This is a genomic window from Prauserella cavernicola (assembly GCF_016595675.1).
Lineage (GTDB): Bacteria > Actinomycetota > Actinomycetes > Mycobacteriales > Pseudonocardiaceae > Prauserella_A > Prauserella_A cavernicola.
The window spans coordinates 1-56,649 of record NZ_JAENJH010000015.1 but is presented as its reverse complement, the minus strand read 5'-3'; the positions used below and the strand labels follow the sequence as shown (position 1 = coordinate 56,649).

Sequence of the window (56,649 nt, the reverse complement as noted above, 5' to 3'; positions counted from 1 at the left end):
CAGGACTGCACCGGCGAGCCCTGTGCGTCCATCCGCCAATCCCTCGAGAGCAACCAGGCCGTCGAGTCCGTGGTCTTCGAGGACCGCGCCCAGGCCTACGAGCGCTTCCAGCGCATCTTCGAGGGCCAGCCCGAGCTCGTGGAGCTCGCCAGGCCCGAGGCGCTGCCCGCGTCCCTGCACGTCAAACTGTTCGATCCCGCCCGCAGTGACGTGATCGTGCAGGAGTTCTCGGGACAGGCGGGCGTCGCCAACGTTGACGACCAGAACAAGTTCCTCGACCGCTTCTTCGACCTGCTCAACTCCGGCCGCAACGGCACGTTCATCATCGCGCTCATCGCCGCGCTGGCCGCCGTGCTGCTGATCGCCAACACCATCCAGGTCTCCGCCTACACGCGGCGAACGGAAGTGGGGATCATGCGGTTGGTGGGTGCCACGCGCTGGTACACACAGCTGCCGTTCCTCCTGGAGGCGGTGGTCGCGGGCGCCCTGGGCGCGATCCTCGGCGTCGCGGGGCTGGTGGCGTTGAAGTACGTGGCGCTCGACCGGATCCTCGAGGCGACCGGCGGCGCGATACCCAAGATCGAGCTGTTCGACGTGCTGTTCCCAGTGGCGCCGATCCTGCTCATCACGTCGATGCTGATCTCGGCGGTCACCGGCTACGTGACGTTGCGCCTGTACGTGCGCCACTAGAGCTAGAGTCGAAGGTATGCCCAAGGAAGTCGGCCGCAAGGTGATCGCGTCGAACCGTCGTGCCCGCCACGACTACGCGATCCTCGACACGTACGAGGCGGGCGTGGTGCTCGTCGGTACCGAGGTGAAGAGCCTGCGGGACGGCAAGGCGTCGCTGACCGACGCGTTCGCGACGGTCGACGACGGCGAGATCTTCCTGCGCGGCCTGCACATCGCGGAGTACGCCCAGGGCACGTGGACCAACCACGCGCCCCGGCGTACCCGCAAGCTCCTGCTGCACAGGGGCGAGATCGAGAAGCTCATCGGCAAGACCAAGGACAGCGGCATCAGCCTCGTCCCGTTGTCGATGTACTTCAAGGACGGCAAGGTGAAGGTGGAGCTGGCGCTCGCCAGGGGCAAGAAGGCCTACGACAAGCGCCAGTCGCTCGCCAAGCGCGACGCCGACCGTGAGGTGGCCAAGGCGATGGGCCGCGCCGTGAAGGGCAAGTACCGCCGCTGATGGGACCCGAATCGGACGCCGACGTCGCGGGCTGGGTGCGGGGGCTCGGGCTGGACGGGCTCGTGGACATCCACGTGCACTTCCTGCCCGAGCGGATGCTCACGAAGGTGTGGGCGTACTTCGACGACGCGCTCGCCAACTACGGCATGGAGTGGCCGGTGTTCTACCGGCTTCCCGAGCAGGAGCGGCTCGACGTCCTGCGCTCGTTCGGCGTCCGCCGGTTCGCCCCGCTCGTGTACCCGCACAAGCCCGGCATGGCCGAGTGGCTCAACCAGTGGGTGCTCGACTTCGCCGCCCGTGAGCCCGACGCCGTGCCCACGGCCACCCTGTTCCCGGAGCCAGGTGCCGCGTCTTATGTGGATTCGGCGCTGCGGGCCGGGGTGCGCTGCTTCAAGGCCCACGTGCAGGTGGGCGCGTACGACCCGGGGGACCGGCAGCTGGACGACGCGTGGGCGGCGATCGCCGACGCGGGCGTTCCGGTGGTGATCCACTGTGGACACGGTCCCCGGCGGGGCAAGCACACCGGGCTCGACGTGTTCGGCGAGGTGCTGGCCCGGCATCCGAGGCTGGTGACGGTGCTCGCGCACGCGGGCATGCCCGAGTACGAGCAGGCGCTCGAGCTGGTGGCGAACTACCCGAGGGTCTATCTCGACACCACGATGGTCGGCGTGCCGTTCACGGAGAACTTCATGCCTGCGCCGGCTGACTGGCCCGCCAGACTCGCCGAGGTGCCGGACCGGATCGTGCTGGGCACCGACTTCCCGAACATCCCGTACGACTACGCGACGCAGCTGCGGGCGATCGCGCGGTGGGCCGACGCGGACGAGCGGCTCGGTGAGCCGTTCCTCCGCGCCGTCCTGCACGACACGCCCGCGAAGCTGCTCGGGGTCTAGTTCGGGGACTAGGCCGCCTTCGCGGGTTCGCGCGTCACGGCCTTGCCGCTGAGCACGAACGCACCCGCGACGAGAGCGATCCACAGTTCGGGGCCGTTGGCGAAGCCCTTCGCGGCCAGTCCGAGCAGCCCGCCCGCGGCGAGCAGGCCCGCTGTCACCAGCTGCCAGGCGGGAGCGGTGACCGTGGCCGGGCGGGGTGCGGCCTCGAAGCGGCCGAACAGCCGCAGCAGGCCGACGAGCACGAGTCCGGTGAGGACCAGCCAAGCGGGCAGCGCGGCGAGCCACAGCAGACTGCCCGGCACCGGTGTGGCGTAGTCCAGTGCGAGCACCGTGACCCCGGAGACCACGACGAGTGCGGGCATGTGCCACAGGTAGATGCTCATGAACCGCGGGCCGACCCAGCCGAGCGCGGAGCCGATCGCGGGCCGCTCGGCGAGCCTGGTCAGCGCCCGCTTCGCGGCCAGCGCGAGTCCGATCTGGCCCAGCGCCAGGCTCACCAGGCACACGGTCGGCGGGCTCATGTTCGACACGGGCGCGCCCGGCATGCCGATCATGCTCGCGGCGTAAGGACCGAACGCGACGAGCAGTGCGGTGACGCCGAAGCCCACGGCCGACAGTCCGAGTGCGAGGCGAGGGGAGAGGCGGCCGAGCCTGCCTTCGGCGTAGTAGAAGCCGAGCTGGTGTACCGCGAGCCAGACGAACACGGCGTTGGCGTAGCCGACCAGCGGCACGCCGTCGAAGCGGGCGACGTCGACCGCCGCGGCGGCCACGGACAGCGCCAGCGGGGCCCAGAGGCCGATGCGGCGGTGGGCCGCGGCCATGATCGGGGTCGCCAGGATGGTGAGCAGGTAGACGGCGAGGAACCACAGCAGCTGCGCGGCGATCGAGCCTGCGAGCGCGACGGGCTGCTCCGGCACGCCGAGGTCGCGCAACAGCCTCGGGACCACGAGCCAGACCGCGAACAGCGGCAGCACGGGCAGCAGCAGCCTGCGCAGCCGCCCGGCGAGCCAGTCGCGAGTGGAGCTCGCGCGGCGCAGCGAGATCAGGTTCGCCGCGCCACCCGCGAAGAACACGAGCGGCATCACCTGCGACAGCCACGTGACGGCCCACCAGCCGGGCGTCGTGAGCGCGTTGCCGGTGGTGAGCTCGCCGCCCGAGTAGTCGAGCACCGGCATCGCCCAGTGCTGGACGACCACGCCGAGGATGGCGAGTGCGCGGACGATGTCGAGGAAACGGTCCCTGGCGCGTGGCGGGCTCAACTGGCTCGTGATCATGCGTCAAGCCTGGTCAACCAGGGTCTTTCCCACAGCGGTGCAGACCGGCGTCTTGGTGTTCCGGTTTTCGCCGGTGTGCCGGTGGGGCTCGCCCTACCCTCGCACCAGACGTCAGCGGCCGAGGTAGGTGAGCACCGCGCGCACGCGGCGATGCTCCTCGGAGCTGGCCTCCAGACCGAGCTTGGCGAAGATGTTGCCGATGTGCTTCTCGACGGCGCCGTGCGACACGACGAGACCGGTCGCGATCGCGGTGTTGGACAGGCCCTGCGCCATGAGGCCGAGCACCTCGCTCTCGCGGGCCGTCAGCGAGTCGAGCGGGTTCTTCCTGCCGCGCGCCATGAGCTGCGCGATCACTTCCGGGTCGATGGCGGTGCCGCCGCCGGCGACGCGGCGCACCGCGTCGAGGAACTCGGTGACATCGGCGACCCGCTCCTTGAGCAGGTAGCCGACCCCGCCCGCGCCCGCGGAGAGCAGCTCGACCGCATAGGTCTCCTCGACGTACTGCGAGAGCACCAGCACCGGCAGCCCCGCGATGTTCTCCCTCGCGCGCAACGCGGCCCGCAGCCCCTCGTCGGTGAACGTCGGCGGCATGCGCACGTCGACGATGGCCAGTTCCGGCCGGTGCTGTTCGACGGCGGTCAGCAGTTCGTCGCCGGAACCGACGGCGGCGACGGTGTCGATGCCCTCATCGGCGAGCAGGCGTTGCACCCCAGCCCGCAGCAGAACGGCATCCTCGGCAATGACCACCCGCATCCAAGCTCCCCAGTGGTGAACAACAGCAGCTCACCACGTGCAGGGAAGGTCCGCTCGGATCACCGTGGGACCGCCGGGTGGGCTGACGACGGAGATGACGCCGTCAATCGTGGCAGCCCGGTCCGCGAGGCCCGCAAGGCCACCCCCTGGCCGGATCTGCGCGCCCCCGCGCCCGTTGTCGGTCACCTCGACCACCACGGTCTCGTCGGTCCGCCACACCCGCACTCCCGCCTCGGAGGCGCCCGCGTGCTTGGCGACGTTGGTCAGCGTCTCGCCCACGATGAAGTAGGCGGTGGTCTCGACGGCCGCTGGCGGCCTCGGGTCCACCTCGACGTCCACGTCGACGTGGATCGGGGACTTCGCGGCCTGCGCCGAGAGCGCCGCGTCGAGTCCCCGGTCGGCCAGCACGGCCGGATAGATGCCGCGGGCGAGGTCGCGCAGCTCCGACACCGCGAGCTTGGCGTCGGTGTGGGCTTCGTCGATCAGCGTGCGCAGCGCGACCGGATCGCCCTCGAGCTTCGACTTCGCGCGCCCGAGGCTCATCGCCACCGACACCAGCCGCTGCTGGGCACCGTCGTGCAGGTCGCGTTCGATGCGCCTGCGCTCGGCCTCAGCGGCGTCGACTCCGCGGGCCCTCGACGCCTGCAGCTGCGACGCCTTCTCCTGCAGCCGCCGCGCCTTCGGCGGCCCGAGCAACGACAGGGCCAGCCTGCCGTGCAGGTAGCCGATCCCGGGAACGACCCAGATCGCGATGGGCAGCAGCACGATCGCCACCAGGCCGATCGCGAACTCCAGAATGCCGAGCGGGAAGGCGATCAGCAGGTAGCCGAGGTCTCGCCAGGTGGTCGGGTCGGTGAGCTGGCCGAACCAGCGGCGCAACCAGCCGCCCTCGACCTGCAGTCGCTCGACCGGCGGCATCCGCGTGCCGAGCGCCGAGCGCACCCAGGCACGCTCGACATCGGCGAACCAGCGGGTCAGCCACGTCACGGTGAGCAGGATCGGAATGCCGACCCAGATCACCACGGTGCCGATACCCACCGTGACGAGGACGACCAGCAGGACGAACTGCACCAGTCTCAACGGGAAGCTCGCCACCATGAAGCCGATGGCCTTGAAGGCCTGCGGCCGCGGCTGGCGCGCCTCCGGTCTGGCGTCCGTCATGGGTGGGTCCTCCGTCGCCGAACTGGTCATCATCCTGCCACCGGGCTCATGGTCGCGGTGCCGGGAAAGGACGCATCGGACTCCTCCCGCTCCCTGCCAGGGCCGAGCATGAGCTCCGCGAAGCGGGCGTGTGCGGTGGCGATCCCGCGGCACACCACGGCCGAGACACCTAGCAGCAGCACGCCCAGCGCGGCCCACGGCAGCGCCGACACCACCGAGTCGACGGTGAACCAGCGGACGTCCCAGGCCGGGAAGTAGTAGGCGCCCTCGGGCAGGAATCGGTAGTAGATGGGCAGCGTGGTCAGGCCCAGCGCCGCCGCCCACAGGGTCACTGTGATGACGAACTGCGCGATGCCGATGGGGAACAGCAGCAGGAAGTACGTGACGTCCTTCCAGGTGGCGGAGTCCTTCAGCCGCGCCTTCCACCGCTCCTTCTGGCCCTCCTCCGGCAGCGGCCGGTAGGGCAGGTGGATGTAGGAGTCGAGCAGCGCGTAGATGCGGGCCCGCTCCAACCGCGCCGCGCCGCGCGTGGCCAGGATCGTCACCGCGAGCAGGGGTACTCCGACCCAGATGATCGCCGTCGACACCCCCACCGCCAGCATCGTCACCAGGAAGACGAATCCCACGATGCCGACGGGCAGGTTGAGCAGGAGGTAGGCGACCGAACCGCCGATCGACGGCCTGCGGCCGGACTCGGTGCGTGCCGGGTTCATGACTGACTCCGTTCTCGTGGCTGACGGTATCCAGCCTGGCCCGGTTGACCTGCGGGAACCATCATGCTCACCGGCCGGTCCGGGGTGGGGCTCGCCCTACCCCCCGACGGCGGGATTACCGAGTTGCGCCGGAGCGTTATGCTGATCGGAAAGCAGAACCTGACAAGGGGGTGAACGGTCTCGACTCTGGACGTTGATCCAGGGGAAGCGTGCCGGTGCAGGCAACGACCACCGTATGAGCGTCGTCGCAACTAAAATAAGCGCCAAGACGAACAGTCAGCGCGACTTCGCCCTCGCCGCCTGAGCGAGTGCGAGTCTGTCGGCCCGGGTAAGCCTCCGTCCCGGTCTGCCGGCATCAGCTAGGAGGCTCACCGCCAGCCCCGGCCACGGGAGCTGGTAGGGAAACAAACAGTGGCTGGGCCCGTCACACCGGCTTGTTCGCGTGACCGGTGGGGCCGAGTAGAGGCACAGCGAACTGCGCACGGAGAAGCCCTGGAAAGGCGACAGAGGACCCGGGTTCGATTCCCGGCACCTCCACTCGATGGCCGGCGAGTGCTCGCGGAGAGCGCTCGCCGGTTTTTTCGTGTTCGGTCTTCCTTCTGGGGGCGCAGCCCCCAGACCCCACCCGGGGGGTTCCCCGGACCCCCCGTCGTGGTGGTCGGCTTTCGCTGCTTGGCTTCGGCTCTTGGGCTGATCCTTTAACAACCTTCTGGTTGACAACGTTGTGGGCGCGGTCTAGCTTTGTATTCAACCAGTTGGTTGTTTAAGGAGGCGTGGTGAGTGAGGACCGGCTGTCCAGGGTTTTTTCGGCCCTTGCGGATCCGACCCGGCGCGACATCGTGGCGCGGCTCTCGGTGGGTGACGCGACGGTCGGCCAGCTGGCCGAGCCCTACGGGGTGTCCGTGCAGGCCGTGTCCAAGCACCTGAAGGTGCTGGAGGAGGCAGGGCTCGTGAGTCGCAGCCGCGAGGCCCAGCGCAGGCCCTGCCACCTCGAGGCGGAGGTGTTCGACCTGATGACCAAGTGGATCGAGCGGTACCGCCTGAGGGCGGAGGAGCGGTTCAGCCGCCTGGACACCGTGCTGGCCGAGCTGAACGCCGACGAGAGCACGACGGACCAGGCACAGCAGTCAGAGCAGTCACATCAGCGACGAGGAGCAGCATCATGAACGCGACCACCAAGTACGAGACCAAGATCGAAGCCGACCCCAGCCTGCCGACCGTGACGATCACGCGGGACTTCGACGCCACGCCGGACAAGGTGTTCCGCGCCTGGATCGAGCCCGAGCTGGTCTCGCGCTGGCTCGGCCCGAAGGACCTCGAGATGCGCATCGACACCTGGGACGGCCGCACCGGCGGTGCCTACCGCTACCGGGCGGTGCGCGACGGCGAGCAGATCGCGTCGTTCTACGGGTCCTTCCACGAGGTCCGGCCCTCCAGCAGGCTCGTGCAGACCTTCACGTTCGACGGCGCGCCCGACGGCGTCAGCCTCGAGACCGTCACCTTCGAGGACCTCGGCGACGGCCGGACCCGCGTGGTGGCCCTGTCGGTGGTCGAGTCGCTCGAGATCCGCGACATGATCCTGGCCAGCGGCATGGACACCGGCGTCGTGGAGGGCTACGAGCAGCTCGACCAGCTCCTCGCCGGGGACTGATGCCGGGAACTGATCAGGCCTGCCTGCCGCCGATGCGCGAGGTCAGCTCGTCGGCGGCACGGCGCACCTGATCCGCGAGCTCGGGCCAGGTCTGCTCGCAGCCGTCGCACACGTGGCGGAACGTGACGCTGATCGAGGCCATCGGCCTGCCGCCGTGGTCGAACACGGGGTGGGCCACCGACGCGAAGCCCTCGGTGACGTGCCCGTCCTCGACGGCCCAGCCCAGCCTGCGCTGCGCGGTCAGCGCCCGCCGCAGCGACGCCAGGTCGCGGGGACCTCGGCCGGTGCGGTTCACGAACGCCGACGCTGCCGGGAACAGTGCGCGGACGTGCGCGTGCGGCAGGTGCGCGAGCATCGCCCTTCCCGACGCCGTAAGGTGTGCCGGCAGCCGCACCCCGACGTCGGTCACGAGCGTCTCCGGGCGTGCCGGCCGTTCCTTGACCAGGTACAGCAGCTCGTTGCCGTGCAGTACGCCGAGGTGGGCGTTGTGGCCGGCCTGGTCGACGAGCCTGCGCAGGATCGGGCCGGCCAGCCGTTCGAGCGGGTCGTGGCGCAGGTACGCCGAACCCAGCTCGAACGCGGCGATGCCGAGTCCGTAGCGTCGTTCGGCCGGCAGATGCACCACGAATCCGGCGGCCTCCAGCTCCGCGAGCAGGTGGTACGTCGTGGAGCGCGGCAGCTCGAGATCGCGGGCGAGCGCCGCCGCCGAGACCGGGCCCGCGTGCCGCGCGAGCGCACCCAGCAGCGAGAGACCTCGCCGCAACGCGGGGACGTTGCCGCCGTTCATGGACCCTCCTGTCTGGAATCCGAGACACAACCCGGGTAGCGCCGATGATGCGCCAGGCCCCGCGAGGAGTGGAATAGGGGGTATGCCGGACCAGGTACTGCTCACAGGTGCGCCACTGCGCAGGGACCAGGTGCTCACGGTCGTCCGCGAGCACACGCCCGTGGCTCTAGACGCACTCGCCGAGAAGCGGCTCGCCGAGGGCAGGCGTCATGTCGACGCGCTCGCCGGGGCCACGGAGCCCGCCTACGGAATCTCCACCGGGTTCGGCGCGCTCGCCGTGCGCCACATCCCGCCCGAGCGGAGGGTGGACCTGCAGCGCTCGCTGATCCGGTCGCACGCGGCCGGAGCGGGACCCGCCGTGGAGCGCGAGGTCGTGCGTGCGCTGATGCTGTTGCGGCTGCGCACGCTCACCACCGGGCACACGGGGGTGCGGCCGGTGGTGGCGAGCACGCTCGCGGCGTTGCTCAACGCGGGTATCACGCCCGTGGTGCACGAGTACGGCTCGCTCGGCTGCTCCGGAGACCTCGCGCCGCTGTCGGCCGTCGCGCTCGCGCTGATGGGCGAGGGCGACGTGCACGACTGCGAGGGCAGGTCGCTGCCTGCCGCCGAGGCGCTGCGCCACGCGGGCGTCGAGCCGGTGACCCTGGCGGAGAAGGAAGGGCTCGCGCTCACCAACGGCACCGACGGCATGCTGGGCATGCTCGTGCTCGCCGCAGAGGACCTGGGCAGGCTGCTCGACATCGCCGACCTCACCGCGGCGATGAGCGTGGAGGCGCTGCTCGGCACCGACCGCGTGTTCGCCGACGACCTGCAGGCGTTGCGGCCGCACCCTGGGCAGGCCCGCTCGGCGCGGAACATGCGCGAGGCGCTGGCCGACTCCGAGATCGTGGCGAGCCACCGCGGCCCCGACTGCCCGCGCGTGCAGGACGCGTACTCGCTGCGCTGCACACCGCAGGTGCACGGCGCGGCGCGCGACACGCTCGCCCACGCCGAGACCGTCGCCGACCGCGAGCTCGCGTCCGTGGTGGACAACCCCGTCGTGCTCGCCGACGGGCGCGTGGAGTCCAACGGCAACTTCCACGGCGCGCCGCTGGGCTACGTGCTGGACTTCCTCGCCATCGGCCTCGCCGACGTCGCGAGCATCGCCGAGCGGCGCACCGACCGGATGCTCGACGTCGCGCGCTCGCACGGGCTGCCCGCGTTCCTCGCGGCCGACCCCGGCGTCGACTCCGGGCACATGATCGCCCAGTACACGCAGGCCGCGATCGTCAGCGAGCTGAAGCGGCTGGCGGTGCCCGCGTCGGTGGACTCGATCCCGAGCAGCGCGATGCAAGAGGACCACGTGTCGATGGGGTGGTCGGCCGCGCGCAAGCTCCGGCGCGGCATCGACGGACTCACCACGGTGCTGGCTGTGGAGCTGCTCACCGCGGCGAGGGCGCTCGACCTGCGGGCTCCGCTGCGGCCCGCGCCGGTGACCGCCGCGGCGAGGGATCTGCTGCGGCAGCGGGTCGGCGGGCCGGGCCCCGACCGGCATCTGGCACCGGAGATCGCCGCCGCGCAGGACCTGGTCGCGTCGGAGGAGCTGCTGCGTGCCATTCGCTAGTCGCGGTTCTCGACCCTCTGCCGAGCAGGCGCGGGCGGTCTAGGTGAGCAGGGCGTCCCGGATCGGGCCGAGGTCGTCCAGCAGACCCAGGTCGCTCGCCTCGTCGGCCGCCGTGGCGCGGACCTCAGCGGGCAGCGCCGCCGCGACGAGCGCGAGCCTCTCGTGCGTGTCGGCGTCGAGGCGCACCAGCAGGTCGAACAGGGCGTGGAAGAGGTCGTGCTCGAACGCCGCGGTCACGATGCCGGCGTGGCGCTCGTCGGGCAGCGTTCCGAAGAGGACACCGGCCCTGCCCTTGTCCTCCAACAGGAACGCGACCCGCAGCAGCGCGACGTCGTCGAGCACCGAGAGTCCCGTCGCGGCGATCTCGTCGGGCACCTGACCGACGAACCGGCCCAGGGTGATCCAGTCCTCGCGTACGCGCAGCACCGCGCTGACCTCGGTGACCGTGGCGGCCGGCAGCTTCGTGATGATGTGCGCCGCGCGCCGAGGGTCCAGTTCGGCGGCGACGTCGGCGAGGAACCCCGTCGAGAGCCTGCTCGCGATCTCGACGCCCCTGCCCGCGTCGACGATCCCGGCCATGCGCGCGCTGAGCAGCGGCCCGAAGGCCTTCTCGGCGATGCTCGCCAGCGGGCCCGCCGGGAGCAGCTTGCTGGCGGTGGCCATGCGGCGCAGTGCGCCGAGATTGGCGTCGAACAGCGTGTCGGTGGCCTGCTCGCGCAGCCTCCTGATGTCGGCGGAGGCGACATCGTGCAGGTAGGTGAGGCTCTGTGGCTCCACGCCGAGCACGCGGGCCAGCTTGAGGACCTCGGCTCGCGCTTCGAGCCGGTCGAGCGCATCGCTCACAGGCCTGCCGCCTTGCGGACGGCGCCGCGGAGCAGGAACGGCACGTGCGAGAGCGACTCCTCGGCAGCGGAGCTCAGTGCCGCGGCCTGCCGTCGCCTGGCCTGCCGCAACGCGTCGCCGAGTGCCTCCTTGTGCTCCTCGGCGAGCGCCTCGATGCCCGGGGGAAGTGGACTCCCGAGCTGCTCGGCGAGGGTGCGCTTCGAGCGGGCCATAGTCGGTCATGATGCCTCACCTCGCCGGCCGGGGCACCCGACGATCGAGGCTTCCACGATCAAGGCCGTGACCCCTTGACTTTCGGCAGTGCAGCCGGCTCGGGGGGCCTTGTAGCGTTCGCGAGGTGAAAGCTAGGGGGCGGCGCAGGGCGGCGGTACTGCTCGATGTCGCGATCTGGCTCGCGGTGTGCGCGCTGTGCGTGGAGGAGACGCGGGACAACGCGGCGCCGTGGGAACTGATCGGCGGGCTGGTGAGTGCCACGGTCGCGATGGCCACCGCACGGCGCCTGCCGGTCGTGTCGCTGACGGCGGCGTCGCTGTCGGGCATCGCGGTGCTGTTCGACTACTCCGGCCGGTTCCCGATCTGGCCCGTGCTGCTCATGATGGCTGCCGGGTACTTCGCGGGCAGACGGATGCCGACGGTTCGGCCCGCGCTGTTCGTGTTCTCCGGGGTGGCGCTGGCCGGGGTCCCGGTCTCGCTGGTGGTGACCGACGACGGCGTGCTCAGCTGGCCGACGCTGCCGCTGACGTTGCTCTTCGCCGGGTTCGTGCCGTGGCACCTCGGCCGGTACGTGCGGCTGCGCGAGGACCTGGTGAGCACCGGCTGGGACCGGGCCGAGCAGCTGGAGGCCCAGCAGCGCAGCACCGCCGAGCAGGCCAGGCTCAGGGAACGCGCGCGGATCGCCAGCGACATGCACGACTCGCTCGGTCACGAGCTGAGCCTGATCGCGTTGCGTGCGGGGGCGCTGGAACTGGCACCCGAGCTGGCGCAGCGGCATCGCGCGGCGGCGGGAGAGCTGCGCGAGAGCGCCGGGATCGCCACCGAACGCCTGCGCGAGATCATCGGCGTGCTGCGCGAGGACGCGCCACCGGTCGATCCCGTCGGCGGTTCGCTCACCGATCTCGTGGAGCGCACGAGGGCGTCGGGGCTGGTGGTGGAGGCCCTCGTCGACGACGGCGCCGCGCCGCCGATGGTGGAGCGCGCCGCCTACCGCGTGGTGCAGGAGTCGCTGACCAACGCGGCCAAGCACGCGCCCGGCGCCGCGGTGACTGTGCGGGTGCGACGCGGTCAGGACGAAACGCTCGTCACCGTCCACAACGGAGCTCCGGACGGTGAGCCCGAGCCCGCCGCGTCGGGCCAGCGCGGGCTCGCCGGGCTGCGCGAGCGCGTTCGGCTGCTCGGTGGCACGTTGCGCGCCGAGCGTTCCGACGACGGTTTCGAGGTCGCCGCGCGGCTGCCGCACCACGCTGAACCCGGGTCGCGGGAGCCGGCCGACGGTGCCTCCGAGTCGGCCCGCCAGCTCGCCCACGCCCGCCGTCAGGTGCGGCGGACGCTCGTGGGCGCCGTGGTGATCCCCGCGGCCGCGGTGTTCGTGCTCGTGGCCGTGAGCGCCGTCTACTACGTCTTCAACATCATCGCCTCGACGCTCGACGCGGAGGACTACGAACGACTGCACCTGGGCCAGTCGCGGGCGGACATCGAACTCGTGCTGCCGAACCAGGAGCGGCTCGAGCCGCCCGAGGCCGTCGAGCCGTCCGGCGCGGTGTGCGAGTACTACGGCACCGACGGCGGAGTGCTCGGCTGGAGCGGCGACGCCTACCAGCTGTGCTTCGCCGACGCGAGGCTCGTGTCGAAGGAACGGATCTTCCACGCGGAGGGGGACGAGACGTGATCAGGGTGCTGCTCGCCGACGACGAGGCGATGGTGCGGGCCGGGGTGGCCGCCATCCTCGCGGCCGACGAGGGGATCGAGGTGGTGGCCGAGGCCGCCGACGGGCACGAAGCCGTCGAACAGGTGCGCCTGAGCAGGCCCGACGTCGCGCTGCTGGACATCCGCATGCCCCGGCTCGACGGGCTCGCGGCGGCGAGGGAGATTCGCGCCGTGCGCCCCGAGACGGCGGTGGTGATGCTGACGACGTTCGGCGAGGACTCCTACATCGGCACCGCGCTGGGCGAGGGCGCGAGCGGGTTCCTGCTGAAGTCGGGCGACCCGCGCGAGCTGATCACGGGTGTGCGCGCCGTCGCCGACGGGGCGGCGTTCCTGTCGCCGAAAGTCGCCAAACGCGTGCTCTCGCAGTTCTCCGGTGGCGGGCAGCTCTCCCGCGGTGCGCAGGCCCGCGACCGCATCGCCGGGCTCACCGAGCGCGAGCGGGAGGTGCTCGCGCTCGTCGGGGCCGGACTGTCCAATGCCGACATCGCGAAGCGCATCCACGTCGTGGAGGGCACCGTGAAGGCCTACGTCAGCACGATCCTGAGCAGGCTCGGCGCCCGCAACCGCGTGCAGGCGGCGATCACGGCCTACGAAGCGGGCCTGGTGTGATCGCCGCCTGACGAGCTCTAGGCGTCGCGCCGCCGCAGCAGCGCGTCGCCGACGGCGAGCGCCACCGCGGTCCACGCCACCAGCACCGCGAACCCGACGAACTCGGAGTAGGGCACCGGCGCACCGGTCAGCAGGCTCGGCGCGCCCTCACCGAGCATGACGTTGGTGCCCGCGACGCCGGGCAGGTAGTCCACGATCGCCATGAGCCCCATGCCACCGGCCAGTACCGGTGCCACGAGCAGCAGCAGGAACGTGACCGTCAGCGCGCCCGCCACGCTGCGCAGCGCCGCCGCGATCCCCACGGTCAGCATCCCGAGCAGCGCGCAGTAGCCGCCCACCGCGAGCGCCGTGCGCAGTACCTCGCCACCCGAGACGTCCGGTGCCCGTTCTGGCTGCAGCGGCACGATCACCGCGACCGCCGCGGCCGCCAGCACCGTCCCGAGCGCGAACAACGTCGGCGCGAGCACCGCGCACTTCGCCGCCGGCACCCGCCTGCGCACCGGGACCCACTGCAGCGTCGAGCGGATGCTGCCCGTGGAGTACTCGCCCGCCATCGTCAGCGTCGCCAGCGCCAGCACCACGAACTGCACCAGGTAGAACACGCCCTCGACCGCGATCGCGGTGGCCGACGAGTCCGCCGACTCCGAGATCGCCGTGAGCGCCGACTGCCCCAGCATCAGCGCCGCCGCACTGCCGAGGCACCACCACGTGGAGCGCACCGACCACAGCTTCGTCCATTCCGCCCGTGTCGCGGCCATCCTCAGACTCCCACCGATTCCGCGGCGCCGTACTCCACGGTGCCTGCCGTCAGTTCCAGATACGCCTGCTCGAGCGAGGCCGAGCGGGTCGTCAGCCCGTGCAGCCGCAACCCCAGCGCGTGTGCGGCATCGCCCACGCGCTCCGCGGACATCCCGTGCACCACGAGCTCGCCGTCGGCGGGCAGCTCCACCTCCGCGCCCCGCTCGCCGAGCCGGTCGGCCAGCACCCGCCGGTCGCCCGCGGCGGGCAGCCGGACGTGCACCGTGGACGTGCCGTGGCCGGCGATGAACTCGTCCAGCGCGGCGTCGGCGAGCAGCCTGCCCTTGCCGATCACCACGAGCCGGTCGGCGCTGAGCTGCAGCTCGCTCATCAGGTGACTCGACACGAGCACGGTCCGGCCCTCGGCGGCCAGCGAGCGCAGCAACTGGCGGATCCACAGCACGCCGTCGGGATCGAGTCCGTTCACCGGCTCGTCGAACATCAGCACACCCGGATCGCCGAGCAGCGCGCCCGCGATCCCCAGCCGCTGCGACATGCCCAGCGAGAACGTGCCCGTGCGCCTGCGCGCCGCCTCCGCGAGCCCGACCCGTTCCAGCACCTCGCCCACCCTGGCGGGGTCGACGTCGTTGCTGTGCGCCATCGCCAGCAGGTTCTTCTCCGCGGTCCGGCCGGGGTGCAGCGCCTTGGCGTCCAGTAGCGCGCCCACCTCGCGCAGTGGATGCCGCAGGCTCGCGTAGGTGCGTCCGCCGACCAGCGCCTGGCCTGACGTCGGATGGTCGAGGCCGAGCACCATGCGCATCGTCGTGGACTTGCCGGCCCCGTTGGGCCCGAGAAAGCCCGTCACCGTGCCCGGTTCGACGTCGAACGTCAGGTCGTCGACCACCGTCTTGTCGCCGTAGCGTTTCGTCAGCGCGCGCAGCGTGATCATGTTCTCCTCCAGGTCCTTGTGCAGGTCACGAAGGTAGGAGCGGGCGAGGCGCCGACACACTGCCCGATAGCAACGAGCAGGGATCGACTTTGGTGGGGCACAATGCCGCCCATGAACAGCGGTGCGGCCCTGCGCGGGCGGAATGCGAACATCGTGGACTACGTGATGCTCGCGCTCGCGGTCTTCTCGGTGGCCCTGCTGTGCTACGTCCTGTTCTTCGACGTCTCGCCCGAGGTCTCGCACACGATCTTCGTCATCGACACGGCGATCTGCGGGATCTTCCTGGTCGAGTTCCTGTGGCGGTGGCGGCTGCACAGCTGGGACAAGAAGTTCCCGCTGCGGCACTGGTACGAGATCCTCGGCATGATCCCGATCGCGCATCCCGCACTGCGCGGTTTCCGGCTCATCCGCATCGTCGTGGTGGTGGTGAGGCTGGCGCGCACCGCCGACCGCGCGTTCGGCGAGCGGTTCACGCAGCGGCTGATCGAGCGGTTCTCGCGGCCCATCGTGCTCGCGATCAAGAAGCCCATCACGGTGGCGGTGCTCGACGAGGTGGTGAAGGTCCTCGAGACTGGCAACTATCCCGAGAACCTCGCGCGTTCGCTGGGCAGCAACAAGGAGATGCTGCGCGAGATCGTCACCGAGAAGCTCCGCAACGACCCGCAGGCGGGCAGGCTCTCGAAGCTGCCGTTCCACGACGAGATCGTGAGTTCCGTTGTGGACACCACGATTCGCGTGGTGCTCGACGTGCTCACCGACGAGCGTATCGACCGCTTCTTCGCCGAGGTGGTGCGCGAGAATCGCGAGCAGATCCGCGAGGCGGTGCAGCTGGGGCTGCACGAGGACGACGACGAGGAGCTGGAATCCACGCTGCCCGCACGCCCCGAACGCCGGCTCTACGACTAGCGACGACTAGCGACGACTAGCGCCGTCTGGTTCCGCGCGCGGGCTCGGCGGTGAGCGGGTCCTCCGGCCACGGGTGCTTCGGGTACCGGCCGCGCAGTTCCGCCCGGACGCCCGGATATCCGTTGCGCCAGAACGAATCCAGGTCGGCCGTCACGGCGGCTGGCCGTCCGGCGGGGGAGAGCAGGTGCAGCACGACGGGTACCGTTCCGCCGCCGATGCGGGGTGTGGCCAGCCAGCCGAACGTCTCCTGCAGCTTCACCGCGAGCACCGGTTCTGCTCCCGAGTAGTCCACCCGCACGCGGGAGCCCGTCGGCACCTCGATGCGCTCGGGTGCCAGCTCGTCGAAGCGGCGTGCCTCGGGCCAGGGCAGCAGTCGGGTCAGCGCCGACTCGGTGTCGATGCGCGCGAGGTCGCCCCTGCGGCGCACGGCGGAGAGCTCCGGCTCCAGCCATTCGTCCAATCTGGACAGCAGCGCCTCGTCGGCGACGTCGGGCCACGGCGTGCCCGCGTGCTCGTGCAGGAACGCCAGCCGCTGCCGCAGCCGAACCGCTCCCGCGGGCCACGACAGCAGGTCGAGGCCGTCGCGGCGCAGGCCCTCGTGCACGGCCTCGCGCACGCGCGCGGGGTCCGGGTCGGGCAGCGGGCGCTCGGCGAGCGTGATCGCGCCGAGCCTGCGCACCGCGCGCGCCACGAGCTCGCCGCCGGAGAAGGTGATCTCGTCGCTCTCGCTCACCAGGTTCGCGGCGATCCTGGTGGCGAGTTCCTCGTCGGCCGTGGCGGCGAGCCGGATCACGCCGTGCACGCGGCCTGGCTCGCGCGTCGCCTCGGCCACCGCGAGCCACTCGGGCTCGCCGAGTCCGCTGCCCGGCGGCAGTTCGGCCGCCGTGCCGCCCGCCAGCAGGTACACCCGGGATCCCTCGGCGCGCCGCCTCGCGAGCCGTTCGGGGTGGGCCAGCGCGACGACGGCCGCGGCGTCGGGTTTCTCGCGACCTCCGTCGACGAGACCTTCGAGGCGGCGGACCTCGCGCCGCCACCGTGCGTCGGCACCCGCGCGGCGCCTGCGCAGCTCGGCGTCGACGTCGGTCAGCTGGGCGCCCTCGTCGAGCACGGACACCACCTCGGCGGCGGCGTGCGCGCCCACCTCGGCCGCTCCGTCGAGCAGGGCGCGAGCCAACCGGGGATGCAGCCCGAGCGCCGCCATCCGCGCGCCGCGGTCGGTGACCGTGCCGTCCTCGCCGACGGCGTCGAGCGTGTGCAGCAGCCGCCTGCCCGCCGTGAGCGCGCCGTCGGGCGGCGGGTCCCACCAGGCCAGCGCGCTGCCGTCCGGAGTCGACCAGCACGCCAGCTCCAGCGCGAGACGGGAGAGCTCGGCGGTCCGGATCTCGGGCTCCGGGTAGGCGGGCAGGCTCGAGTGCTCGTGGGCCTGCCAGCAGCGGTACACCGTGCCGGGCCCCTGCCTGCCCGCGCGGCCTGCTCGCTGGTCGGCCACCGCGGCGGAGACCCGCACCGTCGCCAGTCCGGGCAGTCCGCGCCGGTGATCCACCCTCGGCACGCGCGCGAGCCCGGAGTCGACGACGGCCCGCACGCCAGGCACGGTGAGGCTCGACTCGGCGACCGCCGTCGCGAGCACCACCCGCCTGCGCGCTCCCTCGGTGAGTGCGGTGTCCTGGCGGGCGGGGGAGAGGCGTCCGTGCAGTGGCAGGACGTCGGCGTCGATCCCGGAGAGCAGGGCGGACACCCTCCCGATCTCTCCCGCGCCCGGCAGGAACACGAGCACGTCACCGTCGGTTTCGGACAGTGCGGTGTGGACCGCGCGCGCCACGCACGCCTCGATGCGCTCGGTACGTGCGGGTGGCACGTGCCGGACGTCGACCGGATACGTCGTGGCGTGCGCCGTGACCACCGGGGCGTCGCCGAGCAGCGCCGCGAGCCTGCCCGCCGCCACGGTGGCCGACGTCGCGAGCAGGCGCAGGTCGTCGCGCAGGCCCTCCCGCACGTCGAGCAGCAGCGCCAGCAGCAGGTCGGCGTCGAGATGGCGTTCGTGGCACTCGTCGAGCAGCACGGCCGACACCCCCGGCAGTTCGGGGTCGTGCTGGAGCCTGCGCACCAGCAGGCCCGTGGTGACCACCTCGATGCGCGTGCGCTTCGACGTCCGGCGGTCGCCGCGCACCGCGTAGCCCACGGTCTCGCCGACGTCTTCGCCCAGCAGCGCGGCCATCCGGCTCGCCGCCGCGCGGGCGGCCAGGCGCCTCGGCTCGGCGACCACGACCCGGCCCTCGGCCTCGCGCGCGAGCGCCAGCGGCACCACGGTGGTCTTGCCGGTGCCCGGCGGCGCGACGAGCACCGCACTGCCGCTCCCGTCGAGCGCGGCCAGCAGGTCGGGCAGCACGTCACGCACGGGCAGATCGGGCAGGCTCGCTGTGACGAGGCTCGCGATCGGCACGGCCGCCTCCTCACAGTGTTCTCAGACTCGGTCACTAGCCTAGGTGGAGCAGAGCACGAGGAAGGACCCCAGTGGGCGGAGCGGAACGGACCGCGCGCAAGCGCCGGCAACAGCAGCAGGCGGCCGGCAAACAGGCCGTCGCGAAGGCCAGGGGCGGCATCGACTCGAAGCGCATCGGCATCATCGTCGGCGTGGTCGTCCTGATCGCCGCCGTGGTGGTCGGCGGGCTCATCTGGACCAACTCCTCGCAGAACGCCACCGAGGGCCAGACGATCCCCACCAGTCAGGTCCCCGCCTCGCAGTACCCCGAGCAGCGCGACGGGCTCGTCGCCGTCACCGGCAACCCGGACGCCCCGGTCACCATCGACGTCTACGCGGACTTCCTGTGCCCGGTCTGCGGCCGGTTCCAGCAGGAGTTCGGCAAGCAGATCAACGAGAAGGTGGCCCAGGGCGAGCTGCTCCTGCGCACGCACATGGTCCCGCTGCTGGTGGACGCCTCGACTCCGGCGGGCTATTCGCTCGACGCGGCCAATGCCTCGCTGCTGGCCGCCGACGCGGGCAAGTTCACGGCCTTCCACGACAGCCTCTTCGCGCACCAGCCCGAGGAGGGCAAGCGCGGCTACAGCAAGGAACAGCTGATCCAGCTGGGCCGCGACCTCGGCATCACCGACCAGGCCTTCGCCGCCGGCATCAACAACGGGAAGTTCGACCAGCAGCTCACCGCGGAGATGCAGCGGATCAGCGAGGACTCCTCGCTGCACCAGGACTTCGGCGGCAGGAGCGGCTTCGGCACCCCGACGGTGACCCACGACGGCAAGATCGTCGACTTCGCCGCCGACCCGCAGTGGCTCGACAAGCTCACGGCGAACGCGGGCAGCTGACCGGCCTCGCCGATTCCGCCCGCTCGTGTACCCAGGGTGTTCTAGGCTGAACCCGGAGTGCCCGGGGGAACCGTGTGCGGGTCACCGCCGTCGCACTCCCCGGACGACAAGGGGGACGCGTGGACGGGACACCACACCGGGGATTCCGGGTCGACGAGGGGGCCTACGCCGACTACGCGCGGGCGATCGACCCGGCGGGTGACGACCTTCGAGGGGCGGGCGACTCGCACGTCGCGCCGCACGTGGAGCTGGCGGGGGACGGCTTCTCCTCGATGGGCTCCGAGGCCGGGTTCGCCGGCGCCTACTCAGCCAGGATGCGCGGGCTGAGTGAGCGGCTGGGCAACCTCGGCGGGCAGTGGCGGCAGATGGGCGACGCCGCACGGGCGACCAGCGCCAACTACGACGCCGTCGAAGCCGACCAGCAGGCCGAGATCGACCGGCTGGGCAGGGAGCTCAGATGACCGAGACGGCACAGCTCATGCGCGGCTCGCTGGACCTGCCAGACCAGTTCGCGGGCAAACTGCGCACCGACGACGGGGCCATCGACGGCGCGGTCGGTGGGCAGGGCGCGCTGCGGAGCTCACTCGACGGGGTGCAGGGTTCGGTCGGAAACCAGCGGGTTTCGCTGGCGTCGCGCTCGTCGGGGCACGCGACCGACCTGGCCACGGGCACGTCGGAGAGTCTCGAGCGCGAGGTCGAGTCGCTGCTGCGGGAGAGCAGGGAGATCGAGGACGCCGTCACCGAGGCAGCCGAGGCGCTCAAGGTCGGCCAGGTCGAGAACGACCGCGTCCGCGAGGAGATCATCCGCGAGATCAGCAACACCATGAAGGCCGTGGCCGCTGCGCGGCAGACCCCGCCCGCGCCCACCGGCGGCCAGGCCGCGGTGCGCGAGCTGATGGTGGGCCTGCAGCGCAAGATCGGTGAGCTCACCGGGCAGGCCGCCGACAGCAGCGCCGAGACCCTCGGCGCGCTCACCGGCATCGCGGGCAGGCTCGGCGGCGGTGAGTCCACCAGCGCGAGCAGCGCGAGTGGCGGGAGCAACACCCAGGTCGCGTCGTCGTTCAACGCGCAGGGCAGCGGCGGTGGCGGCGATTCCGGCGGCTCTGGCGGCAGTGGATCCGGCGGCAGCGGCGGTGCCGTGACCAAGCCGAGGCTGCCGGTGGCGATCCCGCTGCAGCCGGGCAGCGGCGTCGAGATCAACCTGCCGGGCGGCACGACCGTCGAGGCGCCGAACGAGACGGCGGCCAAGGCCGTGCGCGCGGCGATCTCGCAGCTCGGCGTGCCCTACGTGTGGGGCGGCACGGCGCGCGACGTCGGCCTGGACTGCAGCGGCCTCACCATGACCTCCTACGGCGAGGCGGGGCTCGAGATCCCGCGCATCGCGAAGACCCAGACCGTCGGGGCCGAGGTGCCGTCGATGGATCAGCTGCTGCCGGGTGACCTGGTGGTGTGGTCGGGCCACGTCGCGATGGTGATCGGCGACGGGCAGATGATCGAGGCCGGCGATCCCGTGCAGATCGGCCCGATCCGGACGGACAACGCGGGCCAGCAGTTCATCGGCTTCTACCGCCCCACCGGCTAGTGTTTGTCCGGGATCTGGCTGGGAGGGCCGCGTAGTGGGGGAGATCGACATCGACCGGGAGGCGTCCCGGATCGACGAGCAGATGAACCGCACGGCCGCGCAGGCGCAGGACCGCTTCGCGCGGATCGGCAGCGTCGCGGGCAAGGCGGAGTCCGGCGACGGCTCCATTCGTGTCGAGGTGGCGCCCGGCGGTCTGCTCACGGACGTCACGTTGACGCACGCGGCGCTGCGGTCGGGCACCGACGCCGTCGCGCGGCAGATCGTCGAGCTGGCGAACAAGGCCACCCGAAGGGCGGGCGACCGCATGTACCGGGCGCTCTCCCCGGTGCTCGGTCCCGGCAGTGACCAGCAGCTGGCCTCGCTCGGCTACGAACCGCTGCCCGACGACGAGGACGACGCCCCGTACGTCGGACCAGGGGGAAGGTGAACCTCGCGATGACCGAGCCGACCACGAAGCAGCTCATCGGGCAGGCCTACGCCCGGCAGGACGCGCTGGCCCAGGTCGAGAGCCTGATGGCCAAGGCGACGGGCACGGCCCACGACCTGGATGGCACCATCCGGCTCACCGTCGACGCGCGCGGCAAGCTGCTCGACCTGCGACTGTCGCCCTCGGCCGCGAACTGGGGCCCCGACCGGCTGGGCTCGCTGATCGTCGAGGTGGCACAGGTGGCGATGCAGGAGGCCACGCAGGCCGGCTACAACCAGGTCGCGCTGCTGCTCGGCGAGGACATGACGTACCTGATCGAGCAGCTTTCGGGCGCGCCCGCGCCCGCGCGGGCCGCGAACGACGACACCGGCCTGACGGTGGAGGAGTTCCAGCGCCGCAGGGCGGAGCGGCTGGGCGAGCGCCGGCCGCACCGCGAGGAGCGGGCCGAGGACCCCGGTGACGGCTACGACCTGGACACTTTCGACCCCGCCTCACTACGCTCGGATCGCTGAACGACCCCCGCGTGAGCCCTGGTTGGCGGTGGGGTAAAGTATTCAACACGTGAGCGGCACTCCCGCTTCACTTCGGGGCTATGGCGCAGCTGGTAGCGCACCTCACTGGCAGTGAGGGGGTCAGGGGTTCGAGTCCCCTTAGCTCCACATCGTAAAGAACCCCTTTGATTCAGTCGTTTCGGCTGGTCGGAGGGGCTTCTTGATGTATGCGGCCGATCTTGGGTGATCCGCTTCGACAAGTGATCGACTGTCCCTGCTGGGGTGTTTCTGGAGCACTTCGCTCCAGCCCGCCGGATGTCTGGTGCCATGTTGCCGCTGCTCGGGAGGTATTGGTGCCGTTGTTCCTCCTTCCAGCGGTGATGGGGGCAGTGGAAGCTGGCCGGTTACGTTTGGCTCGCTGAGTCGTCTGCGGCCGGTTGTTCGCTGCCGTCTTCTGCTTCGGCCCCTTCGGGTAGGGGCTGCGGGTGGCCTTGTGCCAACGACGTTGCAGGTCGGCCAGTAGCCGCGTCTCCACCTCCGGCGCCACGTGCGAATAGACCTCGACCACTCGGTTTGGCAGGTGATGGCCCAGTCGGCGGGCCTGGGCGATCTCGGGCGCTCCACCGGCGATCAGCCAGGTCTCGTGGCTGTGCCGCAGCCCGTGGAATGTCAGCCCCGGACACACCGGATACGCCCGCACACCGGGCTTACGGATGCCGTCGATCGCCGGACGCAGTACCCGCCGGTCGAAGGTCGAACGCCACAGCCAACTCCCGCAGGTGTTCGCGAACACGAACTCGTAGGGATGCGTCTCCAGATGCCGGCGCAGCAGCCTGATCAGGAACGGCGGCAGCACGATGGTGCGGGCCGATGAGGGAGTTTTCGGTGGGCCGAGCCACCGCCGACCCCGAGACTCGTGCAGGGACCCGACCCGAGCGTCGACGACAAGCCGACCGTTATCCAGGTCGAGATTGTCCCGGTGCAGCGCTGCGAGCTCGCCCCATCGGCAGCCGGTCCACGCCGCGGTGATCACCAGCAACCGCGCTATCTGCCCGCCGAGCATGCCGGCCTGGTTCGCGATCCGGAGCACCTGCTCCGGTGTCGCCCAGATCCGTTCCCGCGCGATCGTCTGGCAGCGACGCCCACGACGGCGCCGCTGCCGAACCGGATTGACCGGGATCAATCGCTGGGCGACCGCGTCATTGAGGATCATCGAGAGCAGCTTGACCCAGCTCACGACCGTCGCAGCGGCATAGCCTTCCTCCCAGGACTCCTTGACCCAGGCATCGATGTCCAGTGCGGTGATCTCCCCCAGCGGCGTCGCGCCGAAACGGACAAGGACGTGGCACCGCAGGTAGCTCTCGTAGTTGTCCACCGTTCGCGGATCCAGGTCCTGGACCGGGAGCCACCGCTCCACCCACGATCGCAGCGTGAGTCGACCGCCCGCCGGGTCGATCCACAGCTGGCGACGTTGATCAGTCTCCACATCGTCGGAGCGGGGCGTCGACGTCCTGCTCAACCCCAGCGCCACCACGTCCCCGCGCGTGCTGGCCGACGCCGTCCGAGCGGCCGTTGCGGGTGGATCAGAGATCTGAACCCCGGCTCGCGGAGGCCAGGCGCTCACGGTGGGTGCGATAGAGACGGGTCCCGAGCGGGCGACCGGCATGCCAGACGACGGCGGGGACGGCGGCGCGCAGGAGCTGGGCCTGCTCCTCACTCGCCCCGTGCAGGGCCATGCCCAGCATCAGCAGACGCCGCGCGAAGGTCACCTTGCCGAGGGACGCCTCGGCGGTCGCCTTCCACTCGCGTTCGGTCAGGTGGCGATCGATGAGCGGCAGGACCCTCTCCTCCTCCAGTTCCAGATGCTCGTACAGCGGCGGCAGCAGACGCTCCGCGACGGCGGCGACGGCATCCCTGTCGGTGGCGTCGGCGGAGGCCTGCCAACGCCGGCCGCCCGCGGCGAGCGCCTCCAGCTCGCCGTCTATGAAGGCGTGCTGCCGGTCCATCGTCTCGATGAGGGGCTCGACGTCGTCGGGGCAACGCTCCCGCAGCCGAGGCCACACATGGTCGTCCTCGCTGGTGTGATGGGCGTGCAGGAAGTCGACCATCATCAGGACGTGGCCGGCGACGACGGCGGTGCCGTCCGCGTCACCCGCTGGCACGCCGGCGATCAGCGCGGGCAGATCGCCGAATTCCCGCCGCATGGCGTCGTGCACGCCGATCATGTCGCGGCTGTCGGCCATCTTCTCGTTGTGCATGGAAGCGAGCTTCGAGGCCGTACCTTTCAAAGCGCATACAACACGGATACGGCGCGGCCGCCGCGCCATTTGCCGCCGTCGGTGACATCGGCTTACATGGTGCGGTGCTGACGTTCGCGGTGCTGGGTCCGTTGGAGGTCCGTGCGGGCGATCGGCCGGTCGACGTCGGGGGCCGGCTTCCACGCAGGCTACTGGCGATCCTGATCGCCGCGGAAGGGCGGCCGGTCTCTGAGGACAGCCTGGCCGAAGGACTGTGGGGTGACCGTCCGCCACGCAATCCCGCGGGCGCCCTGCAGGTGTACGTCTCCCGGTTGCGCGGGGTGCTGCCGGGCACGGCGTTGCAGCGCTCCGCCGGTGGCTATCGGCTCCTTGCCGCCGACACCGACGCCGAACGGTTTCGCGGCCACCTCGTCCGCGCCCGTGCGCTGGTGGCCGGTGACCGCCGCGCCGATGCGCACGAGGCCTTCGACGCGGCGCTGCGATTGTGGCGCGGGACACCGTACGAGGATCTGGCCGACGACGAGTCGACGACCGCGATCCGTGCCGCCCTGGTGGAACAGCGTGACAGCGCCCAGGAAGAGGGCGCCGCGGCGCTGCTGGCCACCGGCGACCACGCCGGTGCGGTGGCCATGCTCGAGCTGCTGGTGCACGCCGCGCCGTACCGCGAACGCCGTTGGCAGTTGCTGGCGCTGGCGCTCTACCGTTCGGGACGCCAGGCCGACGCCCTGAACGCGGTGCGCCGGGTCCGGACCCTGCTGGCCGAGGAACTGGGTGTCGACCCCGGACTGGAGTTGCGGCAGCTCGAAGGCCGCATCCTGGCGCAGGACCCGGCCCTGGCGGCCACCGGCGTCGCGACCGCGGCGCCCGGTGATCGGCCGCTGTCGTCGTTCATCGGCCGCGACGCCGATCTGGCCCTGCTGGACCGCCTCGTCGGCATGCATCGGCTCGTCACCGTCGTCGGGTCTGCCGGGGCGGGCAAGACGCGCCTGGCCGTGGAATGGGCCGGGAGGGACGCCGTCGTCCGGCTCGCCGACGTGGCCGACCCCGCCCCCCTGGTCTCGGCGGTCGCCGCGGCGGTCGGCATCACCGGGTTCGCCGGGGATCCGTACGAGGCACTCGTCAAGCGGCTGCGCCTGCGCGGGGAACCCTTGGTGCTCGACAACTGCGAGCACCTCGCCGGCGAGGTGGCCCGGCTCGTCGTCGACCTGCTCGACCGGATTCCCACGCTGCGGGTGGTGGCCACCAGCCGCGGCCCGCTCGGCGTCGACGGCGAGCATATTCTGCCGCTCGGGCCGCTGGCCGCCGACGACGCCGTGACGCTGCTGACCGATCGCATCCGCGCGGGCAGGCCCGGCTGGTTCGAGCAGGACGCCGACAGCCGGGATCTGCGCCGCCTCGCCGACGCGCTGGACCGTCTGCCGCTGGCACTGGAACTGGCGGCGGCGCGGGTGCGGACCTTCGGCGTACGAGGGCTGATCGAGCAGCTGGACGACCGTTTCACCGTGCTGGGCCGGATCCCGCACGGCACGATGACCCCGCACGCAACGTTGCAGGAGGCCGTCGCCTGGAGCTTCGATCTTCTCTCCGGCGACGAGCGTGACCTCGCGGTGCGGCTCTGGCCGTACGAGGGTGGCTTTCCCTTGGAGGCCGCGGCTTCCGCCGCCGGGCTCGGCGCGCTCGTCTCGCTGGTCGACCAGTCCGTGGTCACCGCCGAGACCGGCGGCAGCACGGCGCGCTACCGGATGCTGGAGACGATCCGGGCGTACTGCCGGTCCGTGGACGGAGATCCGGCGGCGACCCAGGCCGCCCATGCCGTCTGGGTCCGCGAGCTGGCCGCCAGGGCCGCGGGCGATCTACAGGGCGTGCGGTCCGCGACCACGATGGCGGCGCTACGTCTGGAGTTGCCGAACCTGCGCGCGGGGCTCGCGCACGACCTGACGCATGCCCCGGTCGAGGCATTGCGCACGGCCGCGCGGCTCATGTGGTTCTGGATCCGCAGCGGCCTGCTCGCCGAGGGCAACCGGATGCTGACCGCGGCACTGGCCGCCGCGCCGGACGCCCCGCTCGGCGACGTCGTGCGGGCCAAGACCTCGTCGGCCGGCCTGCTCTACTTCACCGGCGACGACACCACGGCACGGCACATGCTGTCCGAGGCGTTCCGGGCGGTGGCCTCGGAACCGGAGCATCGCAGCCTGCTCGCCGAGGTCCGCTACTACCAGGCTCTGGTCCAGTTGCCGGGAGGCGACCCGGCGATCGCGCTGACCGCGTCGGCCGAGGCGCACGCGATCGCCACCGAGACGCGGACCTCCTGGCTGATCGCGGCCAGCTCGATGGCGTGGGGCGCCGCCCTCGTCATGGCCGGCCGGATCGCCGACGGCCGGCACCGGCTGCGGGCCGCCGTGCGGCTCGCCGACGCCTCCGGGCTGGTCTGGACGGCCGCGCTCAGCGAGCTGATGCTGGCCCAGACCCTGGTCGACGCGGGGGACGGCGAAGCGCTGCCCCTGCTGCGGACCTCGCTGCGGCGCTTCCTCGACGAAGGCGACCTGAGCAACCAGCTGGCCGTGCTGCACAACGGGGCCCTGGCCCTGGATGCGGCCGGTGATGCGGCAGGCGCCGCGCTGCTCCGCGACGTCGTCCATTTTCACCAGGCGCGCAGCGGCATCCGGCCGGCCGGTACCTACCTCCAGTCGATCATGCCGCACGGCTGGTACGCAGGCGCCCCTCCCGCACAGCCACCGACATTCAACGACGCCGTCGCCGTCCTGACCGCCCCGGCGCACGCTGTCTGACGGTTGCAACCTGGGTGTATGGGCGCCTGACGAGGATCACGGTGCGGGCCGGGCCACGGCCCGTGCAACGTCGACACCCGTACCAGCTAAGGAGCGCCTCGATGCGCATTGGCATCGGATTACCCAACCAGGTCCGCGACGTCCACGCCCCGGTGATTCCCGCCTGGGCCCGCCGGGCGGAGGAAGCGGGCTTCGCCACTCTGGGCACCACCGGCCGGGTCGCCTATCCGGGCGTGATGGACACCGTCGCGCTGGCCGCGGCCGCAGGTGCCACCACCACGATCGGGCTGCTCAGCCAGGTGCTGGTGGCGACCACCTGGCCGGGCGCACTACTGGCCAAGGAGGTGGCGTCGATCGACGGGGTCTCCGGCGGCAGGCTCACCCTCGGTATCGGGGTGGGCATCCGCGAGGACGACTTCGTCGTGCCCGGGTACGGACCCAGGGACCGGGGCGCCCGGATGGACCGCGACCTGGCGACCTACCGGTCGATGTGGGCAGGCGAACCCGTTCCGGGAAGCCCGAACCCGGCGGTTCCGGCCGGAGGACGGCAGGTGCCGCTGCTGTTCGGCGCCACCACCCCGGCCGCCTACCGCCGGATGGCCGAGTCGTCGGACGGTTACATCGCCGGGTCGGTGCCGGCGGCACTGGCGTCCGGCTATTTCGATGCCGCCCGCACCGCGTGGCAGGCGGCCGGGCGGCCGGGACAGCCCCGGCTGGTCGGCCTCAACTACTTCGCGCTGGGCGATCCCGGCCGCGGCCGGGCCAACATCGCCGATTACTACGCCGCTACCGGCGAATACCAGGAGGTCGTCGTCGGTGGCGTGCACACCGACGCGGAATCGCTGCGCGACGCCGTCAAGCAATTCGAGGCCCTGGGCGTCGACGAACTGATCCTGGGCCCCGGAACCGACGACCTCGACGAGGTCACCCGACTGGCCGACGTAGTCCTCTGACTCGAAGCTCACGCCTTTCCCGACGACCCCTGGCTGAGGCGGCGTAGGCCGGTCGGGGTGAGGCCGTGCTGCTTCTTGAAGGTCCGGCTGAAGTGACCGCTGTCCGCGAAGTGCCACAGTTTCGGAATCCCGCTTGGCCTGGGTGTACCAGGTAGGCGGGATTTTGTTGTGCCGTCAATCCCCTCTGCTGCGAATCTGGTTTCGGCCGCGGTTTGGTAGTCGCGCTGCTCGGCGTGATCGGTGTCCTCCGCTTCGTGGGCAACGTCGTCGCGGAGCTGGCGAGTGCGGCATTGTCAGCTTTCGCCGAGATAGGTGGTCCAGCTGCCGTGCCGCGTGATGTCCTCGCCGTCGCGTGCGGTGTCGGGGTCGCAGTGGAAGCCGAGCACCTGCCCGCCACCGTCCACGGTGATCGGTCCGAGCGACATCGGCGCGGGCAGGCCCGCGAGGAACGCGCCCAGCGCGGAGGAGGAGAGCGTCCAGCGTTCCCCCGTCAGGCTCGCCCCCTCGGTGGTGTCGCGGACGATGCCGGGCTTCGGTGGTGTAGTCGGCAGCGCCACCATCCGGTACTCGGGCGCCGTCCGCACCGCGCTGCGGAACCTGGCGCCGAGGTCGGTGAGCTGGTGGTTGAGCGGCTGGCCCCGCAGGTGCGCGCCGAACACCACGAGGTCGGTGCCTCCGGTGGGGTACGGAGTGGCGGGTTCGTCGCCGGTGAGCAGCGCCGCGAGGTCGAGGGCGATCTGGTCGTCGAAGGCGCGGGTGATCACGCTGACGCCGAACGGGCTGCCGTCGGCGGTTCCCGCGGGCACCGCCGCGGCCGCGAGGTCGAGCAGGTTGACGAAGTTGGTGTAGGTGCCCAGCCGGGAGTTCACCGCCACCGGATCCGCCTCGACCTCGGCGATGGTGGGGTGTCCTGTGGTGGTCGGCAGCAGCAGCGCGTCGAACCCGGTGAGCAGCGCGGCAGCCTCGGTCCGGTAGCGGTCCAGGCGTTCGAGGTCGGCGGCGAACCGGTGTGCTGGCAGGTCTCGCGCGGCGAGCACGATCCTCGTGACGGTCGGGTCGGCCCCGGCGGGCTCGCCCTCCAGGAACTCGCCCACCGCGGCGTAGCGTTCGGCCACCAGCGCGCCGTCGTAGAGCAGGGTCGCGGCGTCGAGAAACGGCCGCACGTCGATGCGCTCCACGGTGACGCCCCGCTCGCGCAGTGTGGCGACGGCGGCGTGGAACGCGGCGGTGGCCTCCGCCGAGAGGGGCGCCAGGCCCGCGTCGTCGGGAATCGCCAGCCGGGAGACGGTCGCGGCGAACCGCGTGTCCGGGGGCCAGGTGCGGCTGGTCGGATCGGCGCTGTCGGGTCCGGTCAGTACGGCGAGCACGCGCTGCGCGAGGGGCAGCGCCTGCGCGAACACGGTGACGCAGTCGTAGGAGCGGGCGGCGGGCACCACGCCGGTGTTCGGCACGAGCCCGAGCGTCGGCTTGAGCCCGACGATGCCGTGCAGCGCGGCGGGGACCCGGCCGGAGCCCGCGGTGTCGGTGCCCAGCGCGAAGTCGGCGACGCCCAGCGCCACCGCGACCGCTGAGCCGGAACTGGACCCGCCGGAGACCTTGTCGGGCTGGTGCGCGTGCCGCACCGCGCCGTACGGGCTGCGGGTGCCGACCAGGCCGGTGGCGAACTGGTCGAGGTTGGTCTTGCCGAGTACGAGTGCTCCCGCGTCGAGCAGCCTGCGCACCGCGGTCGCGCTGTCGGCGGGGGAGTAGGCGAACGACGGGCAGCCCGCCGTGGTCGGCAGGCCCGCCACGTCGATGTTGTCCTTCACCGCGAACACCAATCCCGCCAGGGGAAGCTCGTCGCCCTCGGTGAGTGCGCGTTCGAGCGCCTCGGCCTCCCGCAGCACGTCCTGTTCCTCGCGCAGGGCGATCCAGACTTCGGGCCGGTCGGCCTCGGTGATGGCGCGGTAGGCGGCGCGGACGCGTTCGGTGGGGTTCATGGGGTCCTTTCCGTGGTGTGCGGGGTCGCCGAAGTTAGGCTCGGCAGGTGACCGCAGCCGAGGGTGTGAACCAGTCCGCGCCCCGGGAGGCGATCGCGCAGGCGGTGCGGGAGGACATCCTGGCCGGGCGGCTCGCTCCGGGCGACCGGTTGCGCGAGGCCGATCTGGCCGAGCGCTTCGGTGTGTCCCGCGTGCCGATCCGGGAGGCGTTGTCCCAGCTGCAGAGCGAAGGATTCGTCACGCTCGTGCGCTACCGCGGCGCGACGGTCTCGGCGACGTCGGGTGAGGCCGCGCTGGAGCTGTTGCAGATCCGGCGCGGCCTTGAGGTGCTGGCCGCTCAGCTCGCCGCCGAGCGCGCGGGTGGCGACGTGGCCGACGAGCTGTCGCGGGTGGTGGAGCTCGGCCGCTCGGCCACCCTCAACCACGCCCACGACGAGTTGCCGCCGTTGATCCTGCGCTTCCACAGCCTGGTTGCCGAGGCGGCGGGCAACCACCAGTTGCGGATCATGCTCTCGCAGGTGCTGAGCCGGGTGTCGTGGATCTTCGACCAGCGCCTCGAGTCGCGCACCGGCACGTCGTGGAGCGACCACGCCGCCATCGCGCAGGCGATCCTCAGCGGCTCGCCGGTGCAGGCCGGCTACCTGATGGGGGAGCACATCGCGCGGGACGAGGCGCTGCTCGCCGAGCTCGATCATGGATAGATCGTATACGAAACTGGCAGCGATTCCGGCCCCGTAACGTCGAATGAACTATCGGTAACCCGAGCGAAACAACGTTCGTATACAAAACCGGGAGTCAGTCCTCGTCCCCACGGAGGCGTCTCCCATGTCGACCGAAACCACCCGCGGTGAATCGCCGCCGGGCGTGCCCTCACCGCGGCTGTCCGTGTGGCGCACGCTCCTCTTCGGACTTCAGCACGTTCTGGTGATGTACACCGGCTGTGTCGCCGTGCCGTTGGTGTTCGGTGAGGCCCTGGGCCTGCGGCAGTCCACGATCGCCACGCTCGTCAACGCCGACCTGCTGGTGGCCGGGATCGTCACCGTCATCCAGGCGGCGGGGATCGGCAAGCTGCTCGGCGCGCGGATGCCCGTGGTCGCGGGCGCCTCGTTCACGGCCGTCACCCCGATGATCCTGATCGGAGAGGAGTACGGGCTCTCGGCCGTCTACGGCGCGATGATCGCCGCCGGAATCTTCGGTGTGCTCGTCGCCATCCCGTTCGCCCGCCTGATCCGGTTCTTCCCGCCGATCGTGCGCGGCGCGGCCGTCACGATGATCGGGCTGTCGCTCATCGGCAAGGCCGTCAGCATGATCTTCGGCGACGAGCCTGCCGGCGGCGCGCCGCTGGCACTGGCCGCGGGCGTGGTGCTGACGATCGTCGCGCTCATGCGCTACGGCAGGGGCATGCTCGCGCAGTCCGCGGTGCTGATCGCGCTCGTGCTCGGCACGATCGCCGCGGCGGCACTGTCCATGACGGACTTCTCCGCGGTCGGCTCGGCCGACTGGCTGGGGCTTCCCTCGCTGTTCCTGTTCGGCACGCCCACGTTCCCGATCCCGGGAATCATCTCGATGTGCCTGGTGATGCTGGTGATCTACACCGAGTCCACCGCGTACCTGCTGTCGGTGGCCGAGACCACCGGCACGCCACCTGAGTCGAAGTCGCTCTCCCGCGGCCTCGCGGCCGACGGTGTCTCCTCGGTGCTGGCCGGTTTCCTGACGTCCTTTCCGGACACCGTCTTCGCGCAGAACGTCAGTCTCGTGCGAATGACCGGGGTGACCAGCCGCCGCGTGGTGGTCGTGGCGGGCGGCATCCTGATCGCGCTCGGCCTGGTGCCGAAGATGGGCGAGGTGGTGGCCAGCCTGCCGGGACCGGTGATCGGCGCGGTCAGCCTGGTCATGTTCGCCACCGTCGCCGGGGTCGGCATCGCCACGATCTCGAAGGTCGACTTCTCGGGCAACGACAACCTGCTGATCGTCTCGATCGCGATGGGCGTGGGAATGATCCCGATCGTCGCACCCGACGTCTACGACGGGCTCCCGTCGGCCGTCAAGATCATCCTCGGCGGCGCGATCACCAGCACGGTCATCGTCGCCTTTGTTCTCAACCTCGTGTTCAACCACCTGCTGCCCCGCCGGTCCGGAAAGGACACCGCGGCATGAGCGCCGTCACACTCGTCGTCTCACCCACCGACGGACCCGATGACACCGCAGCGCTCGGCGTGCTCGCCGAGCTCGGGTACTCGGCCGCCGACCTCGTGGCGGTGATCGGCAAGACCGAGGGCAACGGGTGCGTCAACGACTTCAGCCGGACCCTGGCCGCCGCGGCATGGGAGCCGCGCCTGCCCGCCTCCGCCGTCACCGTGTTCTCCGGCGGCACGGAGGGTGTGCTGAGCCCGCACGTCAACCTGTTCGTGCGGGACGAGACCCGGCACGAGGGGTTCGACCGCGGCCTGGTCGCCGCCGCCGGCCGCACCCGCGTGCTCTCCCCGGCTGAGCTCGGCAGGACGGCGCAGGTGGACGCGGTCACCGAGACGGTCGGCAAGCTCGTCGCCGAGCTCGGGGTGTCCACCGGGGACGTTCACTTCGTACTCGTGAAGTGCCCGCTGCTCACCTCGGCCAAGATCGCCGCGCTGCGCGCGGCCGGGCGGGAACCGGTGTCGGGTGACACCTACGAGTCCATGGGCCGCTCCAGGGCCGCCAGCTCGCTGGGCATCGCCGTGGCGCTGGGGGAGTGCGACCGCGCTGCCGCGCTCGCGGCACTGTCCGGCGAGGCCGAGGTCTCCTCCGCGCGAGCGTCGGCGAGCGCGGGCGCGGAACTCGACGACTGTCACGTGCTCGTCGTCGCGGAGAGCACCGCGGCCGCGAACCCCTTGCGCGCACTGCACGGCGAGCTGACCGACGCCATCGACCTCGCGTCCGTCACCGCGCTGCTGGACGAGGTGGAGCGTCAGGGCGGGCGCGTCCGGCAGGTCTTCGCCAAGGCCGAGGCCGACCCGTCCGGCTCCGTGCGCGGGCTGCGCCACACCATGCTCACCGACTCCGACGTCAACTCCACCCGGCACGCCCGCGCCGCGGTCGGTGGGCTGCTCGCCGCGCTCAAGGGCGACGGCGCCGTCTACGTCTCCGGCGGTGCCGAGCACCAGGGCCGCTCCGGTGGCGGCAGCATCACCGTGATCTACGAACTGCCCTCCCGCGGTGGGGAGGCGACATGACCGCCGCCGTCCGCGAGTCCCGGCCCGACGCCGGGATCGACGAGTTCGAGGACACGGCCGTACCGCTCGACCGGCGCCGCGGCCTCTGGTCGGTCTCCGCCGTCTGGTTCGGGTTCCCGATGGTGCTGACGTGCGCGATCTTCGGCGGCCTCATCGTGCACTCGCTCGGTTTCTGGCCCGGCATGCTCGCCATCGCCACGGGCAGCCTGTGCCTGATGCTCTACGTCGGTTCGCTGAGCGTACTGGCGGGGCGCACCGGCAAGAACTTCGCGCTGACCGCGGCCGAGACCTTCGGCAGCAGGGCTGCGGCGATCCCGTCCGGTTTCCTCGCCACGATCGTGATCGGCTGGTTCGCGTTCCAGACCGGGATGGCGGGCTCGATCCTGCACGGCAGCCTCGGCTGGAACGAACGGCTGACCACGCTGGTGGCGGGGCTCGCGTTCGTCGCCGTGACGTTGCTGGGCATTCGCGCGCTGTCGGTGATCGGCATGGTCGCCGCGCCGTTCTACGTGGTACTCGGCCTGGTCGCGGTGTTCCTCGCCGCCGCCGAGAGCGACGCGCCCGCGACGGCGTATCAGGGCGGAGGCGGCCTGCTCAGCTTCGGCGCCGCCGTGACGCTGGTGATCGCGTCGTTCATCGACTCAGGCACCATGACCGCCGACTTCACACGCTGGTCCCGTACCGGCCGCGAGGGTCTGCTGGCCGCGATGTCGGCGTTTCCCGTGAGCCAGGTGATCGCGCTCGTGATCGGCGGGTTCGTGGTGGCGCTCGGCGGCGCTGCCGACCCGGGCACAACTGGCGGCGACTTCCTCGGCCTGCTGATCGAGCACGGCGGGCTGCTGGTGCCGCTGGCGGTGGTGTTCGTGTTCGTCAACCTCGGCTCGGTGTGCGCGCACTGCCTCTACAACGGGGCGGTCGGCTGGAGCCAGCTCACCCGGGGCCGCATGCGCAGGCTCACGCTGATCCTCGGCGCCGTCGGCGTGGTGCTGGCGGTGGCGGGGATCTGGTCCTACTTCGAGCAGTGGCTGAACCTGCTGGGGGTGATCGTGCCGCCGATCGGCGCGGTAGTGATCCTCGACCAGCTCGTGCTGCCGCGCTTCGGCCTCGGATCGCGCGGCGCGGTGCGAGCGGTGCGCTGGCCGCCGTTCGCCGGCTGGGCGGCCGGTGCCGCCGCCGGGTTGCTGACCCACACGTTCGCGCCGTGGCTCTCCGACGCGGTGCTGGGCTTCGTGGTCGCCGCGCTCGTCGTCACCCTCGCTTCCGCACTGAACTCCCGAGCAGACAAGGAGATCCCCGCATGACCACGTTGTCCACCGTGGACGCCGACCCCTACACGTGGCCGTTCGACGGCGCCATCGACCCGGCCCGCACGGCCCTGCTGCTCATCGACTGGCAGACCGACTTCTGCGGCAAGGGCGGCTACGTCGACCAGATGGGCTACGACCTGGCACTGACCCGCGCGGGACTGGAGCCGACGGCGCGGGTGCTCGCCGCGGCGCGGGAGCGCGGGCTCGCCGTGTTCCACACCCGCGAGGGCCACCGTCCGGACCTGTCGGACCTGCCCGCGAACAAGCGCTGGCGCTCGGCGCGGGTGGGCGCCGAGATCGGCAGCGACGGGCCGTGCGGCCGGATTCTGGTGCGCGGTGAGCCGGGCTGGGAGATCGTGCCCGAGGTGGCTCCGCTGCCGGGCGAGGCGGTGATCGACAAGCCGGGCAAGGGCGCGTTCTACGCCACCGACCTCGATCTGCTGCTGCGCGCCAGGGGCATCACGCACCTGATCCTCACCGGCATCACCACCGACGTGTGTGTGCACACCACGATGCGCGAGGCGAACGACCGGGGCTACGAGTGCCTCGTGCTGTCGGACTGCACGGGTGCCACGGAGCGCAGGCACCACGAGGCGGCGCTGAGCATGGTGACCATGCAGGGTGGCATCTTCGGTGCGGTGGCGACCTCCGAGCAGCTGCTGGTCGCGCTCGGCGCGATCCCCGCCCCGGCGTGAGGCGCGTCGTACTCGTGCACGGCGCCGCGACCGATTCGCGCGTGTGGGCCGCCACGGCGGCGGCGCTGCGCGGCCCGGTCGAGGTGCTGTGCCCCGACCGTCCGCAGTCGGGCGACCTCGACACCGAGATCGCCTTCCTCGCACCGTTGTGCGAAGGGGCGCTGGTGGTCGGCGTCAGCGGCGGGGCGACCCTGGGACTGGAACTGGCCGCGCGTGGGGTGCCCATCGAGGGAGCCGTGCTGCACGAGCCGGCTGGCGGTTCCCTCGCGCCGGGAATGCTCGACCACGTGGCCGAGGGGCTGCGGACCGGCGGCGTCGCCGGGTTCGGCCGGGCACTCTACGGGCCGGCGTGGAACCCGTCCCGCACCACGGCGACGCGGGAGACCGTCGCCGCCGAGTTCGCGATGTTCGGCGCGTTCGAACCCGCGCCGCTCGGTGAGCACGCCGCGCGCGTCACTCTCACCGTCGGAGAGCACTCTCCGCCGTCGCGCCACCGCTGCGTGCGCGCGCTGTGCGAGCACCTCGGCACGCGGCAGCGGGTGCTGCCGGGCGTGGGGCACGCCGTGCATCTGGAGAACGGCGCCGCGCTGTCGGCGCTGGTGCCGACGGGGTGAGCGGCCCGCGCTCGCCGGCTGCTCGCCCTGACAGACCTCGGTGTGTCCGCGGACGGGTACCGCTGCTCAGAACAGGGTCGCGGGCTCAACCGGCTCCGGCTCGGGCAGTGCGTCGAGGCCGGGCACCAGCGTTCGCACGTCGTCGTGGAACCGGCGGGCGAGCGCCGGCGCGTCGTTGTTGTCGGGGGTGTGCAGGAAGACCGTCGGCGACCGGCCCTCGCGCAGCCAGCCGGCGACCACCGCGGTCCACGGCCGCCACCCCTCGACCGTCTCCTCGACCGAGTCCCGGCCCAGGTAGCGGACGATCGGCTGGTCGGTCAGCGCGCGCGTTCGCCGCGGCAGCCGCGGTTTCTTGGCCCAGGCGTCCTGCTCGGCCTCGCTGGCCGGTGGGCTCTGGAAGAAGACGGTGGTGTCGAACGGCACCCACTCGGCGCCCGCGTCGGCGAGGACCCCCTCCAGCAGCGATGTCGAGGCGGGGTCGGTGAAGAACGCGGGGTGACGCACCTCCACGGCGCGCCGCCGGTCGGTGGGGAGCCGGCGCAGGAAGCGGCCGAGAGCATCGACGTCCGAAGGGCCGAACGAGCCGGGTAGCTGAGTCCACAGGACCGCCCGTGCGCCGAGGGGTTCGATCGCGTCCAGGAATGCTCGCATCTCGGCCTCGACCCCGACGAACCGGCGCTCGTGCGTGGCGACCTTGGGCAGCTTGACCACGAACCGGAAGCCGGGGCCGGTCTGCTGCGCCCACGTCGCGACGGTGTTCCGCGCGGGAGTCGCGTAGAAGGTGGTGTTGCCCTCGACCGCGTTGCACCACCCGGCGTAGGCCCGCAGGCGCTCGTTGGCCGGAAGTGACTGCGGCAGGAACCGCCCTGGCCACGCCTTGTGGGTCCACATCGCGCAACCGACATGAAGACGTGCCACTGCGTCAGCTCCCATCGATCGTGGGTCGAAATTACTACCCGGGCAGCTGTTTCCACTCGCGGCCCCGGCAGGGAGTTCGGGGTCGGACCTGAGCCAGCGCGTTCACGGCAAGGATCCCGCCCACCTGGGGTGAACACCAGGTAGGCGGGATCCTTTTGTTGTGCCGTACGTGCTCCCGTCAGTTCGGGTTGGTGTGATGGATGTACGGCTTCGACTTCGGTTTGCAGCCATCCGGCCAGCTGCTCGGCCCTTGCACGGAGTACTCGCCCCTGACGCCGAGGCCCATGATCTGATGTTGGTCGATGCACATCGAATACGTGCCACCCGGAATGCTGACATTCTTGATGTACAACGTGGTGCCCGCATTCCTGGCGCAGACGTTCGTCAAACCAAAGAACTCGCCGTTACGCATCAGCTCGAAGCAGCTGGCGCCCGGGATCTTCCGAACGAACTTCCACGCCTTCGGGCCGACCTCGCCTGCCGCGTCGGCCGCGACCTGTGGGTCCGCCCAGGCCACCCCGGCCGATCCGGCAGCCGGTGACGAGGCGTCGGCGCGCGCATCGAGCGAGGAGCTCGCGGCTACGAGTCCCACGGCCGCGGCGAACGCGGCCACGGCCACGTGAATCCTCTTCCGCCATGTCATCCCACATGCCTCCATTTCCCATTCATCTCCGGGCGCGGAACGTGAATCGCGGAAACATAGTCCTTATCGGAATACGCGAGGCACATCAGAGGAATATGCCAGGCCGGATTGCCTGGCGGATCGCCGACGAAAGTCGTCCGACGACCACGTCACCGTGCTGCGCCGCGTCCTGACCGTCCGGCGTAGCGGGCCGGGCGGCGCGCCAGGCTAGCGCGAGCCCGCTGACCACGACCGCCACGGCCACGGCGATGCAGACGGCGTACCACCAGTAGCCGGTGCGCTCGATGGTGCGCGACCACGCGGGAGCGGGGCCTCGCATGGTGTCGAGCCGGGTCACCGCATCGTCCACACCGGATTCCTCGCCCGGCGCGATGACGATCGCTCGCCCGGACCGGGGCGCTGTCACCAGCCAGCTCAGCTCAGCCGTCATGGCTTCGCCTCGTCACGTGACGGACTCCGCCGACCCGATCTCCTCGCCGCTGCGCCAGTACTGCGTGCACGCCCATAGACCGAACGTCATCGCGGGCACGCCGATGGACAGCAGCACGATGGTGATCCCCCTCGCCGCGAGGATGTCGTCGGCATCGCCGAAGTCGTCGGCCGGGATGTAGGCGAGCGCCGCCGCGAGGCCCGCGCCCAGCACGATCAGCAGGCTCGCCGCGCCGCAGAGCCACAGATCGAACCGCCACCGGTAGGAGAACCAGCGCCAGAACTCCTGCTTCGTGCGCACGACCTGGCCGTCCGGGCTCGCGGCCAGCTGCCGCCGGTACCAGCGGGCGTAGCAGATCTTCTTGATCAGCGAGCCGAGGACGGCGCCGTTCACCGGCACCATGATCGCGGCCCACAGGTACCAGACGAAGAAGATGTCGAAGTCCCACTCCACGGTCAGCGGCAGACCGAGGAGTGCGACGCTCAGCGCCGCGAGCCCGACGAACCACGCCAGGTGCAACGGCGTCGGCAGCAGACGCACCTGGGACTGGAAAGTGCCCGTGGGCGCCGGTTTTCCCGGTCGATTCGCTGTCGTGGTGATCGGCCCGCGCCGGATCTGCTCCAGGATGACCATGGCGCACATCAGGAGCATCCCGGTCCAGGCGAAGACGTGCGGGTTGTTGATCACGCCGAGCAGCCCGTCCGAGACCTGTGCCTGCTGCCGCTCGGTGTGCCAGGACACCAGCGTGACCGCGCCGGGAAGCAGGGTGGCGACGAAGAAGACCACGCACAGCGCGAAGGTGATCCACCAGAAGACGGTGGGTCCGCCCTTGCCGCCCTCGAGCCTGCCGTCCTCGCCAAGGATCTTGTGCCCGATCAGATTGCCGGGGCTGGACTTGCGCACGGCGGTCCCTTCGGGCGACGTGGGTCAGCGGTTGCCGGTGGCCACGCAGGCGCGCCGTCGGTAGCTGTCGAAGACGTCGATCGCGTTGTCGCCGAAATCCTCCCACGGCCTGCCGGACGCGTCGGTGCCCAACTGGGCGAACAACGGCACCGCCTGGGCGCCCCGGTCGGCGCTGACCAGCCCGTACGCCGCCCAGCGCCGGTCGCTGCTCGCATCGACACCACCGGAGGGGGTGACCAGGCGGTGCAACATCACGTCCAGGGCGCGGTTGACGCGTGCGTCGCGCCAGATCTTCTCGTCGTAGTCCTCGGCGGCGTAGGCGGCCTGCACGATCAGAAACGCCAGCGACGGGGACGCGGCGGCGGCCCGCTCGGCGAAGGCGAACAACGATTCGTGCGAGCCGGGGCTCTCGGGCGCCAGATACATCATCGCGAAGTCGTGCCCGGCGCGGTGCAGCGGGTCGCGGGCCTGTAGCTCGTTCCAGAGCGAGCCGAAGGTGTTCTGGTCGTAGCTGCGGGCCCGCGCCATCGTGATCAGCGTGCACCACGGCGTCGGGTCCTCCGGCGCCAGCTTGGTCGCGTGCAACGCGGCCGCCTCGGAACGCAGCACCGTCTGGTGGAACGCGTCCTGCTGCTGGGGTGAGGTGTACTCGTCCGGCTTGTTGCCGCGCAGTTTCCAGGCCAGCCAGAAGAGACCGTGCGCGTCGACGACCGCGGTGTGCCGGTCGTCGCCCGTGGCCGTGCGCCACGCTTCCAGCCAGGTGCCGTCGTCCGCGGCGGCCGCGCCGAGCGCGTGCACGGCTGCCGCACGCATCGCCCAGTCGCCGTAGCTGCGGTTGAGCAGGTCGGCGGCCGGTCGCCAGTCCCGGGCCCTCGCCGCCGCCACGGCCGCGGCGATCACGGGGACGGGCTTGCTGAGGTCCGTGCTCAGCGCGTGCTTGGGCGGCATGCCCCAGCCGGTGACGTCAACGGCCGGCAGGTCGGGCAGGCCAGGAATGATCTCGCCCGGGTTGGCCGTGGGGTCCACCCGGTGGATCAACGCCATGATGTCCTCCATAGACACCTGCTCCATGTAGACCTTCAACGACACGTTGTGGCGCTTGGCCTCCTTGCGCATGGCCATCAGGACGCGGGTCTTCGTCCCCAGTTGAAGTGCCACGATGTCCTTGCCTTCCCTGTGGTTGTACTGCGGCGTTGAGCAGGGCGCGCAGGCCCGAGGTGTCCGGCCGTTCGGACACTGCCGACTCGATCAGTCCGGACAGCGAGTTCTTGTGCTCCTCGGCCAGTTGCAGGACGCCGCCCGATGGCCACGACTCGATCCAGCGTGCGACGCCGGCGTCGGTGAGTACGGTCGCGACCGCGCCGAGTAGTCCTCCGCGGACGATCAACTGTGAGCGCTCGCGACGCACCCTGGGGCCGTCGCCAGGACCGGACGGAACGGCCGGGTCCTCGCCCAGTTCGGTCAGCAGTCCCGCGTCCAGTGCGTCGAGCAGCGTGCGCAGCGACGGCGGCCCGGCCCTCAGCCGGGCCGCCGCGGCCAGCACCCGGCCGGTGTGCTCGGTCAGCGAGGCGAGACCGCAGACGCGAACCAGCGTGGGCCAGTCCACTCGCCGCTTGGTGCGCGCTTCCGGCGGGAGCTCGGCCAGCAGCGCCGCGTCGAGCAGCGGCATCGGATCGCGCAGCAGGCCGAGTGCGCTGCCGGCCGGTACCCGCACCGTGCCGGGCGCGCCCAGCGCGCCGATGGCGGCGATCCGCTCGCGCATCGGCGGGTGTGTGTCGAAGGGATCCGACTCGTTCGGAGGGTTGGCGCGCAGCGCCGCCTGCTCGTCGTGCAGCGAAGCGCGCAGCTTGCGGTACCCGCCGAACGGGTCGGCGGGCAGGTAGCCCGCGGACCAGCCCATGACCAGGTGATTGCTCCGGAACTGGTTCCACGACACGGCGATCGGAGCCAGCTCCTGGAACGCCGTGATGGTGGCCGCCGAGCCGACCGCGATGGCCGAGGCCTCGTCCGCCAGTCGTTCCTGTCGCCTGCTCAGGTCCGCGCCCACGCGCAGTGCGGGTGCGCCACTGTGCCGGAGCAGGAAGTGCAGCCCACGCTGGAGAGCGTCGCCGCCGTTCAGCGTGGCGAGTGTGTGCGCGAAGGCGCGCCGGCTGCGGTAGGCGATCCCGGCGAAGCGGGTGTCCCGGTTGCTGTAGTGCGCGAGCTCGTGGGTGAGCACCGCCGCGAACTGGGCCGTGTTCAGCTCCGCGAGTAGCGGGGCACCGATGAACAGGTGCCGCTTCGTGGAGATCAGGCCGAGCAGGCGCGTGTCCTCCATGACCGCGGCGTTCGCGTCCTCGATCACGTAGATCGCGTCCGGTGGCCTGGTGTCCGCGACCTGGGCGAACCCGCGGACCATCGCCCACAGTCGCGGCTGCTCGTGCTCGGACACCGGCACGCCGTGCACCGGGTTGTCGATCTTCGAGGCGAGCACCCACAGCCCCCGGCCGAGCACCAGCACGGTCGGGACCACGCCGATCGCGATCTTCACGGCGGTCACCGGGGACACGATGAACGCGTAGACGTTGAGCGCGATCAGGGCGCTCATGATCACGATCATCAGCACGGGGACGATGCTGACCAGCAGCAGCCAGGACAGCGTGCGCGAGAACAGCTTCACGGACGACGCGTAACCGAATAGTGCACTGCTCGTCCTTCTGTCCCTAGTAGTGCGTCGACCGCACGGAGCTACCCCGTGGTCGAGGCAGACTCCGGATACCGGATGCCAGGACTTCGCCGGGGGACGTCGGGCACGGTAACCTGCGCCGCCCTCCGGGTGTGTGGGTCGTTTGCCCCACACACCAGCGGCCGTTGTCCAACGGTCAACTATCCTGACCCCGTGCGGCGTGGGGGGCGAGAGGGAACCGGTGCTCGGGCCGCCGAGTCGTCGGACGGCCCCGGCTTCAGCGAACGCCTCGTCACCCGCACCCTCGAGCGGTACGGGGTGTGGCTGCGCTCCGGTGTGGTCTTCCTGTGCAGTGCGCTGGGAGTCCTCTCGGTGGACACCGCGCAGCTGCCCCTGGCGGTGTCGCTGCTCCTGCCCGTGCTGCTCTTCTGCGGGGTGCGCCTCTACTCGCTGCGCAACCCGCTCCCGTTCGCTCTGCTCTGGACACTCGACGCGGCCGCGCTGGTACTGACGGGGCTGTCCCAGCTGGCGCTCGATGGTGTGGGCGTCGAGGTGATGGTCGCGGCGATCATCAGCATCAGTGCCATCACCTTCCAGCACGAGTGGGCGGCGCGCCCGACGACCGGGATCGCACTGGCCGGGCTGGGTCTCGCCGTCACCGCGCTGGCCGACATTCTGTCCTCGCCGGGGCTCGAGGTGTCGGCCCTGGTGCGCATCCTCATCCCGGCGGGGCTGTCGAGAGCCGCCTTCCTCATCGTCAGGGCCCGGGCCCGCTCGGCCGACCGGGCGGCCGCGGCCAGGGCGGCGTCGCGCCGGGAAGCCGAGGCCGCCGCCGCCAGGCGGGCGACCGAACGCGAGTACCTCGCGACCCTGCACGACACGGCGAACGCGACGCTGCTCACGGTCTCGCACGGCGACGGCCGCGACTGGTCGTGGCTGCCCCAGCGCGCCCGACGAGACCTGGAGGCGTTGTCCGCCGTACCCGGATTCGAGACCGGCAGCATCGACCTCGCCGCGCTGCTGAGCTGCGTGCCCGAAGGCGAGGGACCCAACAGGGTGCGGCTCACGACGCACATCGAGGGTCCGCTCGTGCTCCCCTCCGGCGCGGGACTCGCGATCTTCAACGGGGTCCGGGAGGCGGTCAGCAATGTGGCTCGCCATGCCGGAGTGCGGGAAGCCGAGCTCAGGGCCTGGATGGACGAGGGCGGCACCGTCGTCGAGCTGTCCGACGCGGGGCGCGGATTCGACCCGGCGTCGGTCTCCCCGAGGCGACGGGGCGTCTCCGGTTCCATCATCGGCAGGATGGAGGCCGTCGGAGGCTCCGCGTCCGTCACCTCGCAGCCCGGCGGCGGGACCCGCGTGCACTGGCGTTGGCACGACCGGGCCCGCGCGGCGTGGGCGGGTGACGAGAGCGTCGAGCGTCCGCAGAACGCACCGGCGCCGCAGTCCGCCGCGGTCAACCTGATCCGCAAGCAGCTGCTGTTCGGTGCACAACTGGCCGCGCTGCTCATCAGCCTGGTGTCGCAGTTCAGTTTGTCCCTGCACCAGCTGACGGCCTACCAGAGTGTGTATCGCCCGGGGTGGGCCCAGACGGCGGCTTTCGTCGGTCTCCTCGTGGTCGCGGTGGCCGGCGCCGCGTATCTGCTGCGGGGCAGGCCGATCCCGCCGATGGTGCGCTGGTGCAGCCTGGGCGCCGTGCTGGCGGTGTCGGCGACCTGCGCGTTGACGCTGCCCGCGGAGCGGTTGCTGGGGCCGGAGGACTGGGCCTTCGGGCTGATCGGCTGGTACGCGCTGTTTCTACTGGCGGACCTGCGGGTCAGGGTGTTCGCGGTGTTCCTCGGAGTGCACGTCGGACTGAACGCCGTCGTGGTGTTGCTGTCGGCGTCGCCGACGGCCGAGGCCGCAGCGGTGCTGGGGATCGCCACGGTGTCCAACTGCGGATTCCAGCTCTCCGTCGGTGTGCTGACCCGCGTGTTCCACAACACGGCGCCGATCGCGGGGACCGCGGCCGCGCGGGAGGAGGAACTGCGCCTCCGGGAACGCATCAACGAGGACAGGCAGAAGGACCACAAGGAGCGCTACCGCGCGCTGACGGCGACGACGGTGCCGCTGCTCGTCGGCCTCGGCCACGGCGTGCTCAGCCCGCACGACGAGGAGGTCAGGCTGCGCTGTGGCGTGGAAGCCGCTCGGATGCGCCGCCTGTTCGCCGAGGGCGACTCGGTCTCGGACCCGCTGCTGAACGAGTTGCGGGCCTGCGTCGAGGTGGTCGAACACCAGGGGGTGACGGTGAACCTGGCCGTGCGAGGCCAGCCGGGCGATGTGCCCGTGGAAGTACGCAGGGAGCTGGTCGACCCGGTGGCCGTCGCGTTGGGCCGTACCCGCTCGACCGCGCGGCTGACAGTGGTGTGGACCAGTCGCGAGGTCTGTGTGAGTGTGGTCAGCGCGGACTGTGCCGACGGCCTCAGCGCGGGAGACACTGCCGGGCCGCGGCGCAGCACGCCGGATGCGGCGGTGTCCGTGGCCAGAACCGCACTCGGCGGGAGTGTGTGGGTGGAAGCCAGTTGGACAAAATCGACGGTCTCCGGGAGTGACCCGACATGAGTAATGACGCACCGGTCACAGTGGTCATCATCGACGATCATCCCGCCATTCTCTCCGGCATGGAGGCGTGGTACGCCGCATCGCGACGACCCGTCACCGTGGTCGCGTCGGGCGGCTCCGTCAAGGAGGCCTGGGTCGAGCCGGGCAGTTCGGCCGATGTCGTACTCCTGGACCTGCAGCTGGGCGAGGAGGGCCTCGCCTTCAGTAGCCTCCGCCGGCTCGTCGACGCAGGCAGGCAGGTGGTCGTCTACTCGATGCGCGACGACGAGAAGACCGCGGTCAAATGTCTGGACCTGGGAGCCGCGACCTTCCTGGCCAAGAGCGAGGGCAGGGAGCACCTGGTCGAGGCGACGCTGGCGGCAGCCGACGAGCGGCCCTACGTGCCGCCCGCGCTGGCCGGTGCGCTGGGAACGAACGCCCGCCCCGACCGTCCCGCGCTCTCCGCACGCGAGGAGAACGTGCTCATCGAGTGGTTCAAGTCGGAGTCCAAGGAACTGGTCGCGCTGCGGCTCGGCATCTCGGTGAAGACGGTCAACTCGTACCTCGACCGGGTGCGGATCAAGTACGCGAACGTCGGCCGCGAGGCGCGGACCAAGGCGAGTCTGGTGGCGCGCGCTGTCCAGGACGGGCTGGTCGAGGTCGAGGACCTCTGAGCGGTTCCAGCCGCACCTTTTCGCACACGCAAAGAATGTGCCGGCGTGAGCGAATGAGCCCCGCATTCATCCGCGAGTGTCCGTTCGGCGATTCTGGCGAGAGTGCCGTTGTTCGGACCACGTCGGCAGGTCAGATGGGGTGGGCAGGCGAGTTCTCGTCCTCATTGGGCACTCATTTGTGACGAGTGGGTCGGTTTCCGTTCGCCTTCGGCATTCGCGCGCCTGGGATGTGTTTCGTGCGAGTATGAGGGCTCACTGCCGCCGCCAGTGTGCGGCGGCGGTGAGCGCAGACGTTCCAGCGATCTCAAGGAGTCAGGTGTGGACCCGAACCTGAGGCCCGGCGAGGACCTCCAGCACTACATCGAGAGGCAGGTCGAGGAGCAGAAGAACCGGGCGTACGAGTTGCAGGACGCGTTCGCGTCGGCCGCGGCAACTGTGACGTCACGGGACGGCTCCGTCACGGTCTCGCTGGAGCCCAACGGTGGTCTGCGCAACATCCAGCTCGGCAAGCGTGCTTGTGAACTGGGAGAAGCCAGACTTTCGGCGACCATTATGGACACTGTGCGGCAGGCGCAGAGCCAGACCGCGCGTGCCGTGGCGGCATCGGTCGAGTCCATCATGGGAGATGGCGAGGTGCTGGAGATGATGCGGGGCTTCCTGCCTCCCGACCCCGCAGCGGGCCAGAGTGGCGACGTCGACCAGAACAAGTTCGTCGAGAATCCCGAGCCGGAGGAGACGCCTCCTCCGCAGCCGAAGCCGCCGACAACGCCGCCGCCGTCGGCTGGACCTCAGCCACGGCGCCGCCCCAACCGGGACAACACCGATGACGACGAGGTGAACCCCTGGTGAGCGGTGGGTTCACAGCGGACAATCCGGGCGAGGCGTTCGGCGAGTTCGGCAAGAAGTTGGACGAGGTCGCGGACAACGCGCGCGAGACTCGCAATCTGCTGAGGGGCATGGTCGCCGACCCTGGCCTGTTCGGCATCTTCCTCGGCCAGATCATGGGCGCGGCCGCGAGTGCGGCTTGTGACGACTCGGCCGACGGCTTCGACAAGTTCGGCGAGGCGCTCGAGAAGCACCGGGAAAAGCTGGACAAGGCCGCCAAATCCTACGAGGAGCAGGACCAGAGCGTGAAGGACGAGATGTCGGAGTTCGTCTGGTGAGCGAGACAAAAGAAGAAGAAGAGACGAACGACTACTCCGACAACGACACGTACTCGAAGAACGACTTCTGGCACGACCCCGGCGACCTGGTCGGCAGTGACGACACCCGCACCAGCGGCGCGGGCATCATCAACACGATCGACCAGCTGAAGATCGCCTGCGACGACAACGACCAGGTCGCGATCGGTATCGGGTCGGCGGGTCTCGCGCTCGACGTTCTCGGGCTGGTGATCGACCCGCTGGGCTCGGTGTTCGCGGCCGGGATCGGCTGGCTCATCGAGCACGTCACGCCGTTCCGGATCCCGCTCGACCTGACGATGGGCGACCCCGAGGGCATCTCCACGGCGGCGGCGGCCCTCGAGGGCGAGAAGGAGAAGGTCGACGAGTGGTCGGCCAACCTCAAGAAGAACCTCGAATCCCTCATGAAGTCCTGGTCCGGTGACGGGGCCGACCAGTTCAACAAGAGCACCGGTGAGCTCGCCGACCTGCTCGAGGGCATGGGCAAATCGCTCGAGAGCACGGGCAAGACGATGGAGATCGTCGGTGCCGTCGTCGGCGCGGTGCGAGGAATCATCCGTGACCTCGCCGCCGGTGTGCTGGGCGGCATCATCGCCGGTGCGCTCGCCGCACTAGCGGCCATGCCGTTCACCTTCGGTGCGTCGGTGGGCATCTTCCTCGGCACCGTCGCGGCGACGGTCGGCATCGCGATGGCCAAGATCGGGACCCAGATCGCCAACGTGGTCAAGAAGGTCACCAAGGTCGCGAAGTCGCTCTCGGACCTCGGTTCGAGCACCAAGGGTGCCGGCGGCTCGGCGTCCGACGCGGTCGGCGACGCCGCCGGGTCGGTGCCCACCGGTGGCGGCGGCGGTGGTGGTGGCGGGCGGCCGAGTGGCGACACCGGCAACCCGCCGGATGTCAACGGCAACGGCGGCGGTAACGGCGGCGGCGGTAACAGCACACCGGATGGCGGCGGTAACAGCACGCCGGATGACGGCAGCCAGGGCGGTGGCAACAGCACGCCGGATGACGGCAGTCAGGGCGGTGGCAACAGCACGCCGGATGACGGCAGCCAGGGTGGCGGCCAGGACACCGACAGTGTCAACGGTGACCAGGACGAGTTCTTCGACGCGGTTGAGAACCAGGACCCACCGGGCGGCGGTAACAGCACTCCCGACGACGGCAGCCAGGGCGGCGGTAACAGCACACCCGATGGTGGCGGCCAGGATGGCGGCAGCGGGGGCAACAGCACTCCCGACGACGGCAGCCAGGGCGGCGGCAACAGCACGCCGGATGGCGGTGGCCAGGATGGCGGCAACGGCGGCGGCCAGGGCGGCGGTTCGATCTCGGACGCCCTCGACGGTGGTGGCGGTTCGACGCCCGGCAGCAACGGCCCCGGCGACAGCCCCGGCGGCAACGGCGGCGGCAACGGGGGCGGCAACGGGGGCAACCAGGGCGGCGGCCAGGACGGCGGTCAGGGCGGCGGCAACCAGGACGGCGGCAACGGGGGCAACCAGGACGGCGGTCAGGGCGGCGGCAACGGCGGCAACCAGGGCAACGGCAACGGGGGCTGGAAGTGGCTGACCGAGAGCCCGCAACAGACTCGTGACGTGTTCAGGGAGGGGCTCGAGAAGTTCGCCAGGGAGAATCCCGGACAGGTCACTCCTGACCAGGTCAACGCGTACACGCAGAAGATCGACGACATCCTGCGACTGGGGCCGAACGCACTGGAGAAGGCGGGTGTCAAACCCGAGCACGTGCACCAGTTCGAGGAAATCGGCAAGACGCTGACGTCGCCGACCCATTCCTGGACCGCGGCCGGCTTCAAAGTCTTTTCCAGCTTGATCCGGGGTATCACCCCCGGCGTCAACAAGGCCTTGGACGACGAGGAGGAGTAGGTCCGGGGTCGTTGCCTCGCGGCGACGCTCCGACAACAGTCCCGCCGGAGTGGGAGTTCCTTCCACTCCGGCGGGACTTCTTTGTGCCGCACCGTCTCCGGTGACCGATCTCCGTCCGTAGCTGTGCCGTTACGGGAGGGTTGCCCTTCCGTCCCGGGAAAGCCGACCGCACGAACCCGGCGCGCTCGGCCGCGCGTGTCACCTATGTGAGTGATAGAACCAAGCGGAGGAGTAGGGGTCTCGGCTTTGGTGCTCTCGCGGTCGCGGTGATGATGGGGGCTACTCTCGCGTTTCTCGTCACGGCCGTCGGACGGGCGCCCGCCGCTCGCCAGCAGGCCGCCGCTGCCGTCTCCGAGAAGCCGGAACCCAGGAACATCGAGGCCGAGGCGCCGCCCGCCGAGCCGCCACCGGAGCTGCCGTTCAACGCGAAGCTGTTCTCCCCGGACATCCCGGAGCCAGGTGGCGGTGTCCGCACCGGCGGCTGCAGCGGTGCGCTGATCGCGCCGGACTGGATCATCACCGCCGGGCACTGCTTCCACGACGGCAACGGTGTGCGCCGCAGCGGCAAACCCGTCTACACCACCGAGGTGACCGTGGGCAAGCTGGACGTCGACGACCCTGGTGGCCAGGTCACCACCGTGGTCGACGTGCGCCAGTCCGAGGTCAACGACATCGCGCTGGCCAAGCTCGACAGCGCGGTCGAGGACGTCGTGCCGCTCGCGCTGCCCGAGTCCGAACCCGCCGTCGGCCAGGAGCTGCGGTTCGTCGGCTGGGGTTCGCTCTCCCCGACAGAGGTGAAGCCGACGCCGCGGATCAAGAGGGGAGAGTTCGTCGTCGTCGACCTCGACTCCGCCAACGTCGAAGCAGAATCCACTGTGGACCGGACCGTGGAGAACAGTCCCTGCCCACAGGATTCGGGTGCACCGTTGTTCGTGTCCGACGACGACCGGACCGGGACACTCGTGGCCACCGTCAGCACCGGCCCCGACTGTCCCCAGCCTGGACTGGAGACCCTGGCCAGGGTGGACGTCGTGGTGGACTGGATCCGGCACCAGGTCGGCCGCTGAGCACGAGTGGTGCGACGAAGAAAGGCCTGCCCCGGCGCCGGACGCCGGGGCAGGCCTTTTCTCGTGGGCCGGCTCGTTACTCGGACTTCGCCGATTCCGAGACGACGCGCTGGATGGCGTCGATCGCGACGTCGGGCTCGTCGACGTGGATGTAGTGCTCGCTGTTGGCGGCGGAGCTCAGGTTGCTGTTGCTGGAGAGCGCCAGCCACTTCTCCTGGCCGTCGGCCCAGGCCTGCTCGAGGCCTGCTCCGTACTCGGGGATGGCGGAGAGGTAGGGCTTGCCGTGCTGGATGACCTCGACGGGGATGTCGCCGGCGGAGCCGACCTCGGCGTCGGGGATCACGAGCTGCTCGGGGCTCTGGCCCTCGAAGATGGCGAGGGTCTGGGCCTTGACCTCGGCGGCGGGGCCGGTGGCGTCGGCGGGGACCTCGCGTTCGAAGTCGGCGATCTGGGTGGGGGAGGTGGCGTCCAGGAGCACGAGGCCCGCGACGCGGTCGGTGTGCTCGGGCGCGTAGCGGCCCGCGATGAGGCCGCCGAGGGAGTGCCCCGCGAGGACCACGGGGGCGTCGCCGGCGACCTGGTCGATCACGCCGGTGAGGATGGCGCCGGTGCTGTCGAAGGACTGCGGTCCGTCGGGCTGGTCGCTGGCGCCGGCACCGAGCCGGTCGTAGGAGCAGACGCGGTCCTGCTCGCCGAGTGTCTTCTGCAGGTCGGCGAACGTGTCGAGGGAGTCTCCGCCACCGTGCAGGAGGATGATCACCGGTTTGCCCTCGGCTGCCTCGCCGGTGCAGGACACGTTCACCGACGAGCCCTCGACCTGGATCTTCTGCGTTCCGGTGACGAGGTCTTCGCCCTGCTCCTCGGACGCGGCGGCGGAGGCGGGGGCTTTCGGCTCGGCGGTCGAGCCTTCGTCGCAGCCAGTCAGTGCCACACCCGCAACGCTGACGGCCAGCGCGAAGACGGCGGATGCTTTGACATTGCGGTTCATCGAGTTCTCCTGGAAGTTCTGCGGCGACCACCGCGGTTCGTGTGCTGCGGCCGTAATGAAAACTACGGATTCTGCGTCCCGGAGTCGTCACCTCGCGGTGGACACCCGGATGTAGCTCCCACGGGGGACGAGCCGTCCAGGCTTCAGTGCGGGCACAATGTCCTTTAGGGACATCGCAGGACTTGACCGTGCCGCGAGGGCACAGTTTTCACTGGAGGTTTCGTGTTGGGACACGCCGAAGGAGCGCTCACGCCGCCGCCGTTCGATCCCGAACTCGCGGTGGCGTTGGAGGAACTGCGGGAGGAGTTGTCGAAGCGCTCGCCGGATGCGGACCTCGCCGCTCGCCGGGCGGAGAACGCCGAACGCGATCTGACCGACGAGCAACTGCGCCGCGACGGGCACTTCGAGATCGAGGACGTGAGCGTGCCCCGGTCCGATGGGTCCCGGCTCGGGTTGCTCGTCTGCCGAACGGACAGCGGTGCGACCGGCGTGATCTACTTCGTCCACGGCGGCGGGATGATCGTCGGCGACAACCGTTCCCCCGACGTGGCCTTCGCCCTCGGCTGGGCCGCGCAGCTCGGGTTGGCCGTCGTCTCGGTGGACTACCGCCTCGCGCCGGAACACCCGCACCCGGCGCCGGTCGAGGACTGTTACGCCGGTCTGCTGTGGACGGCCGAGGAGTTCGCGCCGGGCCCGATCGTGCTGGCCGGTGTCAGCGCGGGCGGTGGCCTCGCCGCGGCGACCGCCCTGCTCGCCCGTGATCGCGGTGGCCCCACCCTCGCGGCGCAGGTGCTGTTGTGCCCGATGCTCGACGACCGCAACGACTCCGTGTCGGCGCGGCAGATGACGGGGCTGGGGATCTGGGACAGCGCCGCGAACGAGCAGGGCTGGAGCGCGCTGCTCGGTGATCAGCGGGGCACGGCCGAGGTCTCGCCGTACGCCGCGCCCGCGCGCGCCGAGGACCTCTCCGGTCTACCGCCGACGTTTCTCGACGTCGGCTCGGCGGAGACCTTCCGCGATGAGGTGGTCGACTACGCCACGCGCCTGTGGCAGGCGGGCGGACAGGCCGAGCTGCACGTCTGGCCGGGCGCCTTCCACGGGTTCGACCTCCTGGCTCCGGATGCGGCGATCTCGGCCGCGGCCCGCGCTGCGCGGGTGCCGTGGCTCCGGAGGGTCCTCGGGCGCTGAGCCCGAGGGCCGGGTCACCGGCCTGACAGGGTCCGGAGGACCACACCCGCCGACGCGCCCGCCGCGAGCGTCGCGCTCGCGTGGCCCGCTTCGGACGCAAGGCCGCCGTCGGCCGGTTCCTCACGCGTGGAGGTCCACACCGTCACCAGCATCAGCCAGCGCACCACGAGGTAGACGAACAACAAGAGCCCGACGAGCGCGCCGAGCGTGGCAACGGCGGGGGAGTGGCCGAGCAGGCGCATGTAGAGACCGCCGGCCTGCTGGAGCGCGGCCAGTCCCACGGCCGCGCCCGCGGCGGCGCGCAGTCCCTCCGTCACCGGTCGCCGGGTGCGGGGGAGCTTGGCCAGGCACCAGGCGACCACCAGCCAGTTCGCCACCAGTCCGAGCAGCAGCGAGCCCGCCACCAGCAGCACGTGCGCGCCGGTGGTGCCCGCCAGGCCCGTCCACGCCAGCAGCTGGGTTCCCGCCGCGCCCGTCAGCGCGGCCAGTCCGAACGACACGAGCAGCGCGAGACCCACGCCGAGCAGGGTGCCGACGTCGGCAAGGACGGTGCGCAGCATGGGCCGCTGTTCGCGGGCCTGGCCGAGCAGTGCGGTCACCGCGTCCCTGAGGTTGCTGATCCAGTTCCAGCCCGAGTACACGCACACGGCCAGCGCGAGCACTCCCAGCCTGCCGCGTTCCTCCACGACCACGTTCATGATCACCGAGATCTGGTCGGCGGCCGCCGCGGGCAGGGCCTGGTCGAGTGCGCGGTCCAACTGCGTCGCGAGCGCCTGGTCGCCCGCCAGGACGAACCCGGCGACCGACACGGCGATCATCAGCAGGGGCACCATCGACAGCAGCGTGAAGAACGTGACCGCGGCCGCGTAGTGGTCGCCGTCGCGCTCGCGGTAGCGGGCCAGCGTGAGACCTGCTCGGCGCCACCCGCGCGACCGCGACACGCGGCGCCACAACCTGCGGATTCGGGACATGGAACGCGCACACCCTTCCTGCCTGCTCTCGTCGTGGTGAAGACACCGGGACGCCGAGATCGTCACGCCACCATATCTCTCTGAGATATATTGGACCGCGTGAAGTTCCTGATTCTCGGATTGTTGCTGGCAGAGCCGCTGTCGCTATATGACGTGCACTCCCGCTTCGCGTCGGGTCTGCGCCACATCTACTCCGCTAGCTACGGCAGCATCCACCGAGCCCTGCGGCAGCTGCACGACACGGGCCACGTCGAGCTGCTCGCCAGCGCGGCGACCGCGCGCAACACGAAGCGCTACGCGATCACCGAACAGGGAACGGCGGCCTGGCGGGAGTGGATGCTGCGGCCCGCACCCGCCGAGGACTCCGAGGCCTCGATGCTGGCGCGGGTCCTGCTGCTCGGCCGGCTCGAACGCGCCGAGGACCGGCGGGCCGTGCTGCTCGCGCTGCGCGCCCGCGCGCTCGGCGACCTCGAGGATCTTCGCTCGGTGCAGGCCGGGGCTCAGGGCGCCGGCCCGGAGTCGAGGTACCCGAGAGCCACCGCGGACTACGGCGTGCGCTCCGCCGAGCAGGTCGTGAGCTGGCTCGACGAGCTGCTGCGCGATGTCACCCCCGGCGGGCAGCGGTGACCGCGGTCGCGCTGGCCGCGGCGTTCACGCTGCTGGCCGGCCTCGCCGTGATGCAGGTGCTGATCATCGGCGGCCTGCCCGTCGGTGAGTACGCCTGGGGCGGGCAGACGCGCGTGCCGACACCGCGGCTGCGCCGGGCCGCCGCGGTGGCGATCGTGCTCTACCTCGGCTTCGCGGCGCTGCTGGCGAGCAGGGCCGGGCTGCTGCCCGGCGGCGGCACGACCACGGTGGTGGTCGCGACCTGGCTCCTGCTCGCCTACTGCGCGCTCAGCGTGGTGCTGAACGCGCTGTCCCGCAGCTCCCGCGAGCGCCTCGTCCAGACGCCCGTCAGCGTGCTGCTCACCCTCAGCGTGCTGGTGATCGCACTGGCGTGAGCCCCGGTCAGGGGTTTGGCTTCTGGTACGGGCGCGTCGCCCCGGTCTCGGCGTTGTGCTCGGTGACGGGAATGCCCTGCTCCTCGAGCTTCGGGTACTCGATCTTGTCGAAGATGTTGTCGGGCCTGCGGTAGTCGTAGATGTCGCCGGGGTTGTCGGTACCCGTGCTGGTCTGGGCACCCGGCTTGTCCGGGAACACCACGTGGGTCTCCGAGGCGTCCTTCGAGTTCTTCGCGAACGTTTCCGAGGCGTGGTCCCACTTCTCCGAGACGAACTTCTTCTGGTCCTGGTTCGAGCTGCCGTGATCGCTGTGCGACCAGAAGCCCTTGTCCGAATCGTTCATCATCTTCTGGTCGACCCAGCCGGGCATCTTCAGCTTGTTGTCGGCGATCAGGCCCTCGAGGGTGTTGCCGCCGTGCTCCTTGGCGACCTGGTTGGCCTTGAACTCGATCGAGTGCAGGTACTTGTCGTCCGGGTTGCCGGGTCCCTGCTTGTAGCCGCCGGACCAGAAGAAGTGCTTGTCGGCCCTCATCATGCCGTCCAGCTCGGGCTTGAACTTGTTGAACTCCTCCGGCGTCATGCGCAGCACGTCGACGCCGTTGTCCTGCCGCTTGGCGGGCGGCACCTCGAAGTCGTCCGGCGCCGGCCGTTTCGGGGCGTCCGGCCCGCCGGTCTTGCCGCACGAGCCGTGGAGCCCGAGCGGGTCGCCGATGAGCAGCGGCTCGGCGACGTAGCCGACGGGGTTGGGCGCCGCGGTGAGCCCGAGCGGGTCCTGGCTGAGGTAGCGCGCCGTCTCCGGGTCGTAGTAGCGGAACACGTTGTAGTGCAGCCCGGTTTCCTCGTCGCGGTGCTGTCCGGGGAAGGCCAGCGGCACGGCCGCCGTGTCGGCGCCGGGCAGCGGCGCGCCCCAGAAGCTGCTGCGGTCCTGCCAGACCAGCGCGCCGTGCTCGTCGAGCAGTTCGGTCGGCGTGCCCGCGGGCGAGGTGATCACGGTGCGGTACCGCGTCTCGGCTCCGGTCTGCTCGACCTGCGCGATCGGGCGGTTGTCGGTCAGATGGCGTTCCCAGGTCAGGATGCGGTGTGAGCCGTCCGCGCCGCGCTCCACCCGTTCCACGAGGTCGAACCCGCTCCACAGGAACCGGGTGTCGGCGGCGAGTTCGGGGTCGCCGCCGGCGCCGGTGACCCAGCGTCGCTTGGCGAACCGCCTGCCCAGCGGGTCGTAGTGGTAGGTCCAGCGCGCGCCGTCGGGCGTGCGGACGCCGCGCATCCGGTCCAGCTGGTCCCACGAGTAGGTCCACGACCACTCGCCGTCGGGGCCGGTGCGGTGGCGTCCGGTGACGCGACCCTGCTCGTCGCTGGTGTAGCGGGTGCCACCCGCCGAGAGCAGCGTGTTGGCGCGGTGGACGCGGGGACCCGGTACCCAGGGAGTGGCGGCCGAGACGATGGTGCCCGCCGCGTCGTGGGCGAACTGTTCGACGCCCTCCGGGCTGCGTGCCTCGCTGACGCGGCCTGCCTGGTCGAACGCGAACCGCCACGGCCGCGTGGTGTCGTCGACCGCGGCGAGCCTGCCGTCGGGCCGGTAGCCGTACGTGCGCGTGCCGATCCCGGCGATCGCCTCCTCGGCGAGCCGGTCCTCCGCGTCGAACCGCCGCCGCAGTACCGGCACCGCGTCGACACCGCGGGCGATCTCCCTGCCGACGGCGTCGTGCTCGAACTCGATGCCGTGCCCGGCGATCCGCAGCGACCGCGGCAGGCCCGCGGGGTCGAGACTCCACTCACTGTCCACACCGGACGACGTACGGCGGCGCAGCACCGTGCCGCCGTAGTCCCAGCACACGCCGATGCCGTTGACCGTCTCGACGACGACCCTGCCGCGCCCGTCCCGGACGAGCTCGAGGCGCGACTCGGGGTTCTCGGCGAAGATCAGCCTGCCGAGCGCGTCGTAGGCGTAGCGCGTGGCCTCCTCGGTGGTGCGCCGCTCGATCAGGTTGCCGAGCGCGTCGTAGTCGTAGACGGTGGGCTGGCCGAGGCCGTTGGTCATGATCCGCAGCTGCCCGGCCGCGTCGTAGTCGTAGGTGAGGCGGCGACCGTCGTAGTCGGTCTCCTCCACCAGCCTGCCCGCGGCGTCGTAGTCGTAGCGCCAGGTCAGGCCTTGCGGGTTGGTCACCGAGGTCAGCCGCAGCTCACCGTCGTAGGTGTAGACCGTGCGCGCGCCCGCGGCGTCGACGTCCTCGAGGGCGAGGCCGAACGGCCCGTAGCCGCGGCGCCGCACCCCGCCAGCCGCGTCGCGGTACTCCACGACCTGGCCTTCGGCGTCGTAGATCCAGGCTTCCCGGTGCCCGTGCGGGCCGATCCGCCAGGACCGGCGACCCTGTGCCGTCCAGCCCAGCCTGGCCGCGCCGCCCGAGGCGGTGTGGACGAGCTGGGGACGGCCGAACAGGTCCCGCTCCTCGGGGCGCACCGATGCGTCCGTCGCCTGCTCGTCGGCGAGCGGGTCGGGAGCGACGGCGTGCTCGGCGGGCAGCGCGGCGCCGGGGACGCCCGCGAACGGGTCTGCCGCGGGCACCAGGCGGTGGACGGCGGCGTCTCCCTCGCCCGCCTGCATGCGCACTTCGCCCTGGTTCGCGGGCGCGATCGCCACCACCGAGCCGTCCGGCCTGGTGACGGAGACGAGTTCGCCGCCCGCGTAGTCGTACCTGGTCTCGCGGCCCAGCTCGTCCAGTTGGGACAGCAGCTGGTCGTAGCGGCTCCAGACGTAGCGGCGGGAACCGCCCAGCGGGTCGATCCGCTCGACGAGCTGGCGCGCCTCGTTGAGCCGGTAGACCCACGTGTGGCCGAGCGCGTCGGTGTAGCGGGTGACGCCAGGCTCGTAGGCGAACGCCGAGTTGTAGTACCCGTTGGCCCCGACGGTGCGAACGCAACGGCCCTCGGCGTCGTAGACGTAGCGATACCAGGTGCCGGTGCGGTCCTGCCAGCCGACGAGGCGGTGCTCGAAGTCGTAGTCCAGCCGCATCGGGCGGCCCTCGAAGTCGGCGATCGCGCTGAGCTGGCCCAGCCGGTTGTAGCCGAAGCGCACGAGCGGAGCGGCACCCGGCGCGCCGAGGGTCACCACGCGGCCGTCGGCGGTGCCGAAGCGGATCTCGGTGCCGTCGTCGCGGCGCAGTGCGGTGGGCGCGCCGTCCGCTCCATAGGCGAACTCCGTACGACTGCCGTACTGCTCGATCGCCGTGAGCGCCGCGATCCGGCCCGCGCCCGCGAAGTCCAGCTCGCGCTCGCCGGTGGAGAGCCGGTAGCCCTCCGGCGTGCGCCACAGCGGATAGCGGGGGCCCTCCAACGGCAGCACCGGCTGACCGGTGGGCAGCGGGTAGACCAGCACCATGCCGTCCTCGGAGTAGAACCGCACCCGGTCGCCGCTGAACTCCAGTCGCTGGTCCACTGTGGACGCCCAGGAGCGGCCGAACCAGCGGCCCGCTCGGTAGGACGACAGGTGCGTGCGCGACAGCTCCAGGTCGCCGGCGTCGCCCGGCAGGACCAGGTCCACCTGGGTCATGAGGACCTCGCCGGTGGCGACGTCCACCGGGTCCGTCACGCAGGTCTTGGAGCCGTCCGGCAGCGCGCGGTCGCGCGCGTCGTAGTCGGGCGGCCGGTTGCCACCGTTGTTGGTCTCGTTCCTCGGCGGGGGCGGATTGCCCGCAGGGGGAGGGTTGCCGCCCGGCGGCGGGTTGCCCGTGGTGTCGCTCTTCGGCGGGTCGTTTCTGGGCGGCGGAGGCGGCGGCGGGTCGGTCTTGCCGCCGTCGGCGCTGCTACTGGTGGTGCTGCCGCCGTTGTTGCCGGGGCCGTCGTACTTGTCGCCCTTGATGTCGGTGTTGCCGGGCTTGGGGTCCGGTCCGCTGCGCACCCCGTCCGGGGTGTCGATCTTGCCGCCCTTGATGTTCTTCAACGC

Annotated in this window: 53 protein-coding genes, 1 tRNA gene and 1 other RNA gene (1 of these 55 only partly in view); 33 read left to right on the top strand and 22 right to left on the bottom strand. The window is 71.1% G+C overall.

The features are described 5' to 3' along the window. The 3 genes in view from ftsX to JHE00_RS33400 are tightly spaced (at most 16 nt apart) and all read left to right on the top strand, a layout consistent with a single transcriptional unit that may run on beyond the window. On the top strand, positions 1 to 690 hold the 3' portion of the coding sequence (ftsX, locus tag JHE00_RS33410; RefSeq protein WP_200326044.1) for a permease-like cell division protein FtsX. The gene continues 210 nt to the left of window position 1, outside the view; only the last 690 of its 900 coding nucleotides appear in the window; its start codon lies off the left edge, out of view; its stop codon occupies positions 688 to 690. A gap of 16 nt (positions 691 to 706) precedes the next feature. After that, positions 707 to 1,189: an SsrA-binding protein SmpB gene (gene smpB / locus JHE00_RS33405; RefSeq protein WP_200326042.1), complete on the top strand. Its 483-nt coding sequence runs from the start codon at positions 707 to 709 to the stop codon at positions 1,187 to 1,189. Beyond that, positions 1,189 to 2,082, top strand: a complete 894-nt coding sequence (locus JHE00_RS33400; protein ID WP_200326034.1) for an amidohydrolase family protein — start codon at positions 1,189 to 1,191, stop codon at positions 2,080 to 2,082. The genes smpB and JHE00_RS33400 overlap by 1 nt, the downstream gene beginning before the upstream one ends. Before the next feature lie 8 nt (positions 2,083 to 2,090). Here the strand turns inward: JHE00_RS33400 and JHE00_RS33395 are convergent, their stop codons facing one another. From JHE00_RS33395 to JHE00_RS33380, 4 genes are all read right to left on the bottom strand, one after another. After that, entirely contained in the window at positions 2,091 to 3,356 is a 1,266-nt protein-coding gene (locus JHE00_RS33395; RefSeq protein ID WP_200326031.1) for an acyltransferase family protein, read from the bottom strand. A 111-nt stretch (positions 3,357 to 3,467) separates the two neighbouring features. Beyond that, on the bottom strand, positions 3,468 to 4,109 hold the full coding sequence (locus JHE00_RS33390; RefSeq protein WP_200326028.1) for a response regulator transcription factor: 642 nt from the start codon (positions 4,107 to 4,109) through the stop codon (positions 3,468 to 3,470). Between the two features lie 30 nt (positions 4,110 to 4,139). Further along, positions 4,140 to 5,270 (bottom strand): sensor histidine kinase, encoded by a 1,131-nt coding sequence (locus tag JHE00_RS33385; protein ID WP_200326026.1) that lies wholly within the window; start codon positions 5,268 to 5,270, stop codon positions 4,140 to 4,142. A gap of 29 nt (positions 5,271 to 5,299) precedes the next feature. Continuing rightward, entirely contained in the window at positions 5,300 to 5,983 is a 684-nt protein-coding gene (locus JHE00_RS33380) for a sensor domain-containing protein (protein ID WP_200326010.1), read from the bottom strand. Between the two features lie 166 nt (positions 5,984 to 6,149). On the opposite strand from JHE00_RS33380, the gene ssrA reads away from it, so the two are divergent. The 3 genes from ssrA to JHE00_RS33365 all read left to right on the top strand — a co-directional run bounded on the left by ssrA (position 6,150) and on the right by JHE00_RS33365 (position 7,634). Further along, positions 6,150 to 6,523: a transfer-messenger RNA gene (gene ssrA, locus JHE00_RS33375) on the top strand. Between the two features lie 236 nt (positions 6,524 to 6,759). Beyond that, positions 6,760 to 7,149, top strand: coding sequence for an ArsR/SmtB family transcription factor (locus JHE00_RS33370; RefSeq protein ID WP_200326008.1), 390 nt, complete (start codon positions 6,760 to 6,762; stop codon positions 7,147 to 7,149). Then, entirely contained in the window at positions 7,146 to 7,634 is a 489-nt protein-coding gene (locus tag JHE00_RS33365; RefSeq protein WP_200326006.1) for an SRPBCC family protein, read from the top strand. The genes JHE00_RS33370 and JHE00_RS33365 overlap by 4 nt, the downstream gene beginning before the upstream one ends. 13 nt (positions 7,635 to 7,647) lie before the next feature. On the opposite strand, the gene JHE00_RS33360 is transcribed toward JHE00_RS33365, so the two are convergent. Next, complete coding sequence (locus tag JHE00_RS33360; RefSeq protein ID WP_200326004.1) at positions 7,648 to 8,421, bottom strand: IclR family transcriptional regulator; 774 nt, start codon at positions 8,419 to 8,421, stop codon at positions 7,648 to 7,650. An 82-nt stretch (positions 8,422 to 8,503) separates the two neighbouring features. Here JHE00_RS33360 and hutH point away from each other — a divergent pair, with 82 nt between their 5' ends. Then, positions 8,504 to 10,024, top strand: coding sequence for a histidine ammonia-lyase (hutH, locus tag JHE00_RS33355; protein ID WP_200326002.1), 1,521 nt, complete (start codon positions 8,504 to 8,506; stop codon positions 10,022 to 10,024). A gap of 39 nt (positions 10,025 to 10,063) precedes the next feature. Here the strand turns inward: hutH and JHE00_RS33350 are convergent, their stop codons facing one another. Together JHE00_RS33350 and JHE00_RS33345 are read right to left on the bottom strand one after the other, a co-directional pair. Further along, positions 10,064 to 10,867 (bottom strand): hypothetical protein, encoded by an 804-nt coding sequence (locus JHE00_RS33350; RefSeq protein WP_200326000.1) that lies wholly within the window; start codon positions 10,865 to 10,867, stop codon positions 10,064 to 10,066. Next, positions 10,864 to 11,079 (bottom strand): hypothetical protein, encoded by a 216-nt coding sequence (locus JHE00_RS33345; RefSeq protein ID WP_200325998.1) that lies wholly within the window; start codon positions 11,077 to 11,079, stop codon positions 10,864 to 10,866. Before JHE00_RS33345 ends, JHE00_RS33350 begins: the two co-directional genes overlap by 4 nt. A gap of 125 nt (positions 11,080 to 11,204) precedes the next feature. Between JHE00_RS33345 and JHE00_RS33340 the strand changes: the two genes are divergently transcribed. Together JHE00_RS33340 and JHE00_RS33335 are read left to right on the top strand one after the other, a co-directional pair. Beyond that, positions 11,205 to 12,752 carry a sensor histidine kinase gene (locus JHE00_RS33340; RefSeq protein ID WP_200325996.1) on the top strand — a complete coding sequence of 516 codons (1,548 nt, stop codon included), beginning with the start codon at positions 11,205 to 11,207 and terminating at the stop codon, positions 12,750 to 12,752. Continuing rightward, on the top strand, positions 12,749 to 13,399 hold the full coding sequence (locus JHE00_RS33335) for a response regulator (RefSeq protein WP_200325994.1): 651 nt from the start codon (positions 12,749 to 12,751) through the stop codon (positions 13,397 to 13,399). The genes JHE00_RS33340 and JHE00_RS33335 overlap by 4 nt, the downstream gene beginning before the upstream one ends. 17 nt (positions 13,400 to 13,416) lie before the next feature. Here JHE00_RS33335 and JHE00_RS33330 read toward each other — a convergent pair whose 3' ends face one another. After that, the gene (locus tag JHE00_RS33330; RefSeq protein WP_200325992.1) at positions 13,417 to 14,157 is read right to left on the bottom strand and encodes an ABC transporter permease; all 741 of its coding nucleotides are present in this window, start codon (positions 14,155 to 14,157) and stop codon (positions 13,417 to 13,419) included. A gap of 2 nt (positions 14,158 to 14,159) precedes the next feature. Continuing rightward, on the bottom strand, positions 14,160 to 15,086 hold the full coding sequence (locus JHE00_RS33325) for an ATP-binding cassette domain-containing protein (RefSeq protein ID WP_200326084.1): 927 nt from the start codon (positions 15,084 to 15,086) through the stop codon (positions 14,160 to 14,162). Positions 15,087 to 15,197: 111 nt separating this feature from the next. Between JHE00_RS33325 and JHE00_RS33320 the strand changes: the two genes are divergently transcribed. Then, entirely contained in the window at positions 15,198 to 15,992 is a 795-nt protein-coding gene (locus JHE00_RS33320; RefSeq protein WP_200325990.1) for an ion transporter, read from the top strand. Positions 15,993 to 16,008: 16 nt separating this feature from the next. On the opposite strand, the gene hrpB is transcribed toward JHE00_RS33320, so the two are convergent. Then, a complete protein-coding gene (gene hrpB / locus JHE00_RS33315; protein WP_372440527.1) occupies positions 16,009 to 18,435 on the bottom strand; it encodes an ATP-dependent helicase HrpB in 2,427 nt (808 codons plus the stop codon). Between the two features lie 71 nt (positions 18,436 to 18,506). Here hrpB and JHE00_RS33310 point away from each other — a divergent pair, with 71 nt between their 5' ends. The 6 genes from JHE00_RS33310 (at position 18,507) to JHE00_RS33285 (ending at position 21,984) form a co-directional block, all read left to right on the top strand. Then, positions 18,507 to 19,316: a DsbA family protein gene (locus JHE00_RS33310; RefSeq protein WP_200325988.1), complete on the top strand. Its 810-nt coding sequence runs from the start codon at positions 18,507 to 18,509 to the stop codon at positions 19,314 to 19,316. Positions 19,317 to 19,435: 119 nt separating this feature from the next. After that, on the top strand, positions 19,436 to 19,777 hold the full coding sequence (locus JHE00_RS33305) for a hypothetical protein (protein ID WP_200325986.1): 342 nt from the start codon (positions 19,436 to 19,438) through the stop codon (positions 19,775 to 19,777). After that, positions 19,774 to 20,898 (top strand): C40 family peptidase, encoded by a 1,125-nt coding sequence (locus JHE00_RS33300; protein ID WP_200325984.1) that lies wholly within the window; start codon positions 19,774 to 19,776, stop codon positions 20,896 to 20,898. The genes JHE00_RS33305 and JHE00_RS33300 overlap by 4 nt, the downstream gene beginning before the upstream one ends. A gap of 82 nt (positions 20,899 to 20,980) precedes the next feature. Beyond that, positions 20,981 to 21,325, top strand: coding sequence for a YbaB/EbfC family nucleoid-associated protein (locus JHE00_RS33295; protein WP_200326080.1), 345 nt, complete (start codon positions 20,981 to 20,983; stop codon positions 21,323 to 21,325). Between the two features lie 8 nt (positions 21,326 to 21,333). Further along, a complete protein-coding gene (locus JHE00_RS33290; protein ID WP_200325982.1) occupies positions 21,334 to 21,837 on the top strand; it encodes a YbaB/EbfC family nucleoid-associated protein in 504 nt (167 codons plus the stop codon). 74 nt (positions 21,838 to 21,911) lie between these two features. Next, positions 21,912 to 21,984, top strand: a tRNA-Ala gene (locus tag JHE00_RS33285). A gap of 22 nt (positions 21,985 to 22,006) precedes the next feature. Here JHE00_RS33285 and JHE00_RS33280 read toward each other — a convergent pair. After that, on the bottom strand, positions 22,007 to 23,482 hold the full coding sequence (locus JHE00_RS33280) for a tyrosine-type recombinase/integrase (RefSeq protein ID WP_230425460.1): 1,476 nt from the start codon (positions 23,480 to 23,482) through the stop codon (positions 22,007 to 22,009). After that, a complete protein-coding gene (locus JHE00_RS33275) occupies positions 23,400 to 24,074 on the bottom strand; it encodes a hemerythrin domain-containing protein (RefSeq protein ID WP_200325978.1) in 675 nt (224 codons plus the stop codon). Before JHE00_RS33275 ends, JHE00_RS33280 begins: the two co-directional genes overlap by 83 nt. Positions 24,075 to 24,178: 104 nt before the next feature. On the opposite strand from JHE00_RS33275, the gene JHE00_RS33270 reads away from it, so the two are divergent. Continuing rightward, the gene (locus tag JHE00_RS33270) at positions 24,179 to 26,863 is read left to right on the top strand and encodes an AfsR/SARP family transcriptional regulator (RefSeq protein ID WP_200325976.1); all 2,685 of its coding nucleotides are present in this window, start codon (positions 24,179 to 24,181) and stop codon (positions 26,861 to 26,863) included. 101 nt (positions 26,864 to 26,964) lie between these two features. Next, complete coding sequence (locus JHE00_RS33265) at positions 26,965 to 27,816, top strand: LLM class flavin-dependent oxidoreductase (protein ID WP_200325974.1); 852 nt, start codon at positions 26,965 to 26,967, stop codon at positions 27,814 to 27,816. 293 nt (positions 27,817 to 28,109) lie between these two features. On the opposite strand, the gene atzF is transcribed toward JHE00_RS33265, so the two are convergent. Further along, positions 28,110 to 29,795, bottom strand: a complete 1,686-nt coding sequence (gene atzF, locus JHE00_RS33260; RefSeq protein ID WP_200325972.1) for an allophanate hydrolase — start codon at positions 29,793 to 29,795, stop codon at positions 28,110 to 28,112. 47 nt (positions 29,796 to 29,842) lie between these two features. Here atzF and JHE00_RS36005 point away from each other — a divergent pair, with 47 nt between their 5' ends. The 6 genes from JHE00_RS36005 (at position 29,843) to JHE00_RS33230 (ending at position 35,620) form a co-directional block, all read left to right on the top strand. Then, on the top strand, positions 29,843 to 30,496 hold the full coding sequence (locus JHE00_RS36005; RefSeq protein ID WP_200325969.1) for a GntR family transcriptional regulator: 654 nt from the start codon (positions 29,843 to 29,845) through the stop codon (positions 30,494 to 30,496). A 124-nt stretch (positions 30,497 to 30,620) separates the two neighbouring features. Next, complete coding sequence (locus JHE00_RS33250) at positions 30,621 to 31,952, top strand: nucleobase:cation symporter-2 family protein (RefSeq protein WP_200325967.1); 1,332 nt, start codon at positions 30,621 to 30,623, stop codon at positions 31,950 to 31,952. Next, complete coding sequence (gene atzD / locus JHE00_RS33245; protein ID WP_200325965.1) at positions 31,949 to 33,004, top strand: cyanuric acid amidohydrolase; 1,056 nt, start codon at positions 31,949 to 31,951, stop codon at positions 33,002 to 33,004. The genes JHE00_RS33250 and atzD overlap by 4 nt, the downstream gene beginning before the upstream one ends. Next, positions 33,001 to 34,305: a cytosine permease gene (locus tag JHE00_RS33240; RefSeq protein ID WP_200325963.1), complete on the top strand. Its 1,305-nt coding sequence runs from the start codon at positions 33,001 to 33,003 to the stop codon at positions 34,303 to 34,305. The genes atzD and JHE00_RS33240 overlap by 4 nt, the downstream gene beginning before the upstream one ends. Next, entirely contained in the window at positions 34,302 to 35,006 is a 705-nt protein-coding gene (gene biuH, locus JHE00_RS33235) for a biuret amidohydrolase (protein WP_200325961.1), read from the top strand. Before JHE00_RS33240 ends, biuH begins: the two co-directional genes overlap by 4 nt. Beyond that, positions 35,003 to 35,620 (top strand): alpha/beta fold hydrolase, encoded by a 618-nt coding sequence (locus JHE00_RS33230; protein WP_200325959.1) that lies wholly within the window; start codon positions 35,003 to 35,005, stop codon positions 35,618 to 35,620. Before biuH ends, JHE00_RS33230 begins: the two co-directional genes overlap by 4 nt. Before the next feature lie 66 nt (positions 35,621 to 35,686). On the opposite strand, the gene JHE00_RS33225 is transcribed toward JHE00_RS33230, so the two are convergent. The 6 genes from JHE00_RS33225 to JHE00_RS33200 form a co-directional block, all read right to left on the bottom strand. Beyond that, the gene (locus JHE00_RS33225; protein ID WP_504739433.1) at positions 35,687 to 36,553 is read right to left on the bottom strand and encodes a DUF72 domain-containing protein; all 867 of its coding nucleotides are present in this window, start codon (positions 36,551 to 36,553) and stop codon (positions 35,687 to 35,689) included. Positions 36,554 to 36,716: 163 nt separating this feature from the next. Next, a complete protein-coding gene (locus tag JHE00_RS33220) occupies positions 36,717 to 37,151 on the bottom strand; it encodes a hypothetical protein (protein WP_200325955.1) in 435 nt (144 codons plus the stop codon). Between the two features lie 115 nt (positions 37,152 to 37,266). Further along, positions 37,267 to 37,611 carry a hypothetical protein gene (locus JHE00_RS33215; protein WP_200325953.1) on the bottom strand — a complete coding sequence of 115 codons (345 nt, stop codon included), beginning with the start codon at positions 37,609 to 37,611 and terminating at the stop codon, positions 37,267 to 37,269. A gap of 12 nt (positions 37,612 to 37,623) precedes the next feature. After that, on the bottom strand, positions 37,624 to 38,514 hold the full coding sequence (locus tag JHE00_RS33210; protein WP_200325951.1) for a hypothetical protein: 891 nt from the start codon (positions 38,512 to 38,514) through the stop codon (positions 37,624 to 37,626). 24 nt (positions 38,515 to 38,538) lie between these two features. Beyond that, positions 38,539 to 39,558 carry a DUF4034 domain-containing protein gene (locus JHE00_RS33205; RefSeq protein ID WP_200325949.1) on the bottom strand — a complete coding sequence of 340 codons (1,020 nt, stop codon included), beginning with the start codon at positions 39,556 to 39,558 and terminating at the stop codon, positions 38,539 to 38,541. Next, positions 39,479 to 41,173, bottom strand: a complete 1,695-nt coding sequence (locus tag JHE00_RS33200) for a M48 family metallopeptidase (protein ID WP_200325947.1) — start codon at positions 41,171 to 41,173, stop codon at positions 39,479 to 39,481. The genes JHE00_RS33205 and JHE00_RS33200 overlap by 80 nt, the downstream gene beginning before the upstream one ends. A 219-nt stretch (positions 41,174 to 41,392) precedes the next feature. Here JHE00_RS33200 and JHE00_RS33195 point away from each other — a divergent pair, with 219 nt between their 5' ends. The 6 genes from JHE00_RS33195 (at position 41,393) to JHE00_RS33170 (ending at position 48,558) form a co-directional block, all read left to right on the top strand. Continuing rightward, positions 41,393 to 43,780 (top strand): sensor histidine kinase, encoded by a 2,388-nt coding sequence (locus JHE00_RS33195; RefSeq protein ID WP_200325945.1) that lies wholly within the window; start codon positions 41,393 to 41,395, stop codon positions 43,778 to 43,780. Further along, complete coding sequence (locus JHE00_RS33190) at positions 43,777 to 44,433, top strand: response regulator transcription factor (RefSeq protein ID WP_200325943.1); 657 nt, start codon at positions 43,777 to 43,779, stop codon at positions 44,431 to 44,433. The genes JHE00_RS33195 and JHE00_RS33190 overlap by 4 nt, the downstream gene beginning before the upstream one ends. A gap of 318 nt (positions 44,434 to 44,751) precedes the next feature. Beyond that, positions 44,752 to 45,282 (top strand): YbaB/EbfC family nucleoid-associated protein, encoded by a 531-nt coding sequence (locus JHE00_RS33185; protein ID WP_200325941.1) that lies wholly within the window; start codon positions 44,752 to 44,754, stop codon positions 45,280 to 45,282. Continuing rightward, positions 45,279 to 45,596: a hypothetical protein gene (locus JHE00_RS33180; RefSeq protein ID WP_200325939.1), complete on the top strand. Its 318-nt coding sequence runs from the start codon at positions 45,279 to 45,281 to the stop codon at positions 45,594 to 45,596. Before JHE00_RS33185 ends, JHE00_RS33180 begins: the two co-directional genes overlap by 4 nt. Continuing rightward, positions 45,593 to 47,491 (top strand): WXG100 family type VII secretion target, encoded by a 1,899-nt coding sequence (locus JHE00_RS33175; protein WP_200325937.1) that lies wholly within the window; start codon positions 45,593 to 45,595, stop codon positions 47,489 to 47,491. Before JHE00_RS33180 ends, JHE00_RS33175 begins: the two co-directional genes overlap by 4 nt. 269 nt (positions 47,492 to 47,760) lie before the next feature. After that, a complete protein-coding gene (locus tag JHE00_RS33170; RefSeq protein WP_200325934.1) occupies positions 47,761 to 48,558 on the top strand; it encodes a S1 family peptidase in 798 nt (265 codons plus the stop codon). A gap of 76 nt (positions 48,559 to 48,634) precedes the next feature. Here the strand turns inward: JHE00_RS33170 and JHE00_RS33165 are convergent, their stop codons facing one another. Then, positions 48,635 to 49,546, bottom strand: coding sequence for an alpha/beta fold hydrolase (locus JHE00_RS33165; RefSeq protein ID WP_200325932.1), 912 nt, complete (start codon positions 49,544 to 49,546; stop codon positions 48,635 to 48,637). Positions 49,547 to 49,768: 222 nt separating this feature from the next. Between JHE00_RS33165 and JHE00_RS33160 the strand changes: the two genes are divergently transcribed. Beyond that, positions 49,769 to 50,734 carry an alpha/beta hydrolase gene (locus JHE00_RS33160; protein ID WP_307832218.1) on the top strand — a complete coding sequence of 322 codons (966 nt, stop codon included), beginning with the start codon at positions 49,769 to 49,771 and terminating at the stop codon, positions 50,732 to 50,734. A 14-nt stretch (positions 50,735 to 50,748) separates the two neighbouring features. On the opposite strand, the gene JHE00_RS33155 is transcribed toward JHE00_RS33160, so the two are convergent. Beyond that, entirely contained in the window at positions 50,749 to 51,705 is a 957-nt protein-coding gene (locus tag JHE00_RS33155) for a YihY/virulence factor BrkB family protein (protein ID WP_200325930.1), read from the bottom strand. 99 nt (positions 51,706 to 51,804) lie between these two features. Between JHE00_RS33155 and JHE00_RS33150 the strand changes: the two genes are divergently transcribed. Together JHE00_RS33150 and JHE00_RS33145 are read left to right on the top strand one after the other, a co-directional pair. Next, positions 51,805 to 52,332, top strand: coding sequence for a PadR family transcriptional regulator (locus JHE00_RS33150; protein ID WP_200325928.1), 528 nt, complete (start codon positions 51,805 to 51,807; stop codon positions 52,330 to 52,332). Beyond that, entirely contained in the window at positions 52,329 to 52,706 is a 378-nt protein-coding gene (locus JHE00_RS33145) for a hypothetical protein (RefSeq protein ID WP_200325926.1), read from the top strand. Before JHE00_RS33150 ends, JHE00_RS33145 begins: the two co-directional genes overlap by 4 nt. A gap of 7 nt (positions 52,707 to 52,713) precedes the next feature. Here the strand turns inward: JHE00_RS33145 and JHE00_RS33140 are convergent. Continuing rightward, positions 52,714 to 56,649, bottom strand: a 3,936-nt coding sequence (locus tag JHE00_RS33140; RefSeq protein ID WP_200325924.1) for a DUF6531 domain-containing protein, incomplete at its 5' end; no start/stop codon positions are given.

Coding starts and splice junctions, on each gene's coding strand:
- smpB (WP_200326042.1), top strand. CDS start 707: ATGCCCAAGGAAGTCGGCCGCAAGGTGATCGCGTCGAACCGTCGTGCC.
- JHE00_RS33400 (WP_200326034.1), top strand. CDS start 1,189: ATGGGACCCGAATCGGACGCCGACGTCGCGGGCTGGGTGCGGGGGCTC.
- JHE00_RS33395 (WP_200326031.1), bottom strand. CDS start 3,356: ATGATCACGAGCCAGTTGAGCCCGCCACGCGCCAGGGACCGTTTCCTC.
- JHE00_RS33390 (WP_200326028.1), bottom strand. CDS start 4,109: ATGCGGGTGGTCATTGCCGAGGATGCCGTTCTGCTGCGGGCTGGGGTG.
- JHE00_RS33385 (WP_200326026.1), bottom strand. CDS start 5,270: ATGACGGACGCCAGACCGGAGGCGCGCCAGCCGCGGCCGCAGGCCTTC.
- JHE00_RS33380 (WP_200326010.1), bottom strand. CDS start 5,983: ATGAACCCGGCACGCACCGAGTCCGGCCGCAGGCCGTCGATCGGCGGT.
- JHE00_RS33365 (WP_200326006.1), top strand. CDS start 7,146: ATGAACGCGACCACCAAGTACGAGACCAAGATCGAAGCCGACCCCAGC.
- JHE00_RS33360 (WP_200326004.1), bottom strand. CDS start 8,421: ATGAACGGCGGCAACGTCCCCGCGTTGCGGCGAGGTCTCTCGCTGCTG.
- hutH (WP_200326002.1), top strand. CDS start 8,504: ATGCCGGACCAGGTACTGCTCACAGGTGCGCCACTGCGCAGGGACCAG.
- JHE00_RS33345 (WP_200325998.1), bottom strand. CDS start 11,079: ATGGCCCGCTCGAAGCGCACCCTCGCCGAGCAGCTCGGGAGTCCACTT.
- JHE00_RS33330 (WP_200325992.1), bottom strand. CDS start 14,157: ATGGCCGCGACACGGGCGGAATGGACGAAGCTGTGGTCGGTGCGCTCC.
- JHE00_RS33325 (WP_200326084.1), bottom strand. CDS start 15,086: ATGATCACGCTGCGCGCGCTGACGAAACGCTACGGCGACAAGACGGTG.
- JHE00_RS33320 (WP_200325990.1), top strand. CDS start 15,198: ATGAACAGCGGTGCGGCCCTGCGCGGGCGGAATGCGAACATCGTGGAC.
- JHE00_RS33300 (WP_200325984.1), top strand. CDS start 19,774: ATGACCGAGACGGCACAGCTCATGCGCGGCTCGCTGGACCTGCCAGAC.
- JHE00_RS33295 (WP_200326080.1), top strand. CDS start 20,981: ATGAACCGCACGGCCGCGCAGGCGCAGGACCGCTTCGCGCGGATCGGC.
- JHE00_RS33290 (WP_200325982.1), top strand. CDS start 21,334: ATGACCGAGCCGACCACGAAGCAGCTCATCGGGCAGGCCTACGCCCGG.
- JHE00_RS33280 (WP_230425460.1), bottom strand. CDS start 23,482: ATGCCGGTCGCCCGCTCGGGACCCGTCTCTATCGCACCCACCGTGAGC.
- JHE00_RS33275 (WP_200325978.1), bottom strand. CDS start 24,074: ATGCACAACGAGAAGATGGCCGACAGCCGCGACATGATCGGCGTGCAC.
- JHE00_RS33265 (WP_200325974.1), top strand. CDS start 26,965: ATGCGCATTGGCATCGGATTACCCAACCAGGTCCGCGACGTCCACGCC.
- atzF (WP_200325972.1), bottom strand. CDS start 29,795: ATGAACCCCACCGAACGCGTCCGCGCCGCCTACCGCGCCATCACCGAG.
- JHE00_RS33250 (WP_200325967.1), top strand. CDS start 30,621: ATGTCGACCGAAACCACCCGCGGTGAATCGCCGCCGGGCGTGCCCTCA.
- atzD (WP_200325965.1), top strand. CDS start 31,949: ATGAGCGCCGTCACACTCGTCGTCTCACCCACCGACGGACCCGATGAC.
- JHE00_RS33240 (WP_200325963.1), top strand. CDS start 33,001: ATGACCGCCGCCGTCCGCGAGTCCCGGCCCGACGCCGGGATCGACGAG.
- biuH (WP_200325961.1), top strand. CDS start 34,302: ATGACCACGTTGTCCACCGTGGACGCCGACCCCTACACGTGGCCGTTC.
- JHE00_RS33225 (WP_504739433.1), bottom strand. CDS start 36,553: ATGGGAGCTGACGCAGTGGCACGTCTTCATGTCGGTTGCGCGATGTGG.
- JHE00_RS33215 (WP_200325953.1), bottom strand. CDS start 37,611: ATGACGGCTGAGCTGAGCTGGCTGGTGACAGCGCCCCGGTCCGGGCGA.
- JHE00_RS33205 (WP_200325949.1), bottom strand. CDS start 39,558: ATGGCGTTGATCCACCGGGTGGACCCCACGGCCAACCCGGGCGAGATC.
- JHE00_RS33190 (WP_200325943.1), top strand. CDS start 43,777: ATGAGTAATGACGCACCGGTCACAGTGGTCATCATCGACGATCATCCC.
- JHE00_RS33170 (WP_200325934.1), top strand. CDS start 47,761: ATGATGGGGGCTACTCTCGCGTTTCTCGTCACGGCCGTCGGACGGGCG.
- JHE00_RS33165 (WP_200325932.1), bottom strand. CDS start 49,546: ATGAACCGCAATGTCAAAGCATCCGCCGTCTTCGCGCTGGCCGTCAGC.
- JHE00_RS33155 (WP_200325930.1), bottom strand. CDS start 51,705: ATGTCCCGAATCCGCAGGTTGTGGCGCCGCGTGTCGCGGTCGCGCGGG.